Origin of the sequence: Bosea beijingensis (genome assembly GCF_030758975.1) — a bacterium.
GTDB classification, from domain to species: domain Bacteria; phylum Pseudomonadota; class Alphaproteobacteria; order Rhizobiales; family Beijerinckiaceae; genus Allobosea; species Allobosea beijingensis.
The window spans coordinates 4,553,117-4,608,190 of sequence record NZ_CP132359.1 but is presented as its reverse complement, the minus strand read 5'-3'; the positions used below and the strand labels follow the sequence as shown (position 1 = coordinate 4,608,190).

Genomic DNA, 55,074 nt, shown 5'->3' with positions numbered 1-55,074 from the left:
AGGCGTTGGCGGCCTCCGGCGAGATCCGCCGCAAGATCCAGATCATCTTCCAGGACCCGCACGCCTCGCTGCATCCCCGCCTGACGGTCCGACAACTGATCGCCGAACCCGTGCGCCTTCACCGCGGCCTGTCGGGCAGCCCGCTGAATGAAGCGGTCGACAGGCTCCTCGAGGATGTCGGCCTCGCACCGGAGCTCGCCTCGCGCTATCCGCACCAATTCAGCGGCGGGCAGCGCCAACGCATCGGCATCGCCCGGGCCCTGGCCTGCAATCCGCAACTGATCGTCTGCGACGAGCCGGTCTCCGCGCTCGATGTCTCCGTCCAGGCACAGATCATCAATCTGCTGAAGGATCTGCAAGAGCAGCGCGGGCTCTCGTACCTCTTCATCGCCCATGATCTTGCGGTGGTTCGCCATATCAGCCACCGCGTCGCCGTGCTCTATCTCGGACAGATCGTGGAAAGCGCTCCCTCGGACGTTCTGTTCTCGGGGGCTCGGCATCCCTACACGCAGGCATTGTTGGCATCGATCCCGCGAGCGGGTGCGGTTCCGGACGCCAGGGCGCGGCTGAAGGGCGAACCTCCATCTCCGTTCGACAGACCCGATGGCTGCGCATTCCGCGGACGATGCCCGCACGCCACCGAAATCTGCACGACGCCACCGCCGGCAGTGCGTCTGCCCGACGATCACGTCGTCGCCTGCCATCACGTCGCGACGATTGCGCCATTCGCCCCGCCGCCGGCCGCACTCGTCTCGCCCCGGCTGACGGCGTTGGCAAGAGCCTACGCCCCCCAGGTTGCCGCCGAAGCCTCCTGATCGCGAACCGGATCGAAAGGGAAAGAGGAATGTCGAAATCGCTCAAGGCCACCCTCTTGCTGGCGTTCGCCCTCGCCGGCTCAAGCGCTTCGGCGCAGGGCACGAGCCAGGTCACGATCCTGCGCGCGGCGGAAGCCGAGCGCTACGATCCCCACAAGGTCGTCAGTCGGCCGATGACCGAGATCGCGTTCCTGCTCGCCGATACGCTGCTGGCGCTGGACTATGATCAGAAGACGGTGAAGCCGCTGCTGGCGACGTCATGGAGCGCCTCGCCGGACGGCCTGACCTACAGGTTCACGCTGCGCGACGACGTCCGCTACTGCGATGGTCGCCCGATGAAGGCCGAGGACGTCGTTTTCTCGCTGAAGCGGTGGATCGCGCCGGAGACGCGGGCTCCGCTCGCAAACCAGGCCGGAAGCGTGAAGGACATCAGAGCCGAGGGCGACACGACGGTCGTCTACGAACTCAACGAGCCGCACTCGGAACTGCTGATCAACCTGACGCAGGTGTCGTCATCCATCATCGATCGCAACGAGGTCGAGAAGCTGGGGACCGATTTCGGCGTCAAGCACTTCAACGGCACAGGCCCGTTCTGCTGGGTGCGCTGGCTGCCCCGCAACGAACTCGTCCTGAAGCGCAATCCCCACTATAAATGGGGACCCGACTTCTATCAGAACCGCGGCCCGGCGCATGTCGAGCAGATCGTCCTGAAGCAGGTGCCAGACGAAGGCACCCGCATGGCCGCGATGACGGCCGGGCAAGCGGATCTCACGCAGTACGTGCCGCGCTGGTCGATCGCGCGCTTCGAGTCGGCCCGGCAATTCTCCGTGGTCCGGCCAGCGACCTTCTTCTCGCTGCTGTATCTCGGTTTCAAGACCGATCGCCCGATGGTGTCGGACGCCCGCGTCCGCAAGGCGATGAACATGGCCATCAACCGGGATGAACTGGCCCGCACCGTGTTCTTTGGCCGATCCGACCCCGCCTACAGCTACACGCATCCCCAGTCGACCGACTACAATCCCGAGCTCGAGCCGGTCCTGTCCCGCTTCAACTTGGCTGAGGCCAATGCGTTGCTGGATCAGGCCGGATGGTCCCGCGGAGCGGACGGGTTCCGTGCCAAGGACGGCGTGCGCCTGGCTCCGGTGGTGGTGATCCCCGCGCCGATCATGGCTGACGTCGCCCAGGCCATTCAGGGCTCTCTGCGCCAGATCGGCGTCGACGCCAAGCTCGAGCTGCTCGACGGAGCCGTGTTCTTCCAGCGAGCCGCCCAGCAGGACTTCGAGATGTATGGGCTGCAGCAGCCATACCTGACCTCGGGCATGATGATGTCGGAGAACTTTGCATCGACCGCAATCCCCGTCCCGAACCGCATGAACTGGCGCAACGCGGAGTTCGACAAGCTCGTCCGGGAGGCACGGTCCGCCACCGACCCCGCGAAACGCGAGGCGGCCTACAAGCAGGCCCAGCTGATCGTGCACAAGGACGATGTGTGGATGCCGCTCGTCCACGACCAGGCCTACATGATCATGGGCCCTCGCCTCGCCCCCATGAAGGCGCACGGCAACCAGGCCGTCACCTTGTACAAGGCCCTCGACCTTCGCCTCAAATAGTCGGCATCGGCGGCTCCCGCCGCCAGTCGCCGCTTGCACATGCCTTTCCTGGAGACGACGTGATGGTGCGCAGCATCAACAATCCTGGCCGCTCGATCGAAATAAGCGGCTTCTGCAGTCCCGCCTTCGCCGCGGTGAAGGATGCCTTCTACAAGAACTTCACCGCGCGCGGTGAAGTCGGTGCGTCGGTATCCGTGACCGTCCGCGGAGAGACCGTCGTCGATCTCTGGGGCGGAAACACAGATGCCGCGCAAAAGGAGCCCTGGCAGAAGGACACCATCTGCTGTGTCCAGTCGGTCTCCAAGGAAATTACCGCCCTCGCCTTCCACATGGCCGTCGACCGCGGGCTGATCGACGTCGATGAACTCGTGACGACGTACTGGCCGGAGTTCGGACAGGCGGGAAAGGAGAAGACAAAGGTTCGCTGGTTGCTGGACCACCGCTGCGGTATCCCGATCGTCGCCGGCGCTACGCCTGGAATGGCCTATGACTGGACGCGCATGACGGAAGGCCTGGCAGCAACAGCGCCGCTGTGGGAGCCGGGCACGACACCCTGTTATCATTCCGCGAACTACGGCTTCATCATCGGGGAGGTTCTTCAGCGAGTGACGAACCGTTCGGTCGGGGAGTTCCTGCGCAAGGAGATCGCCGAGCCTCTTGGAATCGATTGCGTGATTGGCCTCCGCGACGAGGAGGACGCGCGTGTCGCGACCTTCCTGGACAAGGAAGACCACATATCGCAGGCCTGGATCGACGAAGGCACGAACATCTTCGCCAAGAGCTGGAAGATCTTCTGGGATGATGAGGATTTCAACAGCCGCGAGTGGCGGCGCGCCGAGATCCCCTCCGTCAACGCCCATACGAATGCGCGTGCGCTCGCGCGAATCTGCGGCGTCCTGGCCTGCGGCGGCGCGATCGACGGTGTCCGGCTACTGAGCGCGGCAGCTGTCGAGCGCGCTGCGGAGGTGCAATGGACAGGGAAGGACGTGCAGGACCGGCTGCTCTCGCTTTCCCTCGGTTTCCTCATGCCGACCGAGAACTTCCCGAGCACCGGCCCGAGGACGATCGGCATGATGGGCGCCGGCGGAGCGACCGCTTTTGCCGACCCCGATCTCCATCTCGGCTTCGGCTATTCCATGAACGCCATGGATCCGGCCCAGTCCGGCCGACAGCGCCCCCAAGCACTGGTGGCGGCGCTCAACAGCTGCCTCGGTCGCTAACCGCCCCCCGCGGGAACAGAGCAACGCGCAGGCATTGCCAGCGCGTTGCCGCACGCTATTTTGCGATGCTGGACGAGGCAGCGATCGCAGGCTGACTCGAATCGAGCGGGCTCCGGTGAGCCCGAGGCGGTTCAGGTGGCCTAACGTCCGCTGATTGTGCCCAAGAGAGACGCGGTGGCATTGCGGTTGACCAGAAAAAGGACCAGTCCGGTTGGCATTTTGGCTTCGACCGGAGGCAGAGCATCATCGAAATCGGTCACCGCATCGCCCTTTTGAAGCGAGTCACCGCCGATCGAGATCTCTCCATCCATAACATAGAGCCATTGCGACAGGCCCTCGACGTGCGGGATCTTGATCGACTCTCCGACCCTAAGATGAGCGTCGTAGACGGTCACGTCCTGCCGTATCGAAAGCGGAGCACCCTCTCCTTCCGCTGCAGCGATCAGGATCCAGCTCCCGCTCGCCGAGTCATCAGGCCTGTCGAAGAACTGAACTTGGCCGGGGAGATCTGAGTTACGCGGGCGGATGAATATTTGGAGCATCTCCACCGGCACATCCGGCGTGGATTCTTCGTGCCAGAAGCTTTTTCCAGCGTTCATCATCATCAGCCGACGCGGACCAATCGACACCGCCTGTCCGGTGGAGTCTTCATGGACCATCTTTCCACGCCACATGTAACTGAGAATCTCGTCGTTCCTATGCTCGTGCATGCGAACGACCGTCCCCACGTCGAGGTTGGCATGATCCATAACACTGAACGGGCCAAATGCCTGATCATTGTCTGGTCCAAAAATGGCGCCGGGCCGTATCCGTCTTATCTTGAACGGTCCCTGTGCGAAGGAAGCGCTAGCGCCCGAACGCAGGATTCGAAGCATCACTATCTCCTGTTTCGAAGTGGTCCATCATAGGATGGCCAATCCTTCCTGGTTGCGGCCCAACCGCCGAGTTCGCTGACATCGACGGGAAGACGCTACCTATTTCGAGTGGCAGCATTTGCGCGCCGCCCCAGAGGATTAGACGCGGATCAGCTTTTGACCGCTTGGAAGCTGGCAAACAGATTGCCGTAGAATGGCAGGTGCTCGCCCATGATGTGGCCCAGGTCTTGGCCCGAGGGATTGCGCCAATCGGCCTGCAACTCCGCGCCGACAGCAGCCCAAGTGATGGGCTTGACGCCTGCCTGTGCCATGCGAGCGACGGCCACTTCCTGGACAAGCTTATTCCAAGTGCCCGAGGCGTCGATCACTGCGTAAACATCGTAGCCGGCCTTGATTGCGGACAGGGCGACGAAGGCGACGCACACCTCAGTTGAAACACCCGCAACGATCAGCTTCTTGCGACCGGTCTTTTCGACTGACGCAACGAACTCGGCATTATCCCACGCATTGATTTCCCCTGGGCGATGAACGAGCGGCGCATCCGGAAGGGTCTGCCTGATGATCGGCAGAATGGGCCAGTTGGGGCCGTCTGCAGCGCTCGTCGTAATCACCGTGGGAAGCTTAAAAGCTTTAGCAAGTTTAACTAAACCGGTGACAGCCGTCAGGTATTCAGGAACACTCTGATCCTGCACGCCGTTCGACAAACCAGTCTGATGGTCAACAAGAAGAACCGCAGCATTGTCTATAGTGAGGCGATCGTAACTCATTTTATCTCTCCATTTGCGACGGTTATCCGGAATTGGATGCCGGCGGTGCAATCGTCACAGCGTCGATGACGCGATGATCTGAGGGATGAGGCGGCAGCTTGCCCGCAGCCACGTTTCCAATAAGGACCGATCGGTCCATAATTTCCAAATAGCGAGCTTGTTTCAATGATCCAGAGTGGCGAAGAGCAACTCAAGCGCATCCGCAAGCCGTGGCTTGGCGGCCCCGGCACGAACCATCACCTGCAATCCAGGAAAGGCCACGACAAACAGACGCGCCAGCTTGCGAGCCTCCACCTTGCTTTTGATACTCTCCTCCTTCTGGCCGCGCTCGATGCATCGGGCTAAGGCGTCCTCGATGAGTTGAAAATCGGTCTCGACACGGTTTCGCACCTGAGGGTCGTGCGGCGCGAGTTCGACCGCCTGGTTCGTACTCATGCAGCCGTTCGAAAACTCAACAGCAGTCGCATCATTGATAACCTTGCAAAAGAATACCTCGATCGCCTCTCTTGCTGTGCCCTGTTTCAGGGTCAACTCCATCTCGCGCGCCCTATCGCGTCTGTAAGCGTCATAAGCCGTGAGGAAGAGTTCGCGTTTGTCGCCGAAGGCTCCATAGAGGCTGCTCTTGCTGAGCCCCGTCGCCTGCATGAGATCCACGACACTAGTCGCTTCGAACCCCTTGTTCCAGAACACGCGCATGGCGCTATTGAGCGCTGCATCGGGATTGAATTCCAGTGGGCGAGGCAATTGGTGGGTCCTACACAAGTGTCAGTTCGCTACCCATACTGGTTATGAACCGGTGAGTCCAAAATATTCTTGGAGCCTCTCACTATCGATCTAGTGGGAAATGCTTCTTTGCAGGATATAAAGATCCGCAAGAGATTGGTGACGCCAAGGTACCCGAGCCTCCAATCGTCAATAGCAATTCAATAGCAAACCTCGCTATGTCGCCTTTTTGTCCCCTCTTTGTTCACTCGACTTTCCGTCGTAGGACCGTGAATTTCCCGGCGAATCGGCTTTTTTGTCTACGTTGACATCGTAGGGGTCACAGGTTCGATCCCTGTCGCGCCCACCATTTGATGCCCTTGCAATACAGGGACGAAAGGCCGCCTCACCGGGCGGCCTTTTTGCTTGTCAGCGCCTTCTCAATCAGCCTCGCTCGGCGCGAGCTGGCGCACCAAGCGGCGCAGCAGCCCCTCGAAAGCCGAGAGCGCCGGTGAGGCCGAGCGGCCGCCGGGGCGAATCATCACGATGTCCCGCGCGATCGACGGCTCGGTCAGCGGGCGCACCAGCACCGAGGCCGGCGCCACCGCCCGCGCATAGGTCGGTAGCACGGCGATGCCGAGCCCGGCCTCGACCAGCGCCAGCGCGGTCGTGATCTGCGTCACCTCATAGGCCGGCTTCAGTGTGATCTCGGCGGTCTCGTAGCCGACCTCGGCGAGCAGGCGGATGCCGCTGTCGCGGGTCAGCGTCACCAGCGGCTCGTCGGCAAGGTCCCGCCAGGCCACCGAATCCTGCGAGGCGAAGCGGCTGCCGCGCCCGCAGAACAGCATCAGGCTGTCGCGGGCGAGCGTCGTGCGCTCGATCGTGTCGTCGAGCGCCGGGAAGGTGCCGACGCCGCAATCGGCCTTGCCGAAGCGTACGGCCTCGACGACGAGATCGTTGCGCGCATCGATGATCGCAACCTGCAGGCCGGGATATTTCTGCTGCAAGGCCACGATCGTCGGCGGCATGATCACCGCGGCGAGCAACGGTGGCACCGCGACCACGATGCGCCCACGCCGGCGCTCGGCCAGGCCATTGGCGTTCAGCACGGCCGTGTCGAGGTCCTGCACGATCTTCAGCGCAGCCCCGTGAAACTCGCGCCCGCCCTCGGTCAGTTCGACCCGCCGCGTCGTGCGGTCGAGCACGCGGATGCCGAGTTCCCGCTCCAGGTCGCGCACGAGCTGGGAGAGCGCCGGCTGCGCCATGTTCAGGCGCTCGGCCGCCTTGGTGAATGTGCCCTGCTCGGTCACGGCCAGGAAGGCCTGGATCTGGCGCAGCGTGATCGCCATGGATTTCCCGATTTATAAGGATAGCTTCCGAATTCATACGAATGTTACGAGTTGCCGTATACCCCGGCTCTCATGCCATCATCCCTCATCGCCCGGCATGCATGTCGGGTTGCCTGGGAGAGGTTGTCGGGCAAGGGCATTTCGGATGATGGCGCGGAATGATCGCGTCGCCCGAGGCCGCTTACGCCCGAGCCGCTCCGGAATGCGGGAGCCGGCCTGATGAAATACGCCAAGAAAGACGCCAAGGCCTATGCCCGCGCCCATATGAAGGGCATCTGGGCGGCTGCGCTCACGCCCTTCACGGAATCGGGCGCGATCGACGAGGACGGCTTCCGGCAGAACATCCGCCACTGGCTCGGTGATCTCGGGATCGACGGCCTGTTCATCGCCGGCAAGCAGGGCGAGTTCTTCTCGATGTCGCTGGAGGAGCGCAAGCGCAACTTCGAGCTGGCGGTCGAGGCCTCGGCCGGCCGCGGCCAGACCATCATGTCCTGCTCCGACCAGAACATGGACGTCGTCATCGATCTGGCGAAGCACGCCCAGAAGGTCGGCGCCGACTACATCGTCGTCCACGCGCCGATCCTGCATTTCTTCAAGGCGCAGGACGAGACGCTGTACGAGTACTACCGGACCATCGCCGAGAAGGTCGATATCGGCATCGCGCTCTGGAGCCATCCGGATTCGGGCTACCTGATGAGCCCGCAGCTCTGCAACCGGCTCGCCGACATCGAGAATGTCGTCGCGATCAAATACAGCGTGCCGCGCCCGATGTATGCCGAGCTCACGCGCTTGGCCGGCGACCGCATCCTGGTCAGCACGGCGTCCGAGGAGGAATGGCTCGACAACATCCTCGAGCTTGGCTGGCAGCTCTATCTCTGCTCCTCGCCGCCCTACCTGATCCAGACGGCGAACGACCGGCGCATGCGCGAATACACCGATCTCGCCTTCCGCGGCGAGGCCGAGAAAGCCCGCGCCATCCGCGACAGCCTGAACCCGGTGCGCGAGGCCCTGCGCGGCACGCGGCCCTCCGAGAAGCCGCATGCGCATCAGAAATACTGGCAGGACCTGCTCGGTCAGGTCGGCGGACGCGTCCGCGCGCCAATGCTGGAGCTGACCGAGGCCGAAAAGGCCGCGACGCGCGCTGCCTTCGACGCCTGCGGCCTGGGCAAAGCGCCGCTCGCGAAGGCCGGCTGATCGAATTCACGAGTAAGGATGGGAGTGGGAACCATGGCGACCGAAGGACGGCTCAAGGCCTTCAACTTCAAGAAATGGATCGCGGAGCATGAGCACCTGCTCAAGCCGCCGGTCGGCAACAAGAAGGTGTTCGACGACGGCCAGATGACCGTGATGGTCGTCGGCGGCCCGAACCAGCGCGCTGACTACCATGACGACCCGGTGGAGGAGTTCTTCTACCAGCTCAAGGGCGACATGATGCTGAAGCTGGTCGACAACGGGAAGCACTATGACGTCACGATCCGCGAGGGCGACGTCTTCCTTTTGCCGCCGCATGTGCGCCATTCCCCGCAGCGCCCGCAGGAAGGCTCGATCGGACTCGTGGTCGAGCCGGCGCGCCATGGCGATCAGGTCGACGGCTTCGAATGGTACTGCTTCGAGTGCCAGGGCCTCGTGTACCGCATCGAGCTCAAGGTGAAGGACCTCGTGAAGGACCTGCCGCCGCTCTACGAAGCGTTCTTCGCGGACGAGAAGGCCCGCACCTGCAAGCATTGCGGCGCGCTCCATCCCGGCCGCAAGCCCCCAGCCGGCTGGGTCGCGCTCTGACGCTGCCACTCCGAAAGACGGGCTCCCGCTAGCGAGGGAGTCCGTGCTTGGATAACAGGCAGCAGCGCCTTGCGTCCCGGCCGGGGCGCGGTGATGGTGCATCGAAATACGCCTAAGCGCGGCGGCGCAGAAACGCCGCGTTCGACCATCTCAGAGGCAAAAACGGAACGACTGGAGTCCATGATGAAACTGCGCGGATTGCTCTTCGGCATCGCGACCACGCTGGCGGCCTCCACGGCGCTGGCCCAGCAGCCGGTCAAGATCGGCATGATCACCACGCTCTCGGGGCCTGGCGGCTATCTCGGCCAGGACATCCGCGACGCGTTCAAGCTCGCCATCGACCTCGAGGGCGGCAAGCTCGGCGGCGTGCCGGTCGAGCTGATGGTCGAGGACGACGCGCTGAAGCCCGGCCAGGGCAAGCAGATCGCCGAGAAGATGCTGAAGACCGACGGCGTGAAGATATTCACCGGCATCGTCTTCTCGAACGTCGCCGGTGCGACCGTGCCCGATATCGTCGATTCCAACGCGCTCTATGTCAGCCCCAATGCCGCGCCCTCGAACTTCGCCGGCAAGGAGTGCAACGCCAACTACTTCGTCGTTTCCTGGCAGAACGACAGCCTGCACGAGAGCGCCGGGCAATACGCCACCAATCTCGGCTACAAGAAGGCCTTCATCCTCGCGCCGAACTACCAGGCCGGCAAGGACGCGCTGACCGGCTTCAAGCGCATGTTCAAGGGCGAGATCGCCGGCGAGGTCTATACCCGCCTCGACCAGACCGACTTCGCCCCCGAGATGGCGCAGATCCGCGCCGCCAATCCCGACGTCGTCTTCCAGTTCCACCCTGGCGGCCTCGGCATCGCCTTCCTGCGCCAGTACCAGCAGGCCGGCCTGCTCGGTAAGACCCCGATGGTGCTGGCCGAGCCCTCGCTCGACGCCACCACGCTGAAGGCGGTCGGCGAATCCGCTTTGGGTCTCAGCGTCACCGCGCACTGGAATTCCGACTTCGACAACGCGGCCAACAAGAAATTCATGGAGGCCTGGACCAAGGCCTACAACCGCGCCCCGACCTATTATGCCAGCCAGGGCTACGACGCCGCGCTCGCCATTGCGTCTGCCCTGAAAGCGACCGGCGGCAAGGCCGATGTGCCGGCCCTGCGCACGGCGCTGGCCAAGGCGGATTTCCAGTCGGTCCGCGGCGCCTTCAAGTTCGGCCCGAACCAGCACCCGGTGCAGGACTGGTACGCGCTCAAGGTCGAGAAGGGCGCCGACGGCACGCCGGTGCTCAAGACCTCCGGCAAGGTGCTGAGCAACCATGGCGACGTCTACGCCAAGGACTGCAAGCTCTGAACCGGCTGGTCTAGCCGTTCACGCAACTCTCGTATCGGAACGGCGGCGGAGGATCACACGCCTCTGCCGCCTGTCCGGATTTGGCAGTGATGACGCTCGTTCTCGAACAATTGCTCAACGGCCTGCAGTTCGGCGTGATGCTGTTCCTGCTCGCGGCCGGGCTGACGCTGATCTTTGGCATCATGGGGGTGATCAACCTCGCCCATGGCTCGCTCTACATGGTCGGCGCCTATGCCGCCGCCTTCGCCGCGGCGCAGACCGGCTCCTTCCTGATCGCCGTGCTCGCCGGCCTCGCCGCCGCAGCGTTCGTCGGCATGGCGATGGAGCTCGTCGTGCTGCGAAGGCTCTATGCGCGGGATCATCTCGACCAGGTGCTGGCGACCTTCGCGCTGATCCTGATCTTCAACCAGAGCGTGACGCTGCTCTTCGGGCGCCAGCCGCTCTTCGTCTCGGTGCCTCCGGCGCTGAACGGCTCCGTGCAGCTCCTGCCCGGCCTGACCTATCCGGTCTATCGGCTCGCGATCATCGCCGTCGGTCTTCTCGTCGCGCTCGGCCTCTATCTGCTGATCAACCGCACCCGCATCGGCATGCTGGTGCGCGCCGGCGCCACCCATCGCGAGATGGTGCGCGCGCTCGGCGTCGACATCCGCCTGCTCTACACCGCCGTCTTCGCGCTCGGCGCCCTGCTCGCCGGCCTCGCCGGCCTGATGGCCGGGCCGATCCTCGCCGTGCAGGTCGGCATGGGCGAGCAGATCCTGATCATGACCTTCGTCGTGGTGGTGATCGGCGGCGTCGGTTCGATTCGCGGCGCCTTCTTCGGCGCGCTGCTCGTCGGCCTCGTCGACACGAGCTTACGCGCCTTCGCGCCCGGCCTGCTGCGCCATGTCATGACCGGCTCGGAGGCGGATGCCCTCGGCGCCGGCCTCGCCTCGATGGGAATCTATCTGCTGATGGCGATCGTGCTGCTGGTGCGGCCCAAGGGACTGTTCCCCGCCCATGTCTGAGAACACCATCACCCACACGGATTCGGCCACCCCCGCACCGGGCCGCATCGTCGCGCTGCTGGCCCTCGCCGTCGTGCTGGTTGCCCTGCCCTTCGTCGTCCAGGCGATCGGCCAGCCGGCGCTGGTGCCGCTGGCGACGCGCGTGCTGATCTATGCCATCGCCGCCGCCAGCCTGAACCTCGCCCTCGGCTTCGGCGGGATGGTCTCGTTCGGCCACGCCGCCTTCTTCGGCATCGGCGGCTATGCGGTCGGCATCCTTTACCGCACCTTCGCCGACGACGCGCTCTTCCTCGGCTTCATCCCCGGCACGGACCAGTTGCTGATCACGCTGCCGGCCGCGATCCTCGTCGCCGGCCTCTTCGCCTGCGTGATCGGCGCGCTTTCGCTGCGTACCAGCGGCGTGCAGTTCATCATGATCACGCTCGCCTTCGCGCAGATGCTGTTCTTCCTCTTTGTCTCGCTCAAGGCCTATGGCGGCGATGACGGCATGACGATCCGCCGCCGCAATGCCCTGTTCGACCTCAACACCCGCGACGACGTCACCTTCTATTTCATCTGCCTCGCCATCGCGGCGCTTGTCTTCCTGGCGCTCTGGCGCATCGTCGGCTCGCGCTTCGGCATGGTTCTCGCAGGCATCCGCCAGAACGAGCGGCGCATGGCCGCGATCGGCATCGCGCCTTATCGCTACAAGCTCGCCGCCTTCGTCATTTCCGGGATGGGTGCCGGTCTCGCCGGCGCGCTGATGGCGAATTACCTGCGCTTCGTCAGCCCTGACATGCTGCACTGGACCAAGTCCGGCGAGCTGATGATCATGGTCATCCTCGGCGGCGTCGGCACCTTGCTCGGCCCGCTCCTGGGCGCCGCCGCCCTCGTCATCCTCGAGACCGTGCTGACGAGCTGGACCGAGCACTGGCAACTCGTGCTCGGGCCGATCCTGCTGCTCGTCGTGCTCTTCACCCAGGGCGGGCTCAACGGCCTGCTCTCCCGCGTCGGCCTCGGCAGGAGCGCGCCATGACCGCGACGCTTCTTTCCGTGCGCGGCCTGCGCAAGCGGTTCGGCGGGCTCATTGCCACCGACAGCGTCGATCTCGATGTCCACGATGGCGAGATCCATGCGCTGATCGGCCCCAACGGCGCCGGCAAGACCACGCTGCTGACCCAGCTCTTCGGCGAACTCTCGCATGACGAAGGCGCGATCACGCTGTCGGGCGAGGATATCGGCGCCCTGCCGACCGCCCAGCGCGTCCGGCGCGGACTCGCCCGCACCTTCCAGATCACCCAGCTCCTGCCGGACTTCACGATGCTCGACAATGTCGCGCTAGCCGTGCAGGCCCATGACGGCCATAGTTTCCGCTTCCTCGGCAATGCACGCCGCGACGAGAGCTTGCGTGCCCGCGCCCGCCAGCATCTCGCCACTGCGGGCCTCAGCCACCGCGCCGAGGTCAAGGTTGCCGATCTCTCCCATGGCGAGCAGAAGCAGCTCGAATTCGCGATCGCGCTCGCCTGCGAGCCGCGCCTGCTCTTGCTCGACGAGCCGATGGCGGGGCTCGGCCATGCCGAGAGCGAGCAGATGGTCGCGATGCTCTCCGCGTTGAAGGGCCGCGTCACCATGCTGCTGGTCGAGCACGACATGGAGGCCGTCTTCGCCTTGGCAGACCGCATCTCCGTGCTGGTCTATGGTCGCGTCATCGCCACCGGCACGGCCGAGCAGATCCGCGACAATCCGGAGGTCCGCACCGCCTATCTTGGCGAGGGAGACGCCTGATGCTGAGCGTGCGCAACCTGCAATCCGCCTATGGCCGGAGCCAGGTGCTGTTCGACGTCGCGCTCGACATCGCCGAGGGCGAGGTCGTGACCCTGCTTGGCCGCAACGGAATGGGCAAGACCACGACCGTGCGCTCGATCATGGGGCTGCTGGCGCCCAAGGGTGGCGACATCCGCTTCGAGAGCCGGGACGTGCGCGGCATCGCACCCGAGAAGATCGCCCGCTGCGGCATCGGCCTCGTGCCGGAAGGCCGACAGGTCTTCCCGACGCTGAGTGTGCGCGAAAACCTCGTCGCCACCGCCTCGAACCGGCTGAAGCGCTCCTCGCCATGGACGCTGGAACGGGTCTACGCCCTGTTCCCCCGCCTGCAGGAGCGCGCCGGCCAATCGGCCCGCACGCTCTCGGGCGGAGAGCAGCAGATGCTTGCGGTCGGCCGCGCCCTGATGACCAATCCCAAGCTCCTGATCCTCGACGAGGCGACCGAGGGCCTCGCGCCGGTGATCCGCGCCGAGATCTGGGGCTGCATCGAGGCGTTGAAGGCGCAAGGCCAGTCGATCCTGCTGATCGACAAGAACATCAATGTGCTGAAGCGCATCGCCGACCGGCACTACATCATCGAAAAGGGCCGCACGGTCTGGTCGGGCTCCAGCACCGACCTCGCAGCTAACGCGGAACTGGTGCATCGCTATGTCGGCGTCTGAGACGGAACTCCAAGAAATCGTCGCGCACAGCACCGAGACCGATCCGGTCGAGGCCCTGCGCGATGCGCTGGGCCATGTTCTGGCCGGGCTCATCGCCGCCGGCTGCGGCCCGCATCACCTGCGCGAGATGGTCTGGGAAACCGATCGGCCCGAAGCCTTCCATCTCTCCCGCCATACCGTCGAATTGGCCTATCGCGAGACCTTCGCCGGCTTCCGTCCGACCATCCGCCTTGTGCCCAGCGCCGAGCCCGGCCTGACAATCCGCGCGCGCCATGCTCCCGCACAACCGCTGCCCGATACGCTTGTCGATGGCTACAGCTTGCGCGAGCTCGGCCGGCAATACAGCCCGCGCCTGCAGGCCGACATGAAGGCGCTGTTCCGGCAATGGAGCCGCGACGGCGAGGCCTTCCGCGCCCGCCACGGCGCCGCCGATCTCGCCTATGGCTCCGGCCGTTTCGAGACGCTCGACCTCTACCGCCCGGCCGGCACAACGCGCGCGCCGATCTTCGTCTTCATCCATGGCGGCTACTGGCAGGCCTCGGACAAGGTCCAGCACGCCCAGTTTGCGCAAGGGCTGCTCGATGCAGGCTATGCCGTCGCCATGCCGAATTACGGGCTGGCGCCGGATACGCCACTGGAGGGCAGCATCGCCCAGAGTGTCGCCGCCCTGAACTTCCTCGTCCGTGAAGCCGATGCGCTTGGGCTCGATGCCGACAGCCTGCATATCTCCGGCCATTCCGCCGGCGGGCATCTCGCCGCTATGGTGCTCTGCGCCCCGGATACGCCGCCAATCGCCTCGGCCCTGCTGCTATCCGGCCTTTATCATCTCAATCCGCTCGGCCATCTGCCGCTCGGCCGCCTGCTCGGGCTCGACGATGCCGCGCGGGCCACGCGGCTCAGCCCCATCGCCCAGCCGCGTCCGCAGGCCACGCGGATCGCCTTCGCGGTCGGCGAAGGCGAGAGCGACGCCTTCAAGGCGCAATCGGCCGCGCTGGCCGCGACATGGCAGGCGCCGGCGCCCCTGATCTGCCCCGGCCATCATTTCAGCATGCTGGAAGGCCTCAATGGCGGCGCCCTGCTCCACCTCGCCCTGCGAACGGCGGAAGGCCGATGACCCGTCCCGCCAAGCCACTGCGCCTCGCCCTGATCGGCTGGGGCGCCATCAATCGCCGTGTCGCGGAATTGCTGGCGGAGAGAAGCAAAGGCGAAATCTCTATCGCTGCTGTCGCCGTCCGCAACGCTGCCGCAGCCACCGATATCCCGGCCGGCGCGAAGCTGATCACGACCCCCGATGAACTGGCGGGGCTCGACCTCGACCTCATCCTCGAGGCCGCAGGCCGCGAAGCGGTCGGCATCTGGGGCGAGTCCGCGCTTGCGCACGCTCCTGCCTTCGCCGTCGCCTCGACCAGCGCCTTCTGCGACGACGCCTTGCTCGCCCGCCTGATCGCTGCGGCCGAAAGCCGGGGCAGCCAGCTCCTGATTCCGCCGGGCGCGCTTGCCGGCATCGATGGCATCACCGCCGCCTCCCTGCTGCCGCTCGACGAGGTCGTCCATCGCATCGTCAAGCCGCCCGCTGCCTGGAAGGGGACCTCGGCCGAGAGCCTGATCGCGCTCGATGGACTCACCAAGCCAACGGCCTTCTTCTCCGGCACCGCCCGCGAGGCCGCCTCGCGCTTCCCGCAGAACGCCAATGTCGCGGTGATCTCGGCATTGGCCGGCATCGGACTCGACCGCACCCGCGTCGAACTCGTCGCCGATCCCGCCGCCGGCGGCAACGGCCACCAGCTCAGCGCACGCGGCGCCTTCGGCAAGCTCGACATCGCCATCGAGAACCGCCCGCTCGCCACGAACCCGAAATCGTCGGAGATGACGGCGCTGGGGTTGGTGAGGCTCATCGAGAACCGCGTAAGCACTCTGGTGCGCTGACCTTGTCTTGTCATTCCGGGCGCAGCGAAGCGAAGACCCGGAATCCACGATTGGGCGACGCGCCGTTGGGTGGATTCCGGATCTGTACCGCTTCGCGGCTTGTCCGGAATGGCAATGAGGCGGGCTCGCACCATTCATAACCATAACAATCTGAATTTATCTGATTTAGCCGACTGGATTACAGAATGACCCGCCACCTATGGTCCTTCTGAAGACGGCGGACACGCCGCGCAGAGACCGCTGAACGCATCGCCAGCCGAGGCTTCCATGACGACCTATCCCGATCTCAAGCTCTATATCGGCGGCGCCTGGCGGAAGACGGCGGAGGAGCAGCCGGTGCTCAACCCGGCCGATGAGAGCGTCATCGGCGCTGTGCCGCTGGCCGCTCAATCCGATCTCGACGATGCGCTGACGGCTGCCGCCGAGGGCTTCCGGGTCTGGAGCCGTATGGCCCCGCGCACCCGCGCCGAGATCATGCTGAAGGCCGCCGCGCTGATGCGCGAACGCGTCGAGGAGATCGCCCATTCGATCACGCTGGAGCACGGCAAGCCGCTGGCGCAGGCCCGGCTCGAAGTGGTCAGGGGCTGCGAGTTCTTCGAATGGGATGCGGCCGAGGGCCAGCGCGCCTATGGCCGCGTCATCCCGAGCGAGCCCGGCATCCGCTATGTCGTGATGCATCAGCCGGTCGGCACGGTCGCGGCCTTCTCGCCCTGGAATTTCCCGATGAGCCAGCCCTGCCGCAAGATCGCGGGCGCGCTCGCCGCCGGCTGCTCGATCATCATCAAGGCGGCCGAGGAGACGCCGGCCGGCGCCCTCCATATCGCGCGGGCCCTGCATGATGCCGGCGTGCCGCCCGGCGTGTTCAACCTCGTCTTCGGCGTGCCCGCCAGGATTTCGAGCTATCTCATCCCGCAGGCGCAGACCCGACTCGTCGCCTTCACCGGCTCGACTGCGGTCGGCAAGCACCTCTCGGAGCTTGCAGCCCGGCATATGACGCCGGTGCTGATGGAGCTCGGCGGCCATGCCCCGGTCATCGTCTGCGACGATGTCGACCCCATCGCCGCTGCCCATCTCTCCGCCACCCGCAAGGTCCGCAATGCCGGGCAGGTCTGCACCTCGCCGACGCGCTTCTTCGTCCAGCAGGATATCTACGAGCGCTTCACCAAGGCCTTTGTGGAAAAGGCGCAGGCCACGAAAGTCGGCAACGGCCTCGATGCCGGGACACAGATGGGGCCGGTCGCCAACCATCGCCGCATCGAGGCGCTGGAAGCGCTCACCGCCGATGCCCGCGCCCGTGGCGGGCGCGTCCTGACCGGCGGCGAGCGCCTTGGCAATCGCGGTTATTTCTTCCCGCCCACCGTCCTCACCGAGTTGCCCGACGATGCCCGCGCGCTGCGCGAGGAACCCTTCGGCCCGATGGCGATCATCAACCCCGTTCGCACGGTCGAGGAAGCCATCGAGAAGGCCAATTCCCTGCCTTTCGGGCTTGCGGCCTACGGCTTCACCCATTCGGCAGCCCGCGCCGACCAACTCGCCGAGGGCATCGAGTCAGGCAATGTCTCGATCAATACGCTGGAGGCCTCGGTCGCCGAGGTGCCCTTCGGCGGCGTCAAGGACAGCGGCTATGGCCGCGAGGGTGGCGCCGAAGGACTGGCGCACTATATGACCGTGAAGACGCTGTCTCACAGGATGGTCATCTGACAAGCCCTGAGCAAACCTGCGCGGCGATACCGGCCGCATTTCGGGTGAGCAAGGAGACGACGATGCATAGCGTGACGATAAGGCAGGAGATCATCGACCGCGTGATGGCGCGGCGCGGCCGGCTGCACCCTTTCGACAGCCTCGACCCGGCCCGTAGCGCGCTCATCGTCATCGACATGCAGAACACGTTCTGCGAGCCCGGCGCCCCGGCGGAGGTCGCGGCTTCGCGCGGCATCGTAGGCCCGATCAACCGGCTCGCCGCCGCGTTGCGGCCGCTGGGCGTGCCCGTGATGTGGGTGCTTCATGCGAACAACCAGAGCGCAGGACGCTCGGATTGGGAGCTGTTCTTCAACGGCTTCGTCGCCAATGACGTCCGCGCTCGAACGATCGAAAGCCTCGGGGCGGAACGCCAGACCGTCTGGAAGGAACTGGACGTCGATCCCGCCGACCGGATCGTGCTGAAGAACCGTTACAGCGCCATGATCGCCGGGTCCTCGCAGTTGGAGCGCATCCTGCGCAGCATGGGCATCGACACGCTGCTGATTGCCGGGACGAAGACGAACATCTGCTGCGAGTCGACCCTGCGCGACGCCATGATGCTGGATTTCAAAGGGATCATGGTCGAGGATTGCTGCGCGGCGCTTTCCGACGACGAACATCGCTCGGCGCTCGAAAACGTCATCCAGCAATTCGGAGACGTGGTGACCAGCGACGAGGTTGTCGCACGTATGCGCGCGCCGGGCGCCCGCACCACGATATGACGCCCTGCCTGACAGAACGGTAATCTGGTAGCCATCTGCCTGCCATTCTGCCAAAGGCAGAGTTCGGCGGATTGGCTATAGGGACTGAATCTTGCGTATTCATGCGGCTGAGAGGTGCCGGGCTCGGGTTTTCCCGGCATTCTGGCCGGAATGATTCGCTCCGTTACCATGGCCGTGCTGGCGCTGGGTCTTGGTGCCTGTGCGGTGGGACCGGACTATGCGCCGCCCACGCTCGACCTGCCGCAGCGCTGGAATGCGGCTGCGGCCAGCAAGACCTCGTTGCGACCGAGTGAATGGTGGCGCGGCTTCCGCGACCCGACGCTCAACGCGCTGATCGATCAGGCCATCGCCGGCAATCTCGACGTCGCGCAGGCCAAGGCCCGCATCCGCGAGGCGCGTGCGTCCCGCGAGCAGGCGGTCGGCGCGCTCTTCCCGCAGGTCGATGGCGGCGCCTCTGCCAGTCGCTCGCGCTCGTCCACCGTCACCCGCAACAGCTTCCGCGCCGGCTTCGACGCCTCCTGGGAACTCGACCTGTTCGGCGCGCGCGACCGCGCCGTCGAGGCTGCGACCTATGGCACGGATGCCGCCTTCGACGATCTCGACACGGTCATGCTGACGCTGATCGGCGATGTCGCCTCGACCTATGTCGAGGCGCGCGGCCTGCAGGCGCGGATCGTCCTCGCCCGCAGCACGGCCAAGACCCAGCGCGAGACCGAGGCGCTGACCCGCACCCGCTTCCAGGCCGGCGACATCTCGGCGATCGACACCGCCCGCGCCACCGCACAGGCCGCGAGCACTGAGGCGCAGATCCCCGCGCTCGAAGCCTCGCTCGCCCAGAGCCAGCATCGTCTTGCCGTGCTGACCGGCCGCCCGCCGGCCGCCATGGCCGGCTATTTCAGTCGCACGGCGGCCGTCCCCGGCACGCCTGCCCCGCCGCGCGCCGGCATCCCGGCCGATGTGCTGCGTCGCCGCCCGGATGTCCGCTCGGCCGAGCGCGTGCTCGCCCAAGTGACCGCCCGTATCGGCCAGGCCGAGGCCAATCGCTATCCGTCGGTCTCGCTGACCGGCAATATCTCGACTTCGGCGCTGAAGCTCGGCGATCTCGCCAAGAACAGTGCCATCGGCTGGTCAATCGGCCCGAGCCTCAGCGTGCCCATCTTCAATGGCGGCGAACTCGCGGCAGCAGTGGATGCGGCCCGCGCCCGGCGCGACCAGCAGGACGCGGCTTTGCGCCTCGCGGTGCTGACCGCGCTGCAGGATGTCGAGGACAATCTAGTCGGCTTGCGGCAGCAGCGGCTCAGGCTCGGCAGCCTGACCGAGGCCGCCCGCGCCTCCGGCGAAGCCGCGCGGCTCTCCCGCGCACTCTATACGGCGGGCACGGCGAGCTTCCTTGATGTGCTCGAAGCCCAGCGCACGCTCTACGCATCGGAGGAATCGCTGATCCAGAGCCGGGTTGCGCTCGCCACGAGCTTCATCGCGCTCAACAAGGCGCTGGGCGGCGGCTGGCTGAGGCCGGTCGAGGTCTCGGCCCCGGCCGTCATCGACGCGGAGACCGGTCCGCGCCTGCGCATTCTTCCCGTCGAGGAGCCGCAACCATGAGGCTGCGCCGCCTCCTTATTCCCGCCCTGATCCTCGCGGCCGCCGGCGGCTACTATGTCTGGCAGGCCCGCCAGCCCTCGCCGGCCGAGACGGTGAGCCTGCCGAGCAGCGAAGCGGTGATGGGCAATGTCGAGGAAGCGGTGCTCGCCTCCGGCGCGCTGGAGCCTGTCCGGCAGGTCAGCGTCGGCGCGCAGGCGACCGGCCGCATCGTCTCCCTGAAGGTCAAGCTCGGCGACAATGTCGCGACGGGCGACCTCATCGCCGAGATCGACGGCATCACCCAGCAGAACGCGCTGCGCTCGGCCGAGGCCGATCTGGCCGCCCTCAAGGCCCAGCGCGCCGAGCGCAGCGCCAGCCTCGCCTATGCCCAGGCCGTGCTCGCCCGGCAGAAACAGATGGTCGGGCAGAACGCCGTCTCGCGCGACGCCTTCGAGAATGCCGAGATGACGGTGAGCGTGACCCGCGCCCAGATCGAGTCGCTCGATGCGCAGATCCAGTCGAGCCAGGTGAAGGTCGAGGACGCCCGCGCCAAGCTCGGCTATACCCGCATCACCGCGCCGAGCCCCGGCACGGTGCTGGCCATCGTCGCGCAGGAAGGCCAAACGGTGAATGCCGTGCAATCCGCGCCGACGGTCGTGGTGCTCGGCGACGTTTCGACCATGACGGTGAAGGCCAAGATCTCGGAAGCCGACGTGCTCCGGGTCAAGGCCGGCCAGGAGGTCTATTTCAGCGTGCTCGGCGCGCCCGAGCGGCGCTTCCCTGGCAAGATATCCTATGTCGAGCCGGCACCCGATACGCTGAAGACGCAGAACATGACGTCGTCCTCCAGCGCGAGCAGCTCGTCCTCGGCCGCCAGCACCAGCGCGGTCTACTACAACGCGCTGTTCGAGGTGCCGAACCCGGAAGGCCGATTGCTGACCTCGATGACGGCACAGGTCACCGTCATCGTCGGGCGGGCCGAGAGCGTCGTCACCATTCCCTCGACCGCGGTGCGGCGCCGCGGGCCCAATGCCTTCGTCGATGTGCTCGGCCCCGACGGCAAGTCGGAACAGCGCAAGGTCACGACCGGGCTCGACAACAAGATCGTGGTCGAGATCACCTCCGGCCTGAAGGCGGGCGAGCGCGTCGTCACCACGCGCAGCAGCGGCGGCCCGGATGCGACGCGCCCGACGCGCGCCCGGCGCTCGCCCTTTGGTTTCTGAGGCGATCGCGATGGGCAAGCCGCTCATCCGCCTCGCTGGCGTCCGGCGCGATTTCGGCGAGGGCGAGGCCGCGGTCGCGGCGCTCGACGGTGCCGACCTCGTCATCGAGGCCGGCGAGATGGTCGCGATCGTCGGCCAGTCCGGCTCCGGCAAGTCGACGCTGATGAACATCATCGGCTGCCTCGACCGGCCGACCGGCGGCAGCTACGAGATCGACGGTCGTCCGACCCGCGACCTCGACCCGGATGAACTCGCCCGGCTCCGGCGCGAGTATTTCGGCTTCGTGTTCCAGCGCTATCACCTGCTCTCCGAGCTGACGGCACTCGCCAATGTCGAGGTGCCCGCGATCTATGCCGGCGTGCCGCCCGGCCCACGCCAGAGCCGCGCCGCGAAGCTGCTGGAGCGCCTGGGCCTGGCCTCGCGCGCGACGCACCGCCCCTCGGAACTCTCAGGCGGCCAGCAGCAGCGCGTCTCGGTGGCGCGCGCCCTGATGAACGGCGCCCGCGTCCTCCTCGCCGACGAGCCGACCGGTGCGCTCGACCGCAAGAGTGGCGAGGAGATGCTGGCCCTGATCGAGGAACTGAACCGCGAGGGCCATACCGTCATCCTCGTCACCCACGACATGAATGTCGCGGCGCGCGCCCATCGCATCATCGAGCTCAGCGACGGCCGGATCATCGACGACCGCGGCACTGCGCCACGCTCGGAAGCCGTGCCGCCGCCCTCCCCCGTGCCAGCCCCGGCGGGCCGCGTGCGCGCCGGCTTCGGCCGGCTCAAGGAGGCCTTCGGCATGGCCGTGCGCGCCATGGCCGCCCATAAGCTGCGCACGACGCTCACCATGCTCGGCATCGTCATCGGCATCGCCGCCGTGGTCAGCGTCGTCGCGCTCGGCGAAGGCGCCAAGCAGAACGTGCTCCAGAACATCTCGGGCCTCGGCACCAACACGCTGGAGATCTTCCCCGGGGCAAGCTTCGGCGACACACGCTCCGGACGGGTCAAGACGCTGACCGTGCTCGACGCGCAGGTGCTGGCCGGCCAGCCCTATGCCGCAAGCGTGACGCCGACCGTGACCACGAGCGCAACGATCCGGCTCGGCAATGTCGAGGCGACGGCGCAGGTCAACGGGGTCAGCGAGCGCTATTTCGACGTGCGCGGCAGCGTGCTGACGCGCGGCTCCTTCTTCACCGCCGAGGATGTCCGCACGCTGGCACAGGACGTCGTCATCGACGAGAACGCGCTCGGCGTGCTCTTCCCGAACGGCACCGCCAACCCGATCGGCACGGTCATCCTGATCGGCGCCGTGCCCTGCCGCATCGTCGGCGTGATGCGCCAGCAGCAGGGCGGCTTCGGCGGCAGTCAGAACCCGCAGGTCTTCCTGCCCTACAGCTCGGTGCAGGGCCGCTTCCTCGGCGACCTCTCGCTGCGCTCGATCACGCTGCGCGTCGACGACGACACACCGATGGCGGCGGCGCAGGAGGCGGTGACGGAGCTCCTGACCCATCGCCACCGCGCCAAGGACTTTTTCATCTTCAATCAGGACGAGATCCGCAACACCATCACCGCGACCACGCAGACGCTGACGCTGATGATCTCCTCGATCGCCGTCATCTCGCTCCTGGTCGGCGGCATCGGCGTGATGAACATCATGCTGGTCTCGGTGATCGAGCGCACCGGCGAGATCGGCCTGCGCATGGCGGTCGGCGCGCGCCGCAGCGACATCATGCAGCAATTCCTGATCGAGGCCTCGCTGGTCTGCTTCATCGGCGGCGCGCTCGGCATCGGGCTGGCGCTCGCCATCGGCTACGGCTTCGAGGCCTCGGGCGCGCAGATGAGGTTCATCTATTCCGGCGAGGCCTTCGCCGTCGCGATCGCCTGTTCCACCCTGATCGGCCTGACCTTCGGCTTCCTGCCGGCCCGCAACGCCGCGAAGCTCGATCCGGTCGCGGCGTTGGCGCGCGACTAGCCGCGCCCGCTGCGGCGCGGTGCCTCCGGCATGAGGCGCCCGGCGCTCGAAAGAATGCTGTCGGCCAGTGCCCGCGCCGCGGCCTGATGCGACTGCCCACCGATGACGACGAACTCGATCGTGCCCAGCGGCGGCAGCGCCTCGCGCGGCTCGACCTCGGCGAGGCCCTGCGGGATCAGGCGGGCCGAATGCGCGGTGATGCCGAGCCCCGCCACCGTCGCCGCGCGCAGGCCCGCAAGGCTGCCGCTGGTGCAGGCGACGCGCCAGGCCCGGCCCGCCCGCTCCAGCGTCTCGATTGCATGGACGCGCGTGATGCTCGGCGGCGGATAGAGCACGAGCGGCACGACCGGCTGCTCGGCCAGCCGCGCGCCGGGTCGCCCGGCCCAGACGAGGCGCTCCTGCCAGGCGACCTCGCCGCGCGCATCGCCCTTGCGCCGCTTGGCGAAGATCAGGTCGAGGTCGCCCGCGTCATATTGCTCGTAGAGCAGGCCGCTGAGGCCGACCGTCAATTCCAGATCGATCGCATGATGCTGCATGGCGAAGGCAGCCAGGATCTCCGGCAGCGCCGTATAGGCGAAATCCTCGGAGACCCCGAGCCTGAGCCGCCCGCGCAGGGTCGATCCCGCAAGATAGCGCTCGATTCTTTGCCCCGCTTCGAGCGCCTGCCGGGCGAAGGGCAGGATCGCGTCCGCATCCGGCGTCGGCCGCACGCCATGGGTGTCGCGCTCCAGCAGGCGCCGGCCCAGGCGCTTCTCCAGCCGCGCGACATGCTGGCTCACCGAGGATTGGCGCAGACCGAGCTGGCGAGCAGCCTCGGTGAAACTCAGCGTCTCGCAGACCTTCAGGAAGCTTTGCATGAGGATCGGATCGAGGGGCTTCGGATCGGAATTGGTGCTCATCATGATACATCATAGCCGATATCCGCATCAGTCGGGATCAAAATGAACGTGGCTGGGATTACAACGCGGCACTCCGCCACAAGGACCGCAGATGATCCGCCGCACCCTCGCCCGCTTCGGCATCGATCCCTACCTGATCGCTTTGATGGCGACCGTCGCGATCGCGGCCGTGTTCCCGGCGCATGGCGAAGGCGCGGTGATCGCCAATGACGCCGTCTCGATCGCCGTCGCGCTGCTGTTCTTCCTCTATGGCGCGAGGCTGTCGCCGGCTGCGGTCTGGGAAGGTCTGCTGCATTGGCGCCTGCAATCGCTGGTCTTCGCCAGCACCTATGTGTTGTTTCCGATCCTCGGCCTTGTGCTTGCTCGTGTCTTCGCCGGCGTCCTGCCATCGGAACTGATCGCCGGGCTGATCTTCGTCTGCATCCTGCCCTCGACCGTGCAATCCTCGATCGCCTTCACCTCGATCGCGCGCGGCAATGTCGCGGCGGCCCTGTGCAGCGCCTCGGTCTCCAACCTCTTCGGGATGGTGCTGACGCCGCTGCTGGTCGTGCTGCTGCTCGATTCGAAAGGCGGCGGCTTCAGCACGCGCGCCGTCGAAAGCATCGCCCTGCAATTGCTGCTGCCCTTCCTCGTCGGGCAATTGCTGCGCCGCTTGATCGGGCCGTTCCTGCAACGCCACAAGGCGCCGATCTCGCTGGTCGATCGCGGCTCGATCCTGCTCGTCGTCTACGCCGCCTTCAGCGAGGGCATGGTCGCCGGCATCTGGTCGCAGGTCACGCTCGCCGATCTCGGCCTCGTCATCGCACTCGATGTCGCTCTGCTCGCCGCTGTGCTGGCGATCACGACCTTCGCCAGCCGGCGCCTCGGCTTCTCGAAGGAGGACGAGATCGCCATCGTCTTCTGCGGCTCGAAGAAGAGCATGGCGAGCGGCATCCCGATGGCGAATATCCTGTTCCCCGGCCAGGCGCTCGGCCTGATCGTGCTGCCGCTGATGCTGTTCCACCAGGCTCAGCTCTTCGCCTGCGCGGTTCTGGCCCAGCGCTATGCCCGCCGTCCTCTCCAGCCGAAAACCGAAACGACCGGCGAAGCGGAGATGGCCACAGCAAAGGCCTGACTATCCCGCCCGCTCCGGGCGGATCTTTCATCGCGCGCGGGAACACCCCGGTCGATCCGTGGTTGTTCCTCTACACGGCAAGGCCGTCACCCTCTCCGAAACCAGGATTCCCCGATGCGCTTCGGGGAGCGATCATGGAGGCGAGACATGAAGCAGGACGACAAGACCCAGCACGAAATCCGGAAGATTGCCTACGGGCTCTGGATCAAGGACGGCCAGCCCGAGGGCCGCGACCGCGAGCACTGGGAAGCCGCCAAGGAAATCTGGGCCTTCCGCAGCCACAACCACGTCCTCGACGAATCCGACGATTCCGCCGCCGGAACGGCGAAAAAATCCCGCCAGGCCTCAAGCGCGAACTGACGCCCGGACAGGGCCCCCCCGCGCCGGTCCGTCAGGGGCAGGCGTAGCCGTTCGGGCTGGGCTGGCAACGCGCGCCCGTGGGCAGCACCAGCGCCCCGCGCTCGCGCTTCACATAGTCCCCGTTCGGCAGCGTAAAGCCGCCGGTATAGTCCGGCGTGACCCGCGTGCCGTCGGGCAGCACGAGCTGCGCGCCCTCGCGAACGATATGCTTGGCGGGAACCGCCGCGGGCTGCGCGACCGGCTGGGGGCGGGATGAAACGCAGCCGGCGGCCAAAACGGCAACCACGCTGGCGACAATCGAGATCCTGATCATGGGCCCATCTTTGCCGCGCCTGCCGGCGGCGCGCAACCCTGCCTGCGAAGGGGGATGCCCCCAGCGCAGCCTTCGTTGCAAGCTTAACCGGCTTCGCCGGAGCGACCCTGCGAAACCGTCGCCGACTGTCGCTCGGCGGCGCGGTCGAGGCATTCGGCCATCTGGGCCGTGCCCCAGCCGAATTTCGAGCATTCGGCCGTGCCGACCGTGTAGTCCCGCACGGGGTGGTTGGATTCCGGCGTGCCGTTGCAGCCGGTGAGAGCCAAGGTGATGATGGCGAGCGCCAATCTCATTGGTTGCCTCCTTGCTGTGGGAAGGGCGATTAAGGCGTAAACCTCCGGATCGGTTCAACCCCATTCGACGTCGCAGGCACGTATCCGCATGTTGGGTTAGTTTTGCGCCCCACTTCGCTTGCGGCTTGCGGGGGTCTTGGCGGCCCTCCTCTGAGCACCGGCCGGCCGAGCGCAGCCCCACCATTTGGCCATGCCCGGGCCGGCGCTTTTGCGTGTTGGAGAGCACGGCCGCCTGTGATTACCTCGGCGCCAGCCGAGGGGAGGCCCCATGCCGCGTCGCATCGCATTTGGCGGATTTCTGCACGAGACCAACACCTTCGCGCCCAGCATGGCCGGAATGGAGGCCTTCCTGCAGGGCGGCGGCTGGCCGCCGCTGGCGCGCGAGGAGGCGATCTCTGCGGCCGTGCAGAACGTCAATGTCGGCGCGGCCGGCTTCGTCGACAGCGCCCGCGGCCGGGATTGGGAGATCGTGCCGACGCTCTGGTGCGCGGCAAGCCCCTCCGCCCATGTCACGACAGAGGCCTTCGAAGCCATCGCCGGCGAGCTGGTCGAGCGCCTCGCTGCGGCGCTGCCGCTGGACGGCGTTTATCTCGACCTGCACGGCGCCATGGTCACCGAGGGCCACGATGACGGCGAAGGCGAATTGCTGCGGCGGGTGCGCGCCGCGATCGGCCCGGACGTTCCGCTCGTCGTCAGCCTCGACCTGCATGGCAATGTCACGCCATTGATGATGGCGATGGCCGATGCGCTCGTGGCCTACCGCACCTATCCGCATGTCGACATGGCCCTGACCGGCAGCCGCACGACCGATGTGCTGGCGCAATTGATCGAGACGGGCGCCCGCCCGGCAAAGGCCTTCCGGCAGGTACCCTATCTCATCCCCATCGCCTGGCAGGCGACGGCGATGGAGCCCTGCCGCACCATTTATGCCGAGCTCGCCGCGCTCGAAGGCCCGGCCGTGCCGACGCTGTCCTTCCTGCCCGGCTTCCCGGCCGCGGATTTCCCCGATTGCGGCGCGACCGTGCTGGCCTATGGCGCGACGCAGGCCGATGCCGACCGTGCGGCCGATGCCGTGCTGGCTCGCGTGATGGCGAGCGAAGCCGCCTTCAAAGGCCGGGTCTTCTCGCCCGAGGACGGCGTGGCGGAGGCGATGCGGCTAGCCGGGACGGCGACCAAGCCCGTCGTCATCTCCGATACGCAGGACAATCCCGGCGCCGGCGGCGATTCGGACACGATGGGCATGGCCCATGCCCTGGTGCAGGGCGGCGCTGAGCGCGCTGCCATCGGCGTCATCGTCGATCCTGCTGCAGCCCAAGCCGCGCATGCCGCCGGTGAAGGCAGTACGATCGCGCTGTCGCTCGGCGCGAAATCCGGCATCCCCGGCGACAAGCCGCTCGACGGCGAGTTTCTGGTCGAGAAGCTGTCGGACGGGCGCTTCATCGCGCCGGGCCCGTTCTACGGGGGATCGCGCATGAATCTGGGGCCGAGCGCCTGCCTGCGCATCGGCGATGTCCGCATCGTCGTCGGCTCGCGCAAGGCGCAGATGGCCGATCAGGCGATGTACCGGCAAGTCGGGATCGAGCCGACCGAGCAGGCCATCCTCGTCAACAAGAGCTCGGTGCATTTTCGCGCCGATTTCGAACCGATCGCCGAGACGATCCTTGTCTGCGCCGCACCGGGGCCGATGCCGGTCGATCCGGCCGCCCTGCCCTGGCGCCGTTTGCGTCCCGGCCTGCGCACCTCGCCCCTCGGCCAACCCTTCGCCTGAACATCCGACTTCTGGAGCCGCCATGCCCGCCCTGCCTGAGATCCTGTCCTTCACGGACGAGCTCGTCGCCATCCGCCGCGATCTCCATGCCCATCCCGAGATCGGCTTCGAGGAAGTGCGCACCTCCAGCATCGTCGCGGAGAAGCTCGCCGCCTGGGGCATCGAGGTCCATCGCGGCATCGGCAAGACCGGCCTGGTCGGCATCCTCCACGGCACCGGCGGGCCGGGCCGCCGCATCGGCTTGCGTGCCGACATGGACGCGCTGCCGATCCAGGAGATCACCAACCTGCCCTGGCGCTCGACCGTCGCCGGCAAGATGCATGCCTGCGGCCATGATGGACACACCACCATGCTGCTCGGCGCGGCCCGCTACCTTGCCGAGAATCGCGGCTTCAAGGGCACGGCCGTCTTCGTCTTCCAGCCGGCCGAGGAAGGGCTCGGCGGCGCGCGCAGCATGATCGCCGAGAAGCTGTTCGAGCGCTTCCCCTGCGACGAGATCTATGGGCTTCACAATTCGCCCGATCTCGATCCCGGCCAGATCTCGATCTTCCCCGGCCCCGCCATGGCCGGCGCCGATTTCTTCGACATCAAGATCACCGGCCGCGGCAGCCATGGCGCCATGCCGCATATGGGGCGCGATCCGATCGTCGTGGCGATGAGCCTCGCCAATGCGCTGCAGACCATCGTCAGCCGCAATGCCGATCCGCGCGAGGCCGCCGTGCTCTCGATCACGCAGATCCATGCCGGCTCGGCCTATAACGTTATCCCGGAGGAGGCGGTGCTGGCCGGCACGATCCGGACCTTCTCGCCGGAGATCGGCGCGCTGGTCCGCGACCGCATGCGCGAGATTGCCGCCGGCACGGCGGCAAGCTTCGGCGTCACCATCGAGGTCGATATCCGCAACATCTTCAACGTGCTGGTCAATCACGAGGCGCAGACCGACGCCGTCCTCGCCGTAGCCGCCGAGATCGTCGGCAGCGAGGGCGTGCTGACCGACGGCAAGCCGCTGATGGGCAGCGAGGATTTCGCCGACATGCTGCGCGTCGTGCCCGGCGCCTATGCCTGGGTCGGCCATGCCGGCACGGTGCCGGTGCATAATCCGTCCTATGTCCTCGACGACGGTATCCTGCCGGTTGGCGCCAGCCTGCTGGCCCGGCTCGTCGAAACCCGCACCGCTGCCTGAGGGCCGACATCATGGATCTCGCCCGCCTGCCGCTCGACACCGAGGCCATGCTCGCGGGCCTGCGCCCCTGGATCGAGTGTGAGAGCCCGACTTTCGATCCCGCCGCCGTCAACCGGATGATGGACCTCGCCGCTGCCGATACCGCGGCGGCCGGCGCGACCATCACCCGCATCCCCGGACCTGAGGGGCTCGGCGACTGCGTGCGCGCGACGTTCCCGCATCCGCGCCAGGGCGAGCCCGGCATTCTGGTGATGTCGCATCTCGACACGGTGCATCCGGTCGGGACGCTGGCGAAGCTGCCCTTCCGCCGCGATGGCGGACGTTGCTACGGGCCGGGCATTCTCGACATGAAGGGCGGGGCCTATGCCGGGCTGCAGGCGATCATCGCGCTGGCAAAGGCAGGCGTCGCAACGCCGCTGCCGATCACGGTGCTCTACACCTCGGACGAGGAGATCGGCAGCCCCGGTACGCGCGAGCTGATCATGGAGGAGGCGCGGCGCCACCGCTATGTGCTGGTGCCGGAGCCCGGCCAGCCGGGCGACGGCGTCGTCACCGGGCGCTATGCCATCGCCCGCTTCAATCTCGCAGCCGAGGGCCGGCCGAGCCATGCTGGCTCACGCCTGAAGGACGGGCGTTCCGCCATCAGCATGATGGCCCGGCAGCTCCTTGCCATCGAAGGGATGACCGGCGAGGACTGCACCTTCTCGGTCGGCGTGATCCAGGGCGGGCAATGGGTCAATTGCGTACCGACATCCTGCCGGGCCGAGGCGCTGAGCATGGCCAAGCGGCAGGACGATCTCGATCGCGGCGTCGAGCGAATGTTAGCTCTGTCGCAGCGCGAGGCCGACGGCACAGGCTTCACGGTCGAGCGCGGCGTAACCCGCCCGGTCTGGGAACCGGACGAAGGCACGATGGCGCTCTACCGGCAGGCACGCAGCATAGCGGCTGAGCTTGGCTGGGACCTCAGCCATGCCTCGGCCGGCGGCGGCTCGGATGCCAATTTCACCGGTGCGGCCCGTATCCCCTCGCTCGACGGCCTCAGCCTGCTCGGCGCCGGCTATCACACGCTGGAAGAGCATATCGAGGTGGACAGCCTTGCCCGGCGCACCCGCCTGATCGCCGGCCTGCTCGCGCGGCTTGCGGATTGACCGCACGGCCGCGGCGACGGGCTCGGTCTGCCGAGGCCCCTACGCGGACCCGCGCGTGGCCCTTCGGATGAGGCTCATGGGGTCCCGGCCCGTTCGTTTCGTGCCGCCCCGAACGAGCGCCCGGGTTGCGGGATATGACGTCCGCCCGGCGCTTCGCCAAGGAGATGGGCATCGCCTGAAGCGAAACGGAAGCTTCCTATCGTAAGGCCCGCTTCTTGCGATCATCCTTGGCCGGTTCCGCGGCCGACTTCGTCGACCGGGTCAGCGTCGTAATCGCCAGCGGAGGCTTGCCGGATTTTTCCGAAATGATCCGATCCTGCTCGGCTATCGCGTCGCGCGCAGGCTCATCGCCATCCAATCCGCCGAGCAATTCGGTCGGAACACGTCGGTTCGAGGTCCTTGAGCCATCCTCATAGACGACATCGAACATCGTGAATTCAGCTTCCAGGGCTTTTGACTTTGAGCGCTTCGCCATTGGAGTTTCCTTTGACGCCAAGCCGTCTGCGTTTGCCGGCTTCCGTCCATGCCTTCGAGAAAGTGGGGGATAAATCGAGGAAGCGCGCCGAAGCGCCAGAATGACGCTAACGATTTCAATTTGTTAGCGCGAGGAAGTGGCGGACAGGGAGGGATTTGAACCCCCGATACCCTTGCAGGTATGCCGCATTTCGAGTGCGGTGCATTCAACCACTCTGCCACCTGTCCGCGGTCGCCTTCGGTCGAAGCGAGGCGCTTGTTACACAAGCCGCGCCCAGGGGGCAAGCCTTACTACCCAGAGAAATCCACTCTTCACAGCCGCTTTCGCTTGACCTCACCCGGCCTTGCGACTATCGAGCACCGTCCGGCGTGGGGAAACCCGCGCCCGATCTCTTTTGGCATGTGCGCTGCGTCGCATGCCGGCAAGAGCAAGCCAGACCACGCAATCGACTGCCAAAAAGCCGTCCCGCGGGCCTCCATCCGGAAGCTGCGACAGGACGGGGCCGAACATGGAGGACAAAATGTTCGCAGTCATCAAGACCGGCGGGAAGCAGTTCCGCGTTACCGCCAACGACAAGATCACCGCTGCCAAGATCGAGGGCAACGCCGGCGACACCGTCGCGTTCGACTCGGTGCTGATGCTCACCGAGGGCGAGAAGACCACGCTCGACGCCAAGGCCCTCTCCGAGATCACCGTCGTCGGTGAGATCGTCGAGCAGGCCCGTGGCGAGAAGGTCATCGCCTTCAAGAAGCGCCGCCGCCAGAACTCCAAGCGCAAGCGCGGCTTCCGCGCCGAGCTGACGGTCATCCGCATCACCGACATCCTCACCGGCGGCAAGAAGCCGGAGATGAAGAAGGCCGATGCCGCCGCTGCTCCGGCCGCCGCCAAGGCGAAGGCTGCGCCGAAGGCCGCCAAGGCCGAGGCTGGCGAGGCGGCTGAGAAGCCGAAGAAGGCCGCGGCCAAGAAGGCCCCTGCCAAGAAGGCCAAGGACGAGGCGTCCGAGGCCTGAGACCGGGTTTCCCGGCGCAGATAATCCGCGCCGGATCACCATCCCCGGGACTGCTCGTCCCGGTCTGTCGCTCCTGACAGAATGGTGCTCCGGCATTTCGTATCCGAGACGGGTGGCTTTCGCCGCCGATTCGGGTTAGAGAGACACGACAAGTTTTGAGGTAGGGCGTTATGGCTCACAAAAAGGCAGGCGGCTCGTCGCGTAACGGCCGTGATTCTGAAAGCAAGCGCCTCGGCGTGAAGAAGTTCGGCGACCAGGCGGTCGTTTCCGGCAACATCATTATTCGTCAGCGCGGCACCAAGTGGCATGCCGGCGCCAATGTCGGCATGGGCAAAGACCATACCCTCTTTGCGACGACGAATGGCCGAGTCCGATTCACGACGAAACTCGGCCGAGCTTTCGTGAACGTAGTCCCGGCCCAAGAGGCCGCAGAGTAAAAGGCGGATAGGGAATTCTCTCGATCCGCCGGTTCCATCGAACCGAACGGATCAAGGGTTAAACGGCCCGAATAGGGTCTCCCGAAGGTCAGCGAAGGGGAGATGGGACCAAAGTCCCAGCTCCCTTTTTCGTTTGCGCCGACGGAGAGACGATATGTTCCCCGAACTGACCCGCGACGATGTCTTCCGGCTCGAGACCCGCCGTCTCTGGCTGCGTTGGCCCCGCATGGCCGATGCCAATGCCATCCTGCGCCTTGCCGGCGAGAAAGCGGTGGCGGAGATGACGGCATCGATTCCCCATCCCTACCCGCCCCAGGCGGTCGAGCCCTTCATCTTCGGGGCCCGCAAGGGCAATGCCCTGGGCGAGCATCTCGCGCTGGCCATCACCCCCCGCTCGAAGCCCAACGAACTGATCGGCATGGTCAGCGCGCACAGGCAGGCGACGGGCGTGCCCTTCATCGGCTACTGGCTCGGCACCCCGCATTGGGGCAAGGGCTACGCGACCGAGGCGGTGCAGGGGTTGATCGACAGCCTGTTCTCGCTGATCGAGCTGCCGGCGATCGAGGCGGATACCCGCGTCATCAACCCGGCCTCGCGGCGGGTGCTGGAGAAGTCCGGCTTCCGCTCCGAGGGCTCGTTCCTGAAGTCGCTGCCGGCGCGTGGCGGACTTTTCCCGTGCGAGCAGTTCCGGCTCGACCGCTCGACCTGGGCGGCCCTGAAGAGCTGGAGCGCCAGCGGCTGGGCGCATGCGCCCGATCCGGAGGCGGACGAGGAGCCGGCACGCGCGCCGGCGCTCGGCATACCCCCGCGCCGCCAGCAGGAACAGGCCGAGCCCTGCCCGGCCTGATTACTCGGCATCGGGCTGTACAACCCGAAGAAGTGGCGGCCAGAGACCGCCACTTCTTTTGCTGTCGGAACGGTGCAACTCGTTAAAATGCGAGCGAATTCGATCACCTTCAGTGAAGCCTCCGGCTGCTAGCCGTTGCGCACTCTGAACAAGCGGAGTGTGCCTTGTGAAACGTAAGACGACGCAGATTCGAGAATTTCTAAGTTCTTCCTTGCTGGCTCAGGCTTTTGCCGGCTGTTTCGTTGCTACCCATATCCCGATCATTTCTATCGCAGCCTATGTCGCATCTGGTGCTGCGATCAGCGCCCAGGCCATCCTGGCCATCATATTGTTGGCGACGATCGCCGGGACTGCATTCGCCTTCATCGTAATGCGGCATCTGCTGCTACCCGTGAGCGATCTTGCACGCGGCTTGAAGAGCTACCGGCTCGAAGGCCGCATCCCGCGCCTCGTCAAGCAGCGCGACGACGATGTCGGGCACCTGACCGATGAGGTACGCGCGCTGATCAACAGCCTCGAGGAGAAGCTCAATCGCCTGAAGCGCCAGGCCTTTTCGGACATGCTGACAGGTCTCGGCAACCGCCGCTGGCTGGCCGAGGTCGTCAGCTCCGAGATCGCGCGCTCGCGCCGCGAGCAGAAGTCGCTCTCGGTCATCGTGCTCGACATCGACCACTTCAAGAGCATCAACGACACGTTCGGCCATGATGCCGGCGACGAGGTGCTCGTCGCCATCGCCGAAACCATGAAGCGCGTGCTGCGTCCCTATGATCTGGTCGCGCGACTCGGCGGCGAGGAGTTCTGCGCCTTCCTGCCGGGAACGAATCTCAAGGAAGCCGTGCAGATCGCCGAGCGGCTGCGTGAGGCCATCGCGGCCCTGCAGATCGAGACTCTTCGGGGCCGGCGCATCACGGCGAGCTTCGGCGTCCACGAAGCGAATATACTGCGCGAGCATTTCAAGGACATGCTGCGCATCGCCGACGAGTATCTCTATCAGGCCAAGGGCGACGGCCGGAACCGCGTGCAGACGATCGAGGCCAGCGCAGCGATCATCCAGACAGCATCGGTTACGACAAGCTCACCTGAAAGCTGACCGCAGGCGAGCACCACCTATGGAAAGGGCGGCCTCACCGGCCGCCCTTTTTGTTACCTTACTTCACGAAGGTCCCGTGCAGTTCGTCCTCGATATGCACGCGGATGATCTCCTCGAAATTCGCCTCCGCCTTGAAGCCGAGCGCCAGCGCCCGCTGCGGATTGAAGTTGCGCGGCCAGCCGGCGACGATCTTGTCGATCACCGGGTCGGTCTCGCGGCGGATGCGCTTCACCACGTTCTCGCCGGCGACCTTGCGCAGGGTCTCGATCTGCTCGGCGACGGTGCAGGAATAGCCTGGCATGGTCAGCGCCCGGCGTGGGCCGATCGCGGCCGTATCCATCGTCGCGGCATGGATCAGGAATCCGACGGCCGAGCGTGGCGAAGCGTGCCAGTGGCGGACCTGGTCGGAGACCGGCAGCACCGCTTCCTCGCCGTTCAGCGGCTCGCGGATGATGTTGGAGAAGAAACCGGAGGCCGCCTTGTTCGGCTTGCCCGGCCGCACGCAGATCGTTGGCAGGCGAATACCCACACCATTGAAGAAGCCGCGCCGCGAATAGTCGCAGAGCAGCAGTTCGCCGATCGCCTTCTGCGTGCCATAGCTGGTCAATGGCGTCGTGAAGAACTCGTCCTCGATCTTGTCGTGGAACGGCGCGCCGAACACCGCGACCGACGAGGTAAACACGACGCGCGGCGTGTAGCCTTCCGCATGGCGGATCGCTTCGAAGAGATAGCGCGTGCCGTCGAGATTGATCCGGTAGCCCTTGTCGAAATCGGCCTCTGCCTCGCCCGAGACCACCGCCGCGAGATGGATGATCACCTCCGGCCGCGTCGCGATCAGCTTCTCGGATTCGCCGTGGATCGAGAGATCGGAGACCACCGCCTCGAAATCAAAGGGCGCGGCAGGCGGCGGCGAAGCGACGACGACGTCCTGCGCCGTTACGCGCGTCACCGGCTTGCCGCCGAGTTGGCCGTCGCGCGCCAGCCGCTCGATGAACTTGCGCCCGACCATGCCGGCGCCGCCGAGAACGAGAATATGCATCTTATCTGTCCTGAGGGTTCGCTTTTAAGAGTCGTCAGTTCGGAAGATGGCCACCGAGATCGTCTTCGATATGGACGCGGATGATCTCGTCGAAATCGCGCTCGGCCGTGAAGCCCAGCGCCAGCGCGCGCTTCGCATCGAAGCGGGTCGGCCAGCCGGCGACGATCGCCGCCGAAGCCGGATCGGGTGCGCGCCGGATCAGCTTCACCGCCCTGTCGCCGGCGATGCGCCGGAGCGCCTCGATCTGCTCGCCGACGGTGACGCAGACACCCGGCATGGTCAGGTTGACGCGCGGGCCGAGCTGTTCGCGGGAAAGGCCGGCGGCATGGATCAGGAAGCCGACCGCGGAGCGCGGGCTCGCATGGGTGAAGAGCACCTCCTCGCCAACCGGTAGCAGCGCTTCCACGCCCTGCAGCGGCTCGCGGATGATGCCGGAGAAAAAGCCGCCGGCGGAGGCATTGGGCTTGCCCGGCCGAACCACGATCGAGGGAAAGCGGATGCCGACGCCATCGATGAAGCCGCGCCTGGTGTAGTCGGCCAGCAGCAATTCGCCGATCGCTTTCTGCGTGCCGTAGCTGGTCAGGGGCGTAACGTGGAACTCGTCGGAGATCGACGACGGGAACGGCGCGCCGAAGATGCCGCTGGAGCTGGTGAAGACGAGCTTCGGCACGTAATCCGAGCCGCCCTCGTGCCGGATCGCCTCCAGCAGGTTCAGCATGCCGTCGAGATTGACGCGGTAGCCCTTATCGAAATCGCGCTCGGCTTCGCCGGAGATGATCGCTGCGAGGTGGAAGATCAGGTCCGGCCGCAGCGCCGCGAGCTGCTTGGCGACGGCCGCATCGCCGGCATCCTCGACGCGGATCGTCGCGCGATCGGCAAGCTCCGGCGGCAGCGAAGCCGGCACCACATCGGTCAGCGTCAACCTGTCGATCGCCTGGCCGGCGCATTGGCCTTCGCGGGCCAGACGCTCCGCCAACCTGCGGCCGACCATGCCGGCCGCACCCGTGATCAGGACATGCATGAGATCTCCCTGTCCGGTTCTCGTCTCGGGTCGCTCTTGCTGGCAACCGCGTCAGGAGAATGGAGGGCGCTGGCCGCCCTCCATTCGGAAGCACGCCTCAGAGGGCGAAACCGCCATCCGCCAGATGGATCTGGCCCGTCGTGTAGCTCGACTCGTCCGCGGCGAGATAAACCGCGAGCGCGGCGATCTCCTCGGCCGTGCCGAGCCGCCCCATGGGCTGACGATCGATGAAGGCTTGCCGGGCGGCGGCCTCGGTCGTCTTCGTCGCCTGGGCGAGGTCCTTGATGCGCTGATCGAGCGAGGGCGACTGGATCGTGCCGGGGCAGATCGCGTTGGCGCGCACGCCCTTCTTGATGTAGTCGGCCGCGACCGCCTTGGTCAGGCCGATCACCGCCGCCTTGGTCGCGCCATAGGCGTAGCGGTTCGGGATGCCGCGCACCGAGCCGGCGCCGGACGCGATATTGACGATCGAGCCCGAACCCTTGGCCAGCATGGCGGGCAGGAAGGCCTGAATCGTGCGGTGCATCGACTTGACGTTGAGGTCGAAGGAGAAATCCCAGGCCTTGTCGTCGGTGTCGAGCACCGTGCCGTGATGGACGAAGCCGGCGGCGTTCACGAGGATGTCGACGGGACCGACCTTCTCGGCGAAGGCATTGACCGCCTTGCTGGAGAGCACGTCGAGCTTGCGCTTCTTCGCCTTCGGAATGCCCTCCAGTAGGGCGACGTCCTTGTCGGTCGCCCAGACGGTGGCGCCTTCGGCGACGAAGGCCTCGGCGATAGCCCGGCCGATCCCCTGCCCCGCGGCGGTGACGACCGCGACCTTGCCCTTCAAACGTCCTGCCATGCTCGTTTCCTTTTATTGCCCGGCTTTTGCGAAGGTCTTGCGCATATGGGTCAGCCGCCGGTCGGCCATGTCCTCATGATGCGTGATGGCGAAGCCCAGCCGCCCGTACCAGCCGATGCGCTGGGTCAGCTTGGCGTGGGTGTAGAGATGCACTGAAGCATAGCCGAGCGCCTGCGCCCGCTCGTCGGCAAAGGTCATCAGCGCGGCCCCGAGCTTGCGCCCGCCGGCCTCGGGCGCGACGGCGACGCTCCAGACGGTGAAGTCCTCCGGCTCGATATCGAGCACCAGCGCGGCTTCCAGCGCGCCGCCCTCGCCTTCCGCGAGCCAGACCTCATGCTCGGCGACAACCTGCGTGTAGTCGGCGATGCGCGGCAGCGAGGGCACACCGATGATGCTCTCATTCGGCGTATAGGCCGCGTTCTTGAGGGCGAGGATCGCCGGGATATCGGCAAGCCCGGCCCGGCGCAGGCCGACCGCGCCGACATGGCCGCCGGTCTGGTTGAAGGCAGCGAGCGAGAGCTTTTGCTGGCCCTGCTTGTCGAAGTTGGACGGCGCCAGCCAGCGGCGGAAGGCCTGGGCCCGCACCGGCCATTCGCCGTCGAGGATCGAGAACCAGGCGGTGTCACGATTTGCGCCCTTCACCACCATGTGCTGGCGGAACAGGCCCTCGTACAGGAAGCCGAAGCGCAGGGCGGCGCGCTTGGACGGTTCGTTCCGGTTGTTGCACTTCCACTCGTAGCGGCGATAGCCGAGCGAGAAGCCGTAATCGCCGACGAGATAGATCGCCTCGGTCGCCGCGCGCGTCCGCTGCAGCGCCGGCGAATAGGTGATCCAGCCGACCTCGAACACGCCATGCTCGGGGCGGATCTCCATGATCCAGAGATGGCCCTTGGCCTTGCCATCGGCCTTGTCGATCACCGCGAGCGGCACGATGCCAGCCTTGGCCACCATCGTGTCGAGCAGCGCGCGATAGGCTTCCTTGTCCTTCGGCGGCGCGGCCGGCAGCCAGTCCCAGACATCGCCGCGCGCGACGTCGCAGGCCCAGATATCGTCGATATGCCTGGCGACATCGAGCGGCTCCAGCCGGCAATACTGGCCTTCGAGAATCTTGGCCGGCGGGAACGGTGGTGCCTTCCAGTCCGCCGGAACCGTGGACTGAGCGGGCGGTGCGATCATCGGCATCATGGCTTCGTCATCTCCTGCCAGCCGGTGAGATCGGCGGTCACGCTCCATCCGGCGCCCAGCTCGACGCGGATCGCCTCGACGATGGCTGCCCCTTCCGCTTCCCAGGCCAGTTGCTCGACGGCATCGGGAAAGCGCGAGCGCGCCTCGTCATCCTCTTCATAGATCGCGTCGAACGCGTCCATCCAGGCTTCCAGCCGGTCCGCGAGATCGTCCGGCAAGCCGGCATCCTCGGCATCGATGGCCTTGCGCCGGCCTTTCGCGTCGATCGTCCAAAGACCGCTATTTCCGAGCCAGGCCGGTGCGATGAGCAGGGTCTGGCTCACGAGCGCGCCTTCAGATCGGCGGTGAAGAACGGGTTCAGTGGCGCCGAGGGGCCGTTGCCGGCAAAACCCTTGAAGCTGCCATCCTCCGCGATCAGTCGCGTCGCCTCGATGAAGGCGGCCCAGGCAGCGCGTGCGAGCGCCCCGCCGATCGAGATGCGCCGCGTGCCGGTCGCTGCGATGTCAGAAACCGACAAACCGAAATCGCCATAGATCAGCGTGTTCACCGGCTTGCCGCCGGCCGCCTTGACGATGGCGGCAATGTCGGCGGATGTCTTCGGGCCTGGCGCATAGAGCACGTCCGCACCCGCCGCCGCATAAGCCTCGATCCGCCGCACCGATTCCTTCAGCGGCTCGGCATGGCCGGTCAGGAAGCATTCGGCCCGCGCCGTCAGCACGACGCCCGAACCGGTCTCGTCGATCGCCTTGCGCGCAGTCTTGATCCGCTCGACCGCGAGCTCGAACGGATAGAGGGGCTCGTCCTGGCGCCCGGTCGCGTCCTCGATCGACAGGCCCGCGACACCAGTCGCGACGCAGAGCTTGACGTTGGCGGCGACGCCGTCGGGCGTATCGGCATAGCCGTTCTCGAAATCGGCATTGACCGGCAGGTCAGGCACCGCCTTCACGATATCGGCGAGGTGGGCAAGCATCATGTCGCGCGGCACGTCCTGGTCGGCACGCGCTTGCGTAAAGGCATAGCCGGCGCTTGTCGTCGCCAGCGCCTTGAAGCCCTGCCCGCGCAGCCAGCGCGCCGAGCCGAAATCCCAAGGGTTGGGCATCACGAAGCAGCCGGCCTCGTGGAGCTTGCGGAAGGCTTCGACCTGCGGGCTCTGTGCCATCTTTAAATCGTTTCAAATGGAGGCGGGAGAAACGCCTGCCATAGTGTCGAGGGTCAGATCGTTTGTCAGCCCCGTCGGGCGCGCGTCGCGCAGCGAACGCCGATGCGCGGGCGGAATGGCGTGGGGAGCGGCGCGGGCGGCGAGCGCGCCAACGAAGAGTGTCATCCCGCACGCGCCGCGGCACAAAGTGACGCTGCGCAGATGCGGGATCGCGCAACGAGAAAGCGCCTTTACCGGGTGACGGTCCCCTGTCTGCGCCGCGGCATTCGCATGCCGCAGCGCGCACGGGAAGACACCTTCAAAGCCCGGTCAAACGCAGCATCCCGCTCAGTGATTATCGCGCGGAATGCCGAACTTCTTGTGGATTTTCTGGTACTTGACCGCCGGCTTGAGGACCATGCCTTCGGACAGTTCGTCGACGATCTTGCGCTGGATCTCCTGCCAGGGCGTCTGGCTCTTCGGATACTTGTAGCCGCCGGCCGCCTTGAACGCCGCCTTGCGCTCGGCCAGCTCCGCATCCGAGATCAGGATGTTCGCCGTGCGCTTCTTCAGGTCGATGCGGACCTTGTCGCCCATCTTGAGCATGGCGAGCCCGCCGCCGGTCGCCGCTTCCGGCGAGGCGTTGAGGATCGAGGGCGAGCCCGAGGTGCCGGACTGGCGGCCGTCGCCGACGCAGGCAAGCGCCGTGATGCCTTTCTTGATCAGGTAATCCGGCGGCCGCATGTTCACCACCTCGGCCGCGCCCGGATACCCGATCGGGCCGACGCCGCGGATGAACAGGATGCAGTGCTCGTCGATGGCGAGCGCCGGGTCGTCGATGCGGTGGTGATAATCCTCCGGCCCGTCGAAGACGATGGCGCGGCCCTCGAAGGCCATCGGGTCCTTCGGGTTCTCCAGATAGCGCTTGCGGAATTCCGGCGTGATCACGCTGGTCTTCATGATCGCGGAATCGAACAGGTTGCCGGAGAGATTGAGGAAGCCCGACTGGGCCTTCATCGGCTGGTCGTAGCTCTTGATCACCTCGCGGGCGATCGAGAAGGCGCCCTTGCAATTCTCTTCCAGCGTCTTGCCATTGGCGGTGATCGCAGGCTTGAGCTTGCCCTTCTCGATCAGCTCCGCGATCACGGCGGGCAGGCCGCCGGCGCGGTAATAATCCTCGCCAAGATATTCGCCGGCCGGCTGCAGGTTGACCAAGAGCGGGATGTCGTAGCCGACTTTGGTCCAGTCCTCGTTGTCGAGCTTGACGCCGATATGCTTGGCGATGGCGTTGACATGGACGGGCGCATTGGTCGAGCCGCCGATCGCCGAGTTGATGACGATGGTGTTCTCGAACGCCTCGCGCGTCAGGATCTTCGAGGGGATCAGGTTCTCCCAGACCATCTCGACGATGCGCTTGCCGGTGAGATAGGCCATCTCGTAGCGATCGCGATAAGGCGCGGGGATGGCGGCGGCGCCGGGCAGCGTCATCCCCATGGCCTCGGCCAGCGAATTCATCGTCGAGGCCGTGCCCATCGTGTTGCAGTGGCCGGCGGACGGCGCCGACGAAGCGACGAGGTCGACGAAGCCCTTATAGTCGATCTCGCCGGCCGCCATCATCTGGCGCGCCTTCCAGACGATCGTGCCGGAGCCGGTGCGCTCGCCGCGGAAGGAGCCGTTCAGCATCGGCCCGCCCGGCAGCGCGATGGCCGGGATGTCGACCGTCGCGGCCGCCATGATCTGGGCCGGCGTAGTCTTGTCGCAGCCCGTCGTCAGCACGACGCCGTCGAGCGGATAGCCGTAGAGGATCTCGACCAGCGAGAGATATTGCAGGTTGCGATCGAGCGCCGCTGTCGGCCGCTTGCAGGTTTCCTGGATCGGATGGATCGGGAACTCGAAGGGCACGCCGCCCATCTCGCGGATGCCGTCGCGGACGCGCGAGGCCAGCTCGATATGATGCCGGTTGCACGGCGCGATGTCGGAGCCGGTCTGGGCGATGCCGATGATCGGCCGGCCCGATTGCAGCTCCTCGCGCGACAGGCCGAAATTCATGGTGCGCTCGATATAGAGCGCGGTCATGTCGGCGTTGTCGGGATTGTCGAACCATGCCTTCGAGCGCAGTTGCTCGGGCTTGATGCGCCGAACGGACTTCTTGCCGGGTGCCTTGGCCATCCTCGTTTCCTCTCGTTCGGCGCGGCGCTGGCGGCCGCTTGCCGATCTTACATTCAAACGATTTGAGACTAGCCATCATGCCCATCGCCCGCGGCTCGGCAAGGCCCAATCTGGCTGATAGTCATACTATTTAATCATGCTGTATGCAGCATGCAACAATCCAGAGATGCGCCCCCTGCGCTTGCCAGCCGTGCCGGTTTGGCGCCAAGACAAGCGAGCCGGCCGCCACGCCAGCGAAGCCCGAGGAAACGCGCCATGACCCTTCACGTCGTCCCCTCCTTCTCCCGGATCGGCGAGGAGAATGCCTTCGCCGTGCTGGCCCGCGCCACCGAATTGCAGCGCCAGGGCAAGGACATCATCAATCTCGGCATCGGCCAGCCGGATTTCTCGACGCCCGACCACATCGTCGAAGCCGCTGTGAAGGCGCTGCGCGACGGCCATCACGGCTACACTCCGGCCAACGGCATCCTCCCCTTGCGCGAGGCGGTCGCCGCCGACCTGCACAAGCGCTTTTCCGTCGAGGTCTCGCCGGAGAGCGTGATGATCGTGCCGGGCGGCAAGGTCACCATGTTCATGGCGATCCTGATGTTCGGCGAGCCCGGCGCCGAGATCCTCTATCCGGATCCCGGTTTCCCGATCTACCGCTCGATGATCGAGTACACCGGCGCGACGCCGATCCCGGTCCCGATCCGCGAGGAGAACGGCTTCGCCTTCTCGGCCGAGGAGACGCTGGCGCTGATCACGCCGAAGACCCGGCTCCTCATCATCAACTCGCCGGCCAACCCGACCGGCGGCGTCACGCCGAAGGCCGAGATCGACAAGCTCGTCGCCGGGCTTAGCCAGTTCCCGGATGTCGCCGTTATGTCGGACGAGATCTACGACCAGATGGTCTATGATGGGGAGAAGCATGTCTGCCTTCTCAGCTATCCCGAGATCCGCGACCGGCTGATCCTGCTCAACGGCTGGTCCAAGACCTATGCGATGACCGGCTGGCGCCTCGGCTATTCGGTCTGGCCCAAGCCCCTGCTCGACAATGCGCGCAAGCTCGCGGTGAACTCGCATTCCTGCGTCAACGCCCCCGCGCAATGGGCAGGCCTCGCCGCGCTGACCGGCCCGCAGGATGCGGTCCATATGATGCTGGCGGAATTCGACCGCCGCCGGAAGGCTGTGGTGAAGGGCCTGAACGGTCTGCCGGGCGTCTCCTGCATCGAGCCGAGGGGCGCGTTCTACGCCTTCCCGAACGTCTCGCAGACCGGCTGGAAGGCGAAGAAGCTGACTTCCGCCCTGCTGGAGGAAACCGGCGTCGCCACCATCGGTGGCCCCGATTTCGGCGTCCATGGCGAGGGCTATATCCGCCTCTCCTATGCCAACTCGCTGGAAAACATCGAGAAGGCGCTGGAGCGGATGAAGACCTTCCTCAGCACCGCGAAGGCCGCCTGACCATGGTTACCTGCTACCTGCGCTACGTCGTCGATCCCCATAAGCTCGATGCCTTCGAGGCCTATGGCAAGCTCTGGATCAGGCTGGTCGAGAAATTCGGCGGCAAGCACCACGGCTATTTCATGCCGTCCGAAGGCGTGTCGAACGTGGCGCTCGCCATGTTCAGCTTTCCCTCGCTCGCGGCCTATGAGGATTACCGCAAGCGTTCCTTCGATGATCCCGAATGCCAGGCGGCCTTCGCGATGAACGAGAAGGAGCGCTTCATCATCAGCTATGAGCGCTCGTTCTTCCGGCCGGTCTTCGAGGACGATCAGGGCGTCAAGCGCGCGCCCTGAGTCGCTTCAGTTCCGCGCGCTGGCGGTCACGCCGGGATCGACCTTGAAGCTCGAGGCCTCGATCACGGCGGTCCCGATCATGGTCTTCACGGAGATGCGCACCGGCACCATCACGTCGGTGCCGGCGATCGGCGCGAGCCAGGTCGTGATGTCGCGATTCTCGGCCATGAACTTGGTGCTGGGCCTGAGCGCCCTATGGCCGGCGATCGGCACATAGCGCGCCTGGCAGACCGAGACCGGGCCACTATAGCCCTCCATCTTGACGTTGCGGGTGCCGGCGCTCGACAGCTTGATGTCGTAGCGCGCCGCGCCGTCGAAGATCGGCAGCGTGCGGTTGCAGGCGCCATCCTTGCCCTTGCCGTTGACCGGCATCAGGAAGGCGCTGAGCGGGTCGACGATATTGCGCTTGTGGCTTTCGTTGAGCGGCACGCGATCCGGCTTCTCGTCGATTGGCGGCTCGATATCGATACCGGCGACGGCGTTCTCGGCCAAGGCCATCCGGACGGTCCGGCTCTCGCTGGAATTGGCGGAGCTCACTGCGAAGGTCTTGGGCGCGAGCCGGCCGCCGACGAGCGCACCCGTCGCCGCGCCAGAGCCACGCCCACCGGTAACGCCGCCGGCTATCCCTGTGAGCTTCGCGGACATGTCCAGCTTGTAGCCGGAATTGTCGATTCCGCCGCTGAGGCTCGCCGTGCCCAGGGTGATTCCCAGGAGCGAGACGTCATAGCGCGCGTCGAGCGAAGCCGCATTGGCTCCCGCGCCCAGACCGGCGGCGAGGACGAAGCCTGCGAGGGACGATGCGGCGGCGGGCTTCATCCATTGTCTCCGGAGCGGCGCGATCCTGCGCGGAATGCACTCTGAATCGGCCCGAATCGTGACCGTCTTCCCCGTGCGGCGAAGCGACGGCCGGTTGAAGCATCGGACCGCGATCTTTACACCCCGTTAACGCTGAAGGCCATGTGAACGGCTTGCCGGAGTTTTCCTTGACGCAAGCTGCGCCCTTGGCTATGGAACCCCGACTTCAAATTGACTTCCGGTGCTCGCCGGCACGTCGCGTGTCGGTTTTTTTGTTTGAGCGCCCCCGGGAACGTAAGGAACGATAACATGGCCCGCCGTTGCGAACTGACCGGGAAAGCCACCCAGACCGGCCACCTCGTCAGCCACTCGAACCGCAAGACGAAGACCGTCTTCCGTCCGAACCTCGTGAACGTCACGCTGCAGTCGGACGCGCTCGGCCGTTCGGTGCGCCTGCGCGTTTCGGCCAACGCCCTGCGTTCGGTCGAGCATCGCGGTGGCCTCGATGCCTTCCTGATCAAGGCTTCGGCCGGCGACCTCTCGACCGGCGCTCTCTCGCTGAAGCGCGACCTCGAGAAGAAGCTCGCCGCCAACTGAGCGGTTTGCCTTGTCGGGTTTGAAGGAAGCGGCCGCGAGGCCGCTTTTTTCGTTTTGGGCTTGGCTCCACCGTCATGCTCGCCCTTGTGGCGAACATCCACGTCTTGAACACCGCCTTCGATCACTGAAGACGTGGATGGCCCGGACAAGCCCGACCATGGCGCCCGTTACGGAAGCAGCTCGAACTCCAGCAGCAGCGTGCGCTGCAGGAACGAGAAATTGTCGTCAGAGATCAGGGTGAGGATCGTCTTCCCCTCCTCCAGATGGACCGACAGACCTTCCATATTATCGATCTCGAAGCCCATATCCGCCTCGATCAGGCGCTGGCCGTCCACCAGCGCGCCCGGCCGGATATCCCGCCCGGCGATTCGCCTGATCCGCATGCCGACGCCGCGCAGCGGCTGGTACCAGCGCTCCAGCACCAGCATGTCGCCGGAGGGCAGGAAGGCAAGATCGGTGATGTCGTAGCCGTCATGCCGGGCGAGCCTGAACAGGCCGGGCTGCGGACCGCCGAGAACGGCGCCGAGCGTCGGCTCGTCCTCCTTGCCCGAGCGCTCGGCAATCGCGATCAGCGCCCCCTTCAACGGCCCTGCCGGCATGACGCCGAGCGCCTCCAGCCCGCGATTGCGCGGCAGGCGCTTCAGCTCGGGCGGCACCGGAACGGGCCGCGCCCGCGCCTCGACGCCGTCGCGCGCCCAGTCGAAGCGGGCGATCTCGTGCTTGCGCTCGATCCCCACGAAAGCCGCGCCGTCATGGATGCAGAGGCTTTCGGTGTCGTAGAGTCCCGAGCGGGTGAGCGGCCGGCCGGAGCTGCCGAGAATCGCCGCCATCTCGACCTCGTCGAGCCCGGTGAGCTTGCCGTTGATGGAAGCGACCTTCGCGGTCAGCCAGTAGCCGCGATCCGTCACCGCGACGAGGTCGCGCCCGCCATTCAGACGTGCGAGGCCAGAAAGCCCGCCGAAACGCGGATGGCCGGAGGACAGCACGAGTCCGCTGCGGAATTGCAATCCGCCAAAGCGGCGTTGCTCCTGCCGGCGCGGCTCGAAAGCCGCGATCGGCCGTGCCGTGACCCCGACGGGAAAGCGGGTCTGCTCGATCGCCTGCGCGGCGCCGGGTAGCGCCAGCGCGCCTAACCCTGCCAGCGCAGCGCGGCGCGTGAGACCCATCAGTGGCCGCGACGCTTGGAACCGGAGCCCGCAGGCCCGTCCTCTTCGAACAGCTCGGCGAGCTTCTCGGTCATCACCCCGCCCAGTTCCTCGGCGTCGACGATGGTCACGGCGCGGCGGTAATAGCGCGTCACGTCATGGCCGATGCCGATGGCGATGAGCTCGACCGGCGAGCGCGTCTCGATCTCGGCGATGACATGGCGCAGATGCCGCTCGAGATAATTGCCGGCATTGACCGAGAGGGTGGAATCGTCGACCGGCGCGCCGTCCGAGATCACCATCAGGATCTTGCGCTGCTCGGAGCGGCCGAGAATGCGCTTGTGAGCCCAGTCCAGCGCCTCGCCGTCGATATTCTCCTTGAGCAGCCCCTCGCGCATCATCAGCCCGAGATTCTTGCGCGCGCGCCGCCAGGGCGCGTCCGCCGCCTTGTAGATGATGTGGCGGAGATCGTTCAGGCGGCCGGGATTGGCCGGCTTGCCCGACTGCAGCCAGGCCTCGCGCGACAGCCCGCCCTTCCAGGCGCGCGTCGTGAAGCCGAGCAACTCGACCTTGACGCCGCAGCGCTCCAGCGTCCGGGCCAGGATGTCGGCGCAGGTCGCCGCGACCGTGATCGGCCGGCCGCGCATCGAGCCTGAATTGTCGATCAGCAGGGTCACGACCGTGTCGCGGAAATTCGTGTCCGATTCCTGCCGGAAGGAGAGCGGCTGGAACGGATCGAGGATGATGCGCGGCAGGCGGGCCGGATCGAGCGCACCCTCTTCGAGGTCGAACTCCCAGGTGCGATTCTGCTGCGCCATCAGGCGCCGCTGCAGCCGGTTGGCGAGGCGCGCGACCACGCCCTGGAGATGGGCGAGCTGCTTGTCGAGATAGGCGCGCAGGCGCGTCAGCTCCTCGGCGTCGCAGAGCTCTTCGGCGGTGACGACCTCGTCGAACTTCTGGGTATAGGCCTTGTAGTCGGTCTGCGGACGCTCGTTGCCGCGGCTCTCGCGCGGACGCGGCGCTTCGCCCGCCTCCTCGGATTCTGAGCTCTCGTCTTCCTCGTCCCAGTCGCCGGCCGGCGCGTCGGTCGCCTCGGAGGCGCCCTCCTGCAGCTCCTCGGTCGCGTCCTCGCTGACCTCGACCTCGGAACGGTCGGCACCGCTCTCCTGCTCGGATTCGCCTTCCTGCTGCTGCTGGTCCTCGGAGGACTGGTCCTGGTTGTCCTCGTCCTCGTCCTGCTCGTCGCCCTGCGCCGTCTGCTCGGCCATGTCGAGCGCGGCCAGCATGTCGCGCACCGTGCGGGCGAAGCCGCGCTGGTCCTCGATCGCCTTGGTGAGCCGGTCGAGCTCGGAGCCGGCCTTGGCCTCGATCTGCTCGCGCCACAGCTCGACGACCTTTTCCGCCGCTTTCGGCGGCTTCAGGCCGGTCAGGCGCTCGCGCACCATCAGGGCGAGCGCATCCTCCAGCGGCGCGTCGGCCCGGTCGGTGACCTCCTCGTAACGCCCGCCGCGGTGGTAGCGGTCTTCCAGCATTGCGGTGATGTTGCCGGCCATGCCCGACATCCGCCGCGCACCGATTGACTCGACACGCGCCTGCTCGACGGCATCGAACACGGCACGGGCAGCATCGCCTTCCGGCGCGGCGCGGCGGTGGATCGCTGCATCATGGCAGGCAAGGCGGAGCGCCATCGAATCGGCGTGGCCGCGCAGGATCGCGACATCGCCGGGGCTGAGCTTGCGCGGTGGCTCGGGCAGGCGCGCCCGCTCGCCGACGAGCGAGGGCTTGTCGGCGGCGAAGACGATTTCCATCTCCGGCTTGCGCGCGATCGCCTTCATCGCGCCGGAGATCGCCCGCTTCAGCGGCTCGGCCGGAGCCTCCTTCGGCGTTCCTGGCTTGCGGTTCGAGATGCTCATAGCGGACGCCGCGCTCCGGTTTGCTTCACGCTCAGGGCAAATTCTATTGCCTCTGCAAGATCGGCATCGAATGCGCCTGCACGACCACTGTCATACAAGCCCCGCCAGTGCAGATAGCCCTCATTAAAGTGGTCGGGGAGAGGGCCATCGCCGCAATAATGATCGAGAGACCGTAATAATGCAGCCCGCCTGATCGGCATGTGCCCGATATCAGTCCCCTCAGGCAGTGCCGTTTCCGACTTGGATCGAGCACCGCTTATTGCGATCGAAACGATTGCATCGCCGCCCTCAACGTCGACTCGGCCGATCGTCACCCGCGAAGCAGCGTCAGAGGCCTCGTGATAGGTCCACACTTGCCCTGGTTCGAGGTCGATAGTGGCAGAAATGCTCATAGCGCCTTCGTGAAATGATGTAGCACGCGTCTCGCCCTGCCCAGGACCGACCGTGACCGCGACCACAACCCCTCCTAGCGCGACCGCCCGTCATACTGCGTCGGCGACAATTCGGTCGGCTCGACGCCGGCAAGGCAGCGCACATTGACCGCGACCATCGGCGTCCCGTCGGGCATCGACCCTTTCGCGAAGGATTCGATGCCGCAGGTCTCGCAGAAGAGATGCTGGATCTTCTGCGTGTGGAAGCGGTACTCGGTCAGCGCATCTTCGCCCTTGGTGAGGGTGAAGGCGCTGGCGGGCGAGAACGTCAGGATCGAGCCGCGGCGCTGGCAGTAGGAGCAGTTGCAGGCGATCGTCTGCCCGAGATCGGCTTCGACCTCGTAGGTGACCCGCCCGCAGTGGCAGCTTCCCTGATACTGCGCCATGGCTCGTGTCCTCCGTTAGCTGAGCACCACGTTCGCGGCGCTTTCCGGCAGTTCCTTGCCGAAGGAGCGCTGGAAGAACTCGGCGACCAGCGTGCGCTCCATCTCGTCGCACTTGTTCAGGAAGGTCACGCGGAAGGCGAAGCCGATATCGCCGAAGATCGCCGCGTTCTCGGCCCAGGTGATGACCGTGCGCGGGCTCATCACGGTCGAGAGATCGCCGTTCATGAAGGCGTTGCGGGTGAGATCGGCGACACGGACCATCTTGTTGATGACGTCCTTGCCATCAGGCGTGCCCTGGTAGTGCTTCGACTTCGCGAGCACGATAGCGACCTCGTTGTCGTGCGGCAGGTAGTTCAGCGTGGTAACGATCGACCAGCGGTCCATCTGGCCCTGGTTGATCTGCTGCGTGCCGTGATAGAGGCCGGACGTGTCGCCGAGGCCGACCGTGTTGGCGGTGGCGAACAGGCGGAAGGCGCCGTGCGGGCGGATGACACGCTTCTGGTCGAGCAGCGTCAGCTTGCCGGACTGCTCCAGCACGCGCTGGATCACGAACATCACGTCCGGGCGGCCGGCATCGTATTCGTCGAAGACGAGCGCGATGTTGTTCTGCAGCGCCCAGGGCAGGATGCCGTCCTGGAACTCGGTGATCTGCTTGCCTTCCTTCAGCACGATCGCGTCCTTGCCGACGAGGTCGAGGCGCGAGACGTGGCTGTCGAGGTTGACGCGGACGCAGGGCCAGTTGAGGCGGGCAGCGACCTGCTCGATATGGGTCGACTTGCCGGTGCCGTGATAGCCCGAGATCATCACGCGGCGGTTGTGCGCGAAGCCGGCGAGGATCGCGATCGTCGTGTCACGGTCGAATCGGTAATCCGGGTCGAGGTCCGGCACATGCGGATCGGCTGCGGAGAAGGCCGGCACCTCGAGATCGGAATCGATCCCGAAGGTCTCGCGCACCGACAGCTTCATGTCGGGCAGGCCGGGCGCAGTCGTCGTCGTCATCATCTTGTCTCCGGGCGCGGGGCCATGACCGGAATTCGCCGGATAACCCAGAGCCGACCGAGGAGGGAGGCGGATCGTCCCTCATTAGAGCGAAAGACCGGAGGCGGCAATTCGCAAAGCTGCACCCCGGCCCTCGCAAAGGGCATGCCGGCTCAGTGTCCGGCGCGGATAGCGACTTCGGCGAGAAGCTCCGTCACGATCGCGGCCGAGCGGGCGGCGCCCTCGAGATCGATCGGCAGGGTGGGCGGTTTGGAACCGAACGCTTCCCCGACGGCGTCCGCCAGCGCCACGGTGTCCGCGACGAAATCGCCCGACAGGCGAAAGCAGCGCGCCAGTCCGGCCCGCTCCATCGCCTCGGCTCGGACCGTCTGCTCGGTCTCGTTGCCGGCATCGAAGGGCACGACGATCGCCGGGCGCCCGGCCGCGACGAGATCGAGAACCGTGTTGTAGCCCGCCTGGCTGATCGAGACCGCGCAACCGGCCAGCAGCGCGGGAAAATCCGGCCGCGCCCGCTCGATCACGACCTTGTCGGGGGCTTCGGCCATTAGCAGCGCCAGATCGGCATCTGCCATGCCGCGCCCAGCGAGCAGCCGCCAGCGACGCCCGGATCGGTCGAGCCGCGCCGCCGCGACGGCACAGGCAAAGAGCGGCAAGGCCGTGGCCGAACCACCGCCTGAGACGATGATCTCGCCATTCTCCTGCGCAGGACCAACGGGCCGGTCATCAGCGAGATAGCCGGTACAGCGCAGCTTCGCTGCCAACCCCTTACCCACAGGCCACGACCGGTCGAGCGGGAGGAATCCGGCATCGCCATGGACCAGGATCGCATCGAACAGCCCAGCGATCCGCTCCTCGGCCTCGGCGATCCGGTCCGGTCGCGGCGTCACCAGCACATCGCGCACCGAGGAGAGCACGAGCGCCTCTGGCCTCGCCGCTTTCGTTGCCGCGATCAGCGCGAGGAACTCCGCAGCCAGTTGCCGCCGTCCGAACGGGAAATGCTCGACGATGACGGCATCGGGGCGCAGCCGCGCAGCCAGCTCTTCCAGCATCGCGATACGGGCCGCGTTGCGCTGCGGATCGATCGCTTGGCCGGCTTCGTCGAGCAGCGTACGGAAATCGGTGCCTTCGGTCTTGATCGGCGGCAATTGCACGAAGGCGAAGGGTTCGCCCTCCATCGCACGCAACGGCATGCCGCCGCTGGCGAGCGTCACCGCAAACCCGTTTTGCGCCAAAGCCCGCGCCAGATTGGCGGCGCGGACCAGATGGCCGCTGCCGAGCAGATGCGTCACCGCGATCAGAACGGAAGCGCTCATGCCGCCTCGCCGGCCGAATGGCGCAGCATCGCCGCGACCCGGTCGAGCCCGGCCTGCGCCGAGAAGGCGTCCGTCAGCCGGGCGTAGGCCGCCTCGCCCAGCGCCGCACGCCTATCGGGCACCCGCGCCACACCATCCAGCGCCGCTGCGAGTGCCGCCACATCGCCCGGCGGCACCAGCGAGCCCTCGACGCCATCGCGCACGAATTCCGGTATTCCTGCGAAATCGGTCGCGACGATCGGCAGGCCCTGGCTCGCCGCCTCCATCACCACATTGGGCAGGCCATCGCGGTCGCCGTCGCCGGCCTCCTTCGAGGGCAGCACGAAGAGGTCGGCCGCCCGCAGCGTGGCGATGACCTCGTCCTGCGCCTTCGGCCCGGCCCAGGTGATCTTGTCATCGAGGCCGAGCGCCTGCGCCTGCGCCTGCAAGGCCTTCAGCTTCTCGCCGCCGCCGACATGCGTGAGGTGCCAGTTGAGCGTGCAAGGCAGCTTGGCCAAGGCTTCCAGCAGATCGTCGAAGCCCTTCTTCGCAACGGCGCGCCCAATGGTGACGAAACGCACGGGATCGTTCGCGTCGGAGCCGTCCCGCTGCGACCGTGGTCCCGGTGCCGGAAAGCGCGCGAGATCGAGCCCATGATAGAGCAATGCGACCTTGTCCGGCCGGTCGGAGAGGCGTTCCAGCTCGCGATGCCCGTCGCGCGTGCAGGTCACGCCCCAGGCCGCCGAGGCGATCTTCTCGCGCTTTTCCCAGTCCTGCGTCGTCCAGATATCCTTGGCATGGGCCGAGAACGACCATGTCAGGCCGCCGAGCAGGGCGGCATAGCGGATCACGGAGGCCGGTGTGTGCAGGTAATGCACATGCAGGTGCCGGATCTCATCGGGCAATTCGCGCGCCATCACGCAGGCCTGCCCGAAGCGGCGCCAACGATTGCGCGTGCGATCGCGGAAGAGGTCGCGCAGGAAGACCGGCAGCAGCCGTAGCAGGCCGGGCCGCAGCAGGGCAGCGAACAGGCCGCGCGCCACGCGCAACGGCTCGTCGTGGAGGTATTCCGGCAGGTAACGCACCGGCGCCGTGATCTGATGGTGCATCAGATGCCTGGCCGCATCGGTCGGATGGCGCAGCGACCAGATCTCGAAAGGCAGGCCACGCTGCTGCAAGCCAAGCAGTTCCTGCGCGATGAAGGTCTCCGACAGGCGCGGATAGCCTTTCATCGCCACCGCGATGCGCGGCGCCGTCGCCGCCGTCATCGCCGGCCGATCAGCATGAAGCGCGTATAATTCTTCGTCGGCCGGGCACCTGCAAACCAGACCTCCGACAGCCCTGCCTGTTCGCGGAAAGCGTCGAGCGAGGGCACGCAGCTCCGGTGATCCGGCTCGCGGACATAATCGTTGGACTGCAACACCAGCGGCAGACCCCGCGGCAGGGTCGCGAGCCAGCCCGGCACGTCGTCGAGATGCTCGCAGCTCGTGTTGATGACGAGCCCCGGTGCCGGCGACTGCGCCGCGAAATCGACCGCCATCATGTCGGCCGTCACCGCGCGGAACCGGCCGGCCGCGACATGGCGGTGATTGAGTATCTCCGCGACCGGCTCGCAAGTTGGGTCGATATCGAGGCTGACGATGCCGGGGATCACGAGCCTGTCATCATCCAGCAGCAGCGCGCCGAGCACGCCATACCAGGCACCGAGCACCCAGACCGGCCCCGCGGGCTTCGCGTACGTCTCGGCCAGCGCCTCGACCAGCCATTGCTTGGAGGCGATCTGCTTGTGGTTGCAGGCGATCGAGAGGTCCGGCGGCGCGCCCTTGCCGTAGAGCCGCGCGATATCGGCGACGATGCGGTTGCCCGAGAGCGCCGCCATGCCGCGCAGCAGGTCGTGGAAGGCCTCTTGAGGCGGTTCGGGCGTCATGGGTCGGTCGTCATCCGGAGAAGGCGGCGGACCATAGACATGCGCGCCCGCAAAAAACCAGCCGCCCGCGCAAGGATCAGCCCTTTTCGCCCGTCTCGCCCTGCTCCTGCACCACTTCTGCCGACGCAGTCGCCTCGCCGCCGGCGACCTCTGGCACCGGCACCGCCACATCCTCGCGCTTGCGGCGGGCGATTTCCGGCGCGCTGGCGAAGCCATAGGCGGTCAACGGCTTCTCGCGCCCCTTGATCGCGATCTTCAACGTCGTGGTGCCGGCATAGCTGCGCCCGCTCGCCCGGATCGTGTCCTCGGACACCACGACATCGGCAAGCACGCGCCGCGTCGCAGATTCGAGCTGGCTCGCGACCATCACCGTCTCGCCGACCGTGATCTCGCGCCGGCCGAGATTGTCGTTCTCGACCGATCCGGTGATGGCGTCGCCGGTATGGATGCCGATGCCGATCCGCAGCGGCAGCGGCAGCGCCGCGCCATATTCGCGGTTGAGCGCATCGAGCGCGCGCACGATATCGCCGGCCGCCGCGATCGCCGCCTGCGCCCCCTTCGACGGCGGGCCCTCCAGGCCGAACACGGCCATGAAGCCATCGCCGTAGAAGGCATCGATCCGCCCTTCATGCGCGGTGATCGCCTGCCCCATCTCGTCGAAGAAGCGGTTGAGCAGGCCGATCAATTCGCGCGGCAATTGCCGCTCGGAGAGCGCGGAGAACGCCCTGAGATCGGCCACCACCACGGTCAGCCCCCGCTTGCCGGCGGCATCGTCCAGATCCAGGGCGCGCCCCGCGCCGGCATTGAGCCGCGAGGCCAGCAGGATCTGCACCTGCAGGTCTTCGCGCGGCCGGATCTGGCAGGCGAGCCGGACGCCTTCGGGCGCCGAGATCCGCCGCAGCAGCTTGGCCTCGTTCGGGCCAGGCTTCGGCAGGTTGTCGTTGCCGTCCATCACCAGCACGCGGCAGGTGGCGCAGCGCGCCCGCCCGCCGCAGAGCGCCGCATGGGGAATGCCGAAGCGCCGGAACATCTCGAGCACGGTCGGCCCCGGCGCCACCCGGCGCGTACCATGACCGACGAAGCGCACCGTGATCTGACGGGTCGTCCGGACCCTGATCTCCCGGGCGCCGATGAACAGCAGGAACGAGGCGACGAGCCCGTAGAAGGCGCCTTTACCCCACATCACGTCCCGGGCGAACATCGCCGCCTGCGCATCGCTGACCAGTTCGGCCGGCATCGCCAGTTGCTCGGCCTCCCGTGCCCCCACGGAGAAGCCGATGATGGCGAGCAGCGGGATCAGGATCGCCGCCAGCAGGAACGGGTCGCGCCAGTGGCGATAGCTGTCGCGGGCGCGCAGCATGAAATGGATGCCGATGATGCCATGCGTCCAGACCAGCAGCAGCAGCAGCGACTGCGTCAGCGCCAGCCCCGGCCAGAGCCGGCGCAGCACGGAACGGTAGCTCTCGTCGACACCGAAATAGATGCCCATGATCCGCGTGCTGATGATGTGGTCGACCAGCAGCAGCGGGATGGCGAGGCCGAGCGCGATCTGCAGCATCTCGCGCAGCGGCATCTTGAAGGTGCGCCGCTGCACCACGCGCAGCAGCGCGAAGACCGGGTGTACGACCAGCGCGCCATAGAGCAGGACCGTTCCGATCCAGGAATGCCAGACGCCATAACGCCAGTTCTGCACTTTCTCCATCGCATCGACGCCGAGGATGCCCACGGCGTGGTTGAGAAAATGGCTCGTGGCGAAGGTCAGCAGGATCAGCCCGGAGACGAACCGGATGTCGCGGCTCCAGGACGAGACCTGGTCCATGCTCGCGCCCATGCCGCCGCGAGGCATCCCGGTGCGGTTCGTGCCTGCGGCTTGCGGCCGGTTCATGCGCTGATCGACCCCGTCAAATGGTTTCGTGCTCTCGCAGCAGAACGGCCGCGAGCCGATGCACCCGGTCGGCCAGATCGCGGCAGACAGCAAGGCTGAACTCCGGCACCGTCTGAAGCAGTTCGAAGAACAGGTCTTTGGGAATCCGCAGGGCCAAAACGCGCGACTTCGCACTGACAGTGATGATGAAAGGCTTGCCGCTGAGCAGCGAAACGTCGCCGGTTATGCTGCCGGTATCCTTCACAAATCGCCGCTCCTCGCCGCCCTCGCCGGGCTGCGATATCTCGACCTCGCCTTCCATGATGACATAGACGCCAGCGAGCTTCTCCTGCGGGCTGATCAGGACGGCCCCGGGCTCGAATTGCAGCCGCTCGCCCATCAGCGCGACGAGCTTCAGCCGCGATGCCGGCATGTCCTGAAACAGCGGCATGCAGCGCAGGCAGCCGATATCGGTTTCCAGACTCATGACCGCGCCTCCATTCGCCCTGTGGTCTCGAAGTGCGACGCCCGGT

General features: G+C 66.3%; 56 protein-coding genes and 1 tRNA gene (2 of these 57 only partly in view). 29 read left to right on the top strand and 28 right to left on the bottom strand.

Going from position 1 to position 55,074, the window contains the following annotated elements; translation table 11 throughout:
- The 3 genes from Q9235_RS21950 to Q9235_RS21940 form a co-directional block, all read left to right on the top strand.
- Nucleotides 1–815, top strand: partial view of an ABC transporter ATP-binding protein gene (locus tag Q9235_RS21950; protein ID WP_055727184.1) — the 3' portion only. It extends 244 nt beyond the left edge of the window; 815 of the gene's 1,059 nt are visible here — the last part of the coding sequence; its start codon lies off the left edge, out of view; its stop codon occupies nt 813–815.
- Between the two features lie 29 nt (nt 816–844).
- Complete coding sequence (locus tag Q9235_RS21945; protein WP_055727185.1) at nt 845–2,425, top strand: ABC transporter substrate-binding protein; 1,581 nt, start codon at nt 845–847, stop codon at nt 2,423–2,425.
- Nucleotides 2,426–2,487: 62 nt separating this feature from the next.
- Nucleotides 2,488–3,645: a serine hydrolase domain-containing protein gene (locus Q9235_RS21940; RefSeq protein WP_055727186.1), complete on the top strand. Its 1,158-nt coding sequence runs from the start codon at nt 2,488–2,490 to the stop codon at nt 3,643–3,645.
- Nucleotides 3,646–3,785: 140 nt separating this feature from the next.
- Here Q9235_RS21940 and Q9235_RS21935 read toward each other — a convergent pair whose 3' ends face one another.
- The 4 genes from Q9235_RS21935 to Q9235_RS21920 form a co-directional block, all read right to left on the bottom strand.
- Entirely contained in the window at nt 3,786–4,520 is a 735-nt protein-coding gene (locus Q9235_RS21935; protein ID WP_055727187.1) for a pirin family protein, read from the bottom strand.
- Between the two features lie 149 nt (nt 4,521–4,669).
- Nucleotides 4,670–5,287 (bottom strand): isochorismatase family protein, encoded by a 618-nt coding sequence (locus Q9235_RS21930; RefSeq protein ID WP_055727188.1) that lies wholly within the window; start codon nt 5,285–5,287, stop codon nt 4,670–4,672.
- 162 nt (nt 5,288–5,449) lie between these two features.
- Nucleotides 5,450–6,031: a TetR/AcrR family transcriptional regulator gene (locus Q9235_RS21925; protein WP_055727339.1), complete on the bottom strand. Its 582-nt coding sequence runs from the start codon at nt 6,029–6,031 to the stop codon at nt 5,450–5,452.
- 398 nt (nt 6,032–6,429) lie between these two features.
- On the bottom strand, nt 6,430–7,338 hold the full coding sequence (locus Q9235_RS21920; protein ID WP_306223913.1) for a LysR family transcriptional regulator: 909 nt from the start codon (nt 7,336–7,338) through the stop codon (nt 6,430–6,432).
- A gap of 219 nt (nt 7,339–7,557) precedes the next feature.
- On the opposite strand from Q9235_RS21920, the gene Q9235_RS21915 reads away from it, so the two are divergent.
- The 14 genes from Q9235_RS21915 (at nt 7,558) to Q9235_RS21850 (ending at nt 23,085) form a co-directional block, all read left to right on the top strand.
- Nucleotides 7,558–8,532 carry a dihydrodipicolinate synthase family protein gene (locus Q9235_RS21915; RefSeq protein ID WP_306223912.1) on the top strand — a complete coding sequence of 325 codons (975 nt, stop codon included), beginning with the start codon at nt 7,558–7,560 and terminating at the stop codon, nt 8,530–8,532.
- Nucleotides 8,533–8,565: 33 nt separating this feature from the next.
- Nucleotides 8,566–9,117 carry a 3-hydroxyanthranilate 3,4-dioxygenase gene (locus Q9235_RS21910; protein ID WP_306223911.1) on the top strand — a complete coding sequence of 184 codons (552 nt, stop codon included), beginning with the start codon at nt 8,566–8,568 and terminating at the stop codon, nt 9,115–9,117.
- A gap of 183 nt (nt 9,118–9,300) precedes the next feature.
- Nucleotides 9,301–10,464: an ABC transporter substrate-binding protein gene (locus Q9235_RS21905; protein WP_306228396.1), complete on the top strand. Its 1,164-nt coding sequence runs from the start codon at nt 9,301–9,303 to the stop codon at nt 10,462–10,464.
- Nucleotides 10,465–10,553: 89 nt separating this feature from the next.
- A complete protein-coding gene (locus tag Q9235_RS21900; protein WP_306223909.1) occupies nt 10,554–11,468 on the top strand; it encodes a branched-chain amino acid ABC transporter permease in 915 nt (304 codons plus the stop codon).
- Nucleotides 11,461–12,483 carry a branched-chain amino acid ABC transporter permease gene (locus Q9235_RS21895; RefSeq protein WP_306223908.1) on the top strand — a complete coding sequence of 341 codons (1,023 nt, stop codon included), beginning with the start codon at nt 11,461–11,463 and terminating at the stop codon, nt 12,481–12,483. The genes Q9235_RS21900 and Q9235_RS21895 overlap by 8 nt, the downstream gene beginning before the upstream one ends.
- A complete protein-coding gene (locus Q9235_RS21890; protein ID WP_306223907.1) occupies nt 12,480–13,232 on the top strand; it encodes an ABC transporter ATP-binding protein in 753 nt (250 codons plus the stop codon). The genes Q9235_RS21895 and Q9235_RS21890 overlap by 4 nt, the downstream gene beginning before the upstream one ends.
- Entirely contained in the window at nt 13,232–13,933 is a 702-nt protein-coding gene (locus tag Q9235_RS21885) for an ABC transporter ATP-binding protein (RefSeq protein ID WP_306223906.1), read from the top strand. The genes Q9235_RS21890 and Q9235_RS21885 overlap by 1 nt, the downstream gene beginning before the upstream one ends.
- Nucleotides 13,920–15,047: an alpha/beta hydrolase gene (locus Q9235_RS21880; protein ID WP_306223905.1), complete on the top strand. Its 1,128-nt coding sequence runs from the start codon at nt 13,920–13,922 to the stop codon at nt 15,045–15,047. Before Q9235_RS21885 ends, Q9235_RS21880 begins: the two co-directional genes overlap by 14 nt.
- A complete protein-coding gene (locus Q9235_RS21875) occupies nt 15,044–15,859 on the top strand; it encodes an aspartate dehydrogenase (RefSeq protein ID WP_306223904.1) in 816 nt (271 codons plus the stop codon). The genes Q9235_RS21880 and Q9235_RS21875 overlap by 4 nt, the downstream gene beginning before the upstream one ends.
- A gap of 267 nt (nt 15,860–16,126) precedes the next feature.
- A complete protein-coding gene (locus Q9235_RS21870) occupies nt 16,127–17,560 on the top strand; it encodes an NAD-dependent succinate-semialdehyde dehydrogenase (protein WP_306223903.1) in 1,434 nt (477 codons plus the stop codon).
- A 62-nt stretch (nt 17,561–17,622) separates the two neighbouring features.
- Nucleotides 17,623–18,321 (top strand): isochorismatase family protein, encoded by a 699-nt coding sequence (locus tag Q9235_RS21865; RefSeq protein ID WP_306223902.1) that lies wholly within the window; start codon nt 17,623–17,625, stop codon nt 18,319–18,321.
- A gap of 150 nt (nt 18,322–18,471) precedes the next feature.
- Nucleotides 18,472–19,920, top strand: coding sequence for an efflux transporter outer membrane subunit (locus Q9235_RS21860; RefSeq protein ID WP_306223901.1), 1,449 nt, complete (start codon nt 18,472–18,474; stop codon nt 19,918–19,920).
- Nucleotides 19,917–21,122, top strand: a complete 1,206-nt coding sequence (locus Q9235_RS21855; protein WP_306223900.1) for an efflux RND transporter periplasmic adaptor subunit — start codon at nt 19,917–19,919, stop codon at nt 21,120–21,122. The genes Q9235_RS21860 and Q9235_RS21855 overlap by 4 nt, the downstream gene beginning before the upstream one ends.
- Before the next feature lie 10 nt (nt 21,123–21,132).
- On the top strand, nt 21,133–23,085 hold the full coding sequence (locus tag Q9235_RS21850; protein ID WP_306223899.1) for a MacB family efflux pump subunit: 1,953 nt from the start codon (nt 21,133–21,135) through the stop codon (nt 23,083–23,085).
- Here Q9235_RS21850 and Q9235_RS21845 read toward each other — a convergent pair.
- A complete protein-coding gene (locus tag Q9235_RS21845; protein WP_306223898.1) occupies nt 23,082–23,987 on the bottom strand; it encodes a LysR family transcriptional regulator in 906 nt (301 codons plus the stop codon). The genes Q9235_RS21850 and Q9235_RS21845 overlap by 4 nt on opposite strands.
- Before the next feature lie 88 nt (nt 23,988–24,075).
- Between Q9235_RS21845 and Q9235_RS21840 the strand changes: the two genes are divergently transcribed.
- Nucleotides 24,076–25,098, top strand: a complete 1,023-nt coding sequence (locus Q9235_RS21840) for a bile acid:sodium symporter family protein (RefSeq protein ID WP_306223897.1) — start codon at nt 24,076–24,078, stop codon at nt 25,096–25,098.
- A 147-nt stretch (nt 25,099–25,245) separates the two neighbouring features.
- Complete coding sequence (locus Q9235_RS21835) at nt 25,246–25,458, top strand: DUF2934 domain-containing protein (protein ID WP_306223896.1); 213 nt, start codon at nt 25,246–25,248, stop codon at nt 25,456–25,458.
- A 31-nt stretch (nt 25,459–25,489) separates the two neighbouring features.
- On the opposite strand, the gene Q9235_RS21830 is transcribed toward Q9235_RS21835, so the two are convergent.
- The gene (locus Q9235_RS21830) at nt 25,490–25,771 is read right to left on the bottom strand and encodes a hypothetical protein (RefSeq protein WP_306223894.1); all 282 of its coding nucleotides are present in this window, start codon (nt 25,769–25,771) and stop codon (nt 25,490–25,492) included.
- An 83-nt stretch (nt 25,772–25,854) separates the two neighbouring features.
- Nucleotides 25,855–26,064, bottom strand: a complete 210-nt coding sequence (locus tag Q9235_RS21825) for a hypothetical protein (RefSeq protein ID WP_306223893.1) — start codon at nt 26,062–26,064, stop codon at nt 25,855–25,857.
- A gap of 268 nt (nt 26,065–26,332) precedes the next feature.
- Here Q9235_RS21825 and Q9235_RS21820 point away from each other — a divergent pair, with 268 nt between their 5' ends.
- The 3 genes from Q9235_RS21820 to Q9235_RS21810 are packed head-to-tail and all read left to right on the top strand — an operon-like array spanning nt 26,333 to nt 30,163.
- Complete coding sequence (locus Q9235_RS21820; protein WP_306223892.1) at nt 26,333–27,832, top strand: M81 family metallopeptidase; 1,500 nt, start codon at nt 26,333–26,335, stop codon at nt 27,830–27,832.
- A 22-nt stretch (nt 27,833–27,854) separates the two neighbouring features.
- Nucleotides 27,855–29,015, top strand: coding sequence for a M20 aminoacylase family protein (locus Q9235_RS21815; protein ID WP_306223891.1), 1,161 nt, complete (start codon nt 27,855–27,857; stop codon nt 29,013–29,015).
- Between the two features lie 11 nt (nt 29,016–29,026).
- Nucleotides 29,027–30,163 (top strand): M20/M25/M40 family metallo-hydrolase, encoded by a 1,137-nt coding sequence (locus Q9235_RS21810; RefSeq protein ID WP_306223890.1) that lies wholly within the window; start codon nt 29,027–29,029, stop codon nt 30,161–30,163.
- A gap of 196 nt (nt 30,164–30,359) precedes the next feature.
- Here the strand turns inward: Q9235_RS21810 and Q9235_RS21805 are convergent, their stop codons facing one another.
- Nucleotides 30,360–30,638 (bottom strand): hypothetical protein, encoded by a 279-nt coding sequence (locus Q9235_RS21805; protein ID WP_306223889.1) that lies wholly within the window; start codon nt 30,636–30,638, stop codon nt 30,360–30,362.
- 137 nt (nt 30,639–30,775) lie between these two features.
- A tRNA-Ser gene (locus Q9235_RS21800) sits at nt 30,776–30,865 on the bottom strand.
- 293 nt (nt 30,866–31,158) lie between these two features.
- Here Q9235_RS21800 and rplU point away from each other — a divergent pair.
- The 4 genes from rplU to Q9235_RS21780 all read left to right on the top strand — a co-directional run bounded on the left by rplU (nt 31,159) and on the right by Q9235_RS21780 (nt 34,021).
- On the top strand, nt 31,159–31,647 hold the full coding sequence (rplU, locus tag Q9235_RS21795; RefSeq protein ID WP_306223888.1) for a 50S ribosomal protein L21: 489 nt from the start codon (nt 31,159–31,161) through the stop codon (nt 31,645–31,647).
- Between the two features lie 170 nt (nt 31,648–31,817).
- Nucleotides 31,818–32,084: a 50S ribosomal protein L27 gene (gene rpmA / locus Q9235_RS21790; protein WP_199085184.1), complete on the top strand. Its 267-nt coding sequence runs from the start codon at nt 31,818–31,820 to the stop codon at nt 32,082–32,084.
- 154 nt (nt 32,085–32,238) lie between these two features.
- Nucleotides 32,239–32,931 carry a GNAT family N-acetyltransferase gene (locus Q9235_RS21785; RefSeq protein WP_306223886.1) on the top strand — a complete coding sequence of 231 codons (693 nt, stop codon included), beginning with the start codon at nt 32,239–32,241 and terminating at the stop codon, nt 32,929–32,931.
- A gap of 166 nt (nt 32,932–33,097) precedes the next feature.
- Entirely contained in the window at nt 33,098–34,021 is a 924-nt protein-coding gene (locus tag Q9235_RS21780) for a GGDEF domain-containing protein (protein WP_306223885.1), read from the top strand.
- Between the two features lie 58 nt (nt 34,022–34,079).
- Here Q9235_RS21780 and denD (Q9235_RS21775) read toward each other — a convergent pair whose 3' ends face one another.
- The 7 genes from denD (Q9235_RS21775) to Q9235_RS21745 form a co-directional block, all read right to left on the bottom strand.
- The gene (denD, locus tag Q9235_RS21775) at nt 34,080–35,060 is read right to left on the bottom strand and encodes a D-erythronate dehydrogenase (RefSeq protein WP_306223884.1); all 981 of its coding nucleotides are present in this window, start codon (nt 35,058–35,060) and stop codon (nt 34,080–34,082) included.
- 34 nt (nt 35,061–35,094) lie between these two features.
- Nucleotides 35,095–36,081, bottom strand: coding sequence for a D-erythronate dehydrogenase (gene denD, locus Q9235_RS21770; RefSeq protein ID WP_306223883.1), 987 nt, complete (start codon nt 36,079–36,081; stop codon nt 35,095–35,097).
- Between the two features lie 97 nt (nt 36,082–36,178).
- On the bottom strand, nt 36,179–36,925 hold the full coding sequence (locus tag Q9235_RS21765; RefSeq protein WP_199085188.1) for an SDR family oxidoreductase: 747 nt from the start codon (nt 36,923–36,925) through the stop codon (nt 36,179–36,181).
- Between the two features lie 12 nt (nt 36,926–36,937).
- Nucleotides 36,938–38,110 (bottom strand): GNAT family N-acetyltransferase, encoded by a 1,173-nt coding sequence (locus tag Q9235_RS21760; RefSeq protein WP_306223882.1) that lies wholly within the window; start codon nt 38,108–38,110, stop codon nt 36,938–36,940.
- Nucleotides 38,107–38,433, bottom strand: coding sequence for a hypothetical protein (locus Q9235_RS21755; protein ID WP_306223881.1), 327 nt, complete (start codon nt 38,431–38,433; stop codon nt 38,107–38,109). The genes Q9235_RS21760 and Q9235_RS21755 overlap by 4 nt, the downstream gene beginning before the upstream one ends.
- Nucleotides 38,430–39,269 (bottom strand): isocitrate lyase/PEP mutase family protein, encoded by an 840-nt coding sequence (locus Q9235_RS21750; protein WP_306223880.1) that lies wholly within the window; start codon nt 39,267–39,269, stop codon nt 38,430–38,432. The genes Q9235_RS21755 and Q9235_RS21750 overlap by 4 nt, the downstream gene beginning before the upstream one ends.
- 327 nt (nt 39,270–39,596) lie before the next feature.
- Complete coding sequence (locus Q9235_RS21745) at nt 39,597–41,417, bottom strand: IlvD/Edd family dehydratase (protein WP_306223879.1); 1,821 nt, start codon at nt 41,415–41,417, stop codon at nt 39,597–39,599.
- Nucleotides 41,418–41,672: 255 nt separating this feature from the next.
- Here Q9235_RS21745 and Q9235_RS21740 point away from each other — a divergent pair, with 255 nt between their 5' ends.
- Entirely contained in the window at nt 41,673–42,857 is a 1,185-nt protein-coding gene (locus Q9235_RS21740; RefSeq protein WP_306223878.1) for a pyridoxal phosphate-dependent aminotransferase, read from the top strand.
- A 2-nt stretch (nt 42,858–42,859) separates the two neighbouring features.
- On the top strand, nt 42,860–43,192 hold the full coding sequence (locus Q9235_RS21735) for an NIPSNAP family protein (RefSeq protein ID WP_306223877.1): 333 nt from the start codon (nt 42,860–42,862) through the stop codon (nt 43,190–43,192).
- Between the two features lie 6 nt (nt 43,193–43,198).
- Here Q9235_RS21735 and Q9235_RS21730 read toward each other — a convergent pair whose 3' ends face one another.
- Nucleotides 43,199–44,008 carry a DUF3108 domain-containing protein gene (locus Q9235_RS21730; protein ID WP_306223876.1) on the bottom strand — a complete coding sequence of 270 codons (810 nt, stop codon included), beginning with the start codon at nt 44,006–44,008 and terminating at the stop codon, nt 43,199–43,201.
- 288 nt (nt 44,009–44,296) lie between these two features.
- On the opposite strand from Q9235_RS21730, the gene rpmB reads away from it, so the two are divergent.
- On the top strand, nt 44,297–44,584 hold the full coding sequence (gene rpmB / locus Q9235_RS21725) for a 50S ribosomal protein L28 (protein ID WP_306223875.1): 288 nt from the start codon (nt 44,297–44,299) through the stop codon (nt 44,582–44,584).
- A 167-nt stretch (nt 44,585–44,751) separates the two neighbouring features.
- Here rpmB and Q9235_RS21720 read toward each other — a convergent pair whose 3' ends face one another.
- From Q9235_RS21720 to Q9235_RS21670, 11 genes are all read right to left on the bottom strand, one after another.
- On the bottom strand, nt 44,752–45,750 hold the full coding sequence (locus tag Q9235_RS21720) for an esterase-like activity of phytase family protein (protein WP_306223874.1): 999 nt from the start codon (nt 45,748–45,750) through the stop codon (nt 44,752–44,754).
- Complete coding sequence (gene cobT, locus Q9235_RS21715; protein WP_306223873.1) at nt 45,750–47,642, bottom strand: cobaltochelatase subunit CobT; 1,893 nt, start codon at nt 47,640–47,642, stop codon at nt 45,750–45,752. Before cobT ends, Q9235_RS21720 begins: the two co-directional genes overlap by 1 nt.
- A complete protein-coding gene (locus Q9235_RS21710) occupies nt 47,639–48,034 on the bottom strand; it encodes a hypothetical protein (RefSeq protein WP_306223872.1) in 396 nt (131 codons plus the stop codon). The genes cobT and Q9235_RS21710 overlap by 4 nt, the downstream gene beginning before the upstream one ends.
- A gap of 74 nt (nt 48,035–48,108) precedes the next feature.
- Nucleotides 48,109–48,459 carry a GFA family protein gene (locus tag Q9235_RS21705; RefSeq protein WP_306223870.1) on the bottom strand — a complete coding sequence of 117 codons (351 nt, stop codon included), beginning with the start codon at nt 48,457–48,459 and terminating at the stop codon, nt 48,109–48,111.
- A gap of 15 nt (nt 48,460–48,474) precedes the next feature.
- Nucleotides 48,475–49,461: a cobaltochelatase subunit CobS gene (gene cobS, locus Q9235_RS21700; RefSeq protein WP_422678226.1), complete on the bottom strand. Its 987-nt coding sequence runs from the start codon at nt 49,459–49,461 to the stop codon at nt 48,475–48,477.
- 149 nt (nt 49,462–49,610) lie between these two features.
- On the bottom strand, nt 49,611–50,771 hold the full coding sequence (locus tag Q9235_RS21695; protein ID WP_306223869.1) for a glycosyltransferase family protein: 1,161 nt from the start codon (nt 50,769–50,771) through the stop codon (nt 49,611–49,613).
- Nucleotides 50,768–52,018, bottom strand: coding sequence for a glycosyltransferase (locus tag Q9235_RS21690; protein ID WP_306223868.1), 1,251 nt, complete (start codon nt 52,016–52,018; stop codon nt 50,768–50,770). The genes Q9235_RS21695 and Q9235_RS21690 overlap by 4 nt, the downstream gene beginning before the upstream one ends.
- Nucleotides 52,015–52,677 (bottom strand): class I SAM-dependent methyltransferase, encoded by a 663-nt coding sequence (locus tag Q9235_RS21685; RefSeq protein WP_306223867.1) that lies wholly within the window; start codon nt 52,675–52,677, stop codon nt 52,015–52,017. Before Q9235_RS21685 ends, Q9235_RS21690 begins: the two co-directional genes overlap by 4 nt.
- 76 nt (nt 52,678–52,753) lie before the next feature.
- Nucleotides 52,754–54,562, bottom strand: a complete 1,809-nt coding sequence (locus Q9235_RS21680; protein ID WP_306223865.1) for an adenylate/guanylate cyclase domain-containing protein — start codon at nt 54,560–54,562, stop codon at nt 52,754–52,756.
- 16 nt (nt 54,563–54,578) lie between these two features.
- The gene (locus Q9235_RS21675; RefSeq protein WP_306223864.1) at nt 54,579–55,028 is read right to left on the bottom strand and encodes a Crp/Fnr family transcriptional regulator; all 450 of its coding nucleotides are present in this window, start codon (nt 55,026–55,028) and stop codon (nt 54,579–54,581) included.
- Nucleotides 55,025–55,074 carry the final stretch of an ABC transporter ATP-binding protein/permease gene (locus tag Q9235_RS21670; RefSeq protein ID WP_306223862.1) on the bottom strand. It continues 2,677 nt past the right edge of the window, so the window shows 50 of its 2,727 coding nt (coding positions 2,678–2,727); its start codon lies beyond the right edge, outside the window — the gene reads right to left on this strand; the stop codon is at nt 55,025–55,027. The genes Q9235_RS21675 and Q9235_RS21670 overlap by 4 nt, the downstream gene beginning before the upstream one ends.

Excerpts from the sequence above, each read along its gene's own strand:
- Q9235_RS21835 (WP_306223896.1), top strand. The coding sequence starts at position 25,246 with ATGAAGCAGGACGACAAGACCCAGCACGAAATCCGGAAGATTGCCTAC.
- Q9235_RS21815 (WP_306223891.1), top strand. The coding sequence starts at position 27,855 with ATGCCCGCCCTGCCTGAGATCCTGTCCTTCACGGACGAGCTCGTCGCC.
- Q9235_RS21705 (WP_306223870.1), bottom strand. The coding sequence starts at position 48,459 with ATGGCGCAGTATCAGGGAAGCTGCCACTGCGGGCGGGTCACCTACGAG.
- denD (WP_306223884.1), bottom strand. The coding sequence starts at position 35,060 with ATGCATATTCTCGTTCTCGGCGGCGCCGGCATGGTCGGGCGCAAGTTC.
- Q9235_RS21880 (WP_306223905.1), top strand. The coding sequence starts at position 13,920 with ATGTCGGCGTCTGAGACGGAACTCCAAGAAATCGTCGCGCACAGCACC.
- Q9235_RS21915 (WP_306223912.1), top strand. The coding sequence starts at position 7,558 with ATGAAATACGCCAAGAAAGACGCCAAGGCCTATGCCCGCGCCCATATG.
- cobS (WP_422678226.1), bottom strand. The coding sequence starts at position 49,461 with ATGATGACGACGACGACTGCGCCCGGCCTGCCCGACATGAAGCTGTCG.
- Q9235_RS21675 (WP_306223864.1), bottom strand. The coding sequence starts at position 55,028 with ATGAGTCTGGAAACCGATATCGGCTGCCTGCGCTGCATGCCGCTGTTT.
- denD (WP_306223883.1), bottom strand. The coding sequence starts at position 36,081 with ATGCATGTCCTGATCACGGGTGCGGCCGGCATGGTCGGCCGCAGGTTG.
- Q9235_RS21735 (WP_306223877.1), top strand. The coding sequence starts at position 42,860 with ATGGTTACCTGCTACCTGCGCTACGTCGTCGATCCCCATAAGCTCGAT.
- Q9235_RS21745 (WP_306223879.1), bottom strand. The coding sequence starts at position 41,417 with ATGGCCAAGGCACCCGGCAAGAAGTCCGTTCGGCGCATCAAGCCCGAG.
- Q9235_RS21910 (WP_306223911.1), top strand. The coding sequence starts at position 8,566 with ATGGCGACCGAAGGACGGCTCAAGGCCTTCAACTTCAAGAAATGGATC.
- Q9235_RS21695 (WP_306223869.1), bottom strand. The coding sequence starts at position 50,771 with ATGAGCGCTTCCGTTCTGATCGCGGTGACGCATCTGCTCGGCAGCGGC.
- Q9235_RS21905 (WP_306228396.1), top strand. The coding sequence starts at position 9,301 with ATGAAACTGCGCGGATTGCTCTTCGGCATCGCGACCACGCTGGCGGCC.
- Q9235_RS21865 (WP_306223902.1), top strand. The coding sequence starts at position 17,623 with ATGCATAGCGTGACGATAAGGCAGGAGATCATCGACCGCGTGATGGCG.
- Q9235_RS21885 (WP_306223906.1), top strand. The coding sequence starts at position 13,232 with ATGCTGAGCGTGCGCAACCTGCAATCCGCCTATGGCCGGAGCCAGGTG.
- Q9235_RS21830 (WP_306223894.1), bottom strand. The coding sequence starts at position 25,771 with ATGATCAGGATCTCGATTGTCGCCAGCGTGGTTGCCGTTTTGGCCGCC.
- Q9235_RS21760 (WP_306223882.1), bottom strand. The coding sequence starts at position 38,110 with ATGATGCCGATGATCGCACCGCCCGCTCAGTCCACGGTTCCGGCGGAC.
- Q9235_RS21895 (WP_306223908.1), top strand. The coding sequence starts at position 11,461 with ATGTCTGAGAACACCATCACCCACACGGATTCGGCCACCCCCGCACCG.
- Q9235_RS21750 (WP_306223880.1), bottom strand. The coding sequence starts at position 39,269 with ATGGCACAGAGCCCGCAGGTCGAAGCCTTCCGCAAGCTCCACGAGGCC.
- Q9235_RS21765 (WP_199085188.1), bottom strand. The coding sequence starts at position 36,925 with ATGGCAGGACGTTTGAAGGGCAAGGTCGCGGTCGTCACCGCCGCGGGG.
- Q9235_RS21930 (WP_055727188.1), bottom strand. The coding sequence starts at position 5,287 with ATGAGTTACGATCGCCTCACTATAGACAATGCTGCGGTTCTTCTTGTT.
- Q9235_RS21805 (WP_306223889.1), bottom strand. The coding sequence starts at position 30,638 with ATGGCGAAGCGCTCAAAGTCAAAAGCCCTGGAAGCTGAATTCACGATG.
- Q9235_RS21690 (WP_306223868.1), bottom strand. The coding sequence starts at position 52,018 with ATGACGGCGGCGACGGCGCCGCGCATCGCGGTGGCGATGAAAGGCTAT.
- Q9235_RS21920 (WP_306223913.1), bottom strand. The coding sequence starts at position 7,338 with ATGGCGATCACGCTGCGCCAGATCCAGGCCTTCCTGGCCGTGACCGAG.
- Q9235_RS21935 (WP_055727187.1), bottom strand. The coding sequence starts at position 4,520 with ATGCTTCGAATCCTGCGTTCGGGCGCTAGCGCTTCCTTCGCACAGGGA.
- Q9235_RS21785 (WP_306223886.1), top strand. The coding sequence starts at position 32,239 with ATGTTCCCCGAACTGACCCGCGACGATGTCTTCCGGCTCGAGACCCGC.
- Q9235_RS21945 (WP_055727185.1), top strand. The coding sequence starts at position 845 with ATGTCGAAATCGCTCAAGGCCACCCTCTTGCTGGCGTTCGCCCTCGCC.
- Q9235_RS21845 (WP_306223898.1), bottom strand. The coding sequence starts at position 23,987 with ATGATGAGCACCAATTCCGATCCGAAGCCCCTCGATCCGATCCTCATG.
- Q9235_RS21740 (WP_306223878.1), top strand. The coding sequence starts at position 41,673 with ATGACCCTTCACGTCGTCCCCTCCTTCTCCCGGATCGGCGAGGAGAAT.
- Q9235_RS21710 (WP_306223872.1), bottom strand. The coding sequence starts at position 48,034 with ATGAGCATTTCTGCCACTATCGACCTCGAACCAGGGCAAGTGTGGACC.
- Q9235_RS21870 (WP_306223903.1), top strand. The coding sequence starts at position 16,127 with ATGACGACCTATCCCGATCTCAAGCTCTATATCGGCGGCGCCTGGCGG.
- rpmB (WP_306223875.1), top strand. The coding sequence starts at position 44,297 with ATGGCCCGCCGTTGCGAACTGACCGGGAAAGCCACCCAGACCGGCCAC.
- Q9235_RS21730 (WP_306223876.1), bottom strand. The coding sequence starts at position 44,008 with ATGAAGCCCGCCGCCGCATCGTCCCTCGCAGGCTTCGTCCTCGCCGCC.
- Q9235_RS21875 (WP_306223904.1), top strand. The coding sequence starts at position 15,044 with ATGACCCGTCCCGCCAAGCCACTGCGCCTCGCCCTGATCGGCTGGGGC.
- cobT (WP_306223873.1), bottom strand. The coding sequence starts at position 47,642 with ATGAGCATCTCGAACCGCAAGCCAGGAACGCCGAAGGAGGCTCCGGCC.
- Q9235_RS21860 (WP_306223901.1), top strand. The coding sequence starts at position 18,472 with ATGATTCGCTCCGTTACCATGGCCGTGCTGGCGCTGGGTCTTGGTGCC.
- Q9235_RS21940 (WP_055727186.1), top strand. The coding sequence starts at position 2,488 with ATGGTGCGCAGCATCAACAATCCTGGCCGCTCGATCGAAATAAGCGGC.
- rpmA (WP_199085184.1), top strand. The coding sequence starts at position 31,818 with ATGGCTCACAAAAAGGCAGGCGGCTCGTCGCGTAACGGCCGTGATTCT.
- rplU (WP_306223888.1), top strand. The coding sequence starts at position 31,159 with ATGTTCGCAGTCATCAAGACCGGCGGGAAGCAGTTCCGCGTTACCGCC.
- Q9235_RS21820 (WP_306223892.1), top strand. The coding sequence starts at position 26,333 with ATGCCGCGTCGCATCGCATTTGGCGGATTTCTGCACGAGACCAACACC.
- Q9235_RS21900 (WP_306223909.1), top strand. The coding sequence starts at position 10,554 with ATGACGCTCGTTCTCGAACAATTGCTCAACGGCCTGCAGTTCGGCGTG.
- Q9235_RS21680 (WP_306223865.1), bottom strand. The coding sequence starts at position 54,562 with ATGAACCGGCCGCAAGCCGCAGGCACGAACCGCACCGGGATGCCTCGC.
- Q9235_RS21825 (WP_306223893.1), bottom strand. The coding sequence starts at position 26,064 with ATGAGATTGGCGCTCGCCATCATCACCTTGGCTCTCACCGGCTGCAAC.
- Q9235_RS21890 (WP_306223907.1), top strand. The coding sequence starts at position 12,480 with ATGACCGCGACGCTTCTTTCCGTGCGCGGCCTGCGCAAGCGGTTCGGC.
- Q9235_RS21685 (WP_306223867.1), bottom strand. The coding sequence starts at position 52,677 with ATGACGCCCGAACCGCCTCAAGAGGCCTTCCACGACCTGCTGCGCGGC.
- Q9235_RS21720 (WP_306223874.1), bottom strand. The coding sequence starts at position 45,750 with ATGGGTCTCACGCGCCGCGCTGCGCTGGCAGGGTTAGGCGCGCTGGCG.
- Q9235_RS21850 (WP_306223899.1), top strand. The coding sequence starts at position 21,133 with ATGGGCAAGCCGCTCATCCGCCTCGCTGGCGTCCGGCGCGATTTCGGC.
- Q9235_RS21810 (WP_306223890.1), top strand. The coding sequence starts at position 29,027 with ATGGATCTCGCCCGCCTGCCGCTCGACACCGAGGCCATGCTCGCGGGC.
- Q9235_RS21840 (WP_306223897.1), top strand. The coding sequence starts at position 24,076 with ATGATCCGCCGCACCCTCGCCCGCTTCGGCATCGATCCCTACCTGATC.
- Q9235_RS21855 (WP_306223900.1), top strand. The coding sequence starts at position 19,917 with ATGAGGCTGCGCCGCCTCCTTATTCCCGCCCTGATCCTCGCGGCCGCC.